The following is a 57,671-nucleotide window of genomic DNA, read 5'->3' as shown; positions in this document are numbered from 1 at the left end:
AGCGCGAGGCACTGATCGGTGCTATTCAGCAGGAATGCTGGGACAAACGTGATCATTTCTTCTATTCAGTTGATGTGGATATTAAGACAAGGAAATACGACTGGTTCCACCAGGGGCTTGGAGTTTTCTGGAAAACACTGCCCATCAAGATTCGTGTATGGTCCGGATTTATTCCCATGTATGCAGGAATTGTCACGAAGGAGCAGGCGGCAGACATGGTGAAACATATTTTTGATCCCGATACCTTTGGTTCTGACTTTGGTCTGACCACGCTTTCAAAGGATGAAAAAATGTTTGACCTGTCTGTTACCAATAACCCGTCCAACTGGCTTGGCCCGATCTGGCTGGTTGCAAACTATGTGGTATTCCGCGGACTTTTGAACTACGGATACCGCATGGAGGCGGAAATTATGTATAAGCGCACCATGCGCCTTCTGGGAGAGGACCTGGAGAAAACAGGATGTCTTCATGAGTATTACAATCCATTTAATGGAGAACCGGTTATGAATGGTGGCTTTATTAACTGGAATATACTGGCATTGAATATGGCAGATGAGCTGGAAGGAAAGAAACCAATGTGTCTGCCAGAATTGCTGGAAAAACAGGCAGAAAAGCAATCGTTATAATAAGATTTTTTCTGCTGTGAGGTAAGTAAATACAGGAAAAGGATTGCAGAATACGTGGAATTTTGCAGTCCTTTTTTGGTTTGACCGGTAAAAAACATCTTTCTGAAATAAAGTGTGTACAAAAAAATTCAGAAAGCTTATACTTAGAATGTGTTTTAAGTTTATTTTGTAAAATGAAACAGATAAAGGAGTAAAAACATGATTCAGAACCCGATTCTTCCGGGATTTTGCCCGGATCCAAGTATTATACGTGTTGGAGAAGATTATTATATTGCAAATTCAAGCTTTGAATGGTGGCCTGGTGTGAAAATCTATCATTCTAAAGATCTGAAGCATTATGAACAACTGCCATCGCCGCTGAACAGAATGAGCCAGCTTAATATGGTTGGTGAGGGTGATTCCTGTGGCGTATGGGCACCAGATATTTCCTGGGACGGGGAATACTTCTGGCTGATTTATACGGACGTGAAAACCCGTACCGGAGGACTTTTTAATACCCATAATTATCTTGTAAAATCAAAGGACATCCGTGGCGGCTGGTCTGAGCCGGTTTATCTGAATAGCTCAGGTTTTGACCCATCTGTATTTCATGATACAGATGGCAAAATGTATATTGTGAATATGATTAATAATTTCAAGGGAATTCTGGTGCAGCAGTATGACCCTGAGAAGGAATGTCTGGTGGGAGAGGCGAAAAATGTTTTTCCGGGAACCGGACGCGGCTATACAGAAGGTCCACATATTTACCATATTGGAGAATATTATTATCTGCTGATGGCAGAAGGCGGAACCGGATATGAGCATATGGTAACTATGGCGAGATCCCGTTCCATCTGGGGACCATACGAGGAAGATCCAGGCAATCCGGTACTTACCTCTGATATGGATAATCCAGAGAAACTGCAAAAATGCGGACATGCAGATCTTGTATGCACTCAAAATGGGGAGTGGTACATGGTGCATCTTTGTGCAAGACCGCCGAAAGGCAGCAGACAGTGCGTGCTTGGCCGTGAAACCGCAATTCAGAAGATGTTATGGAACGAAGAGGGCTGGTTAAGGCTGGCCTGCGGTGGACGATTTGGACAGTGGGAGACAGAGGAGCCAACTGGAATTCAGGAGTATCTTTTCCCAGAGGAAGAGGGGAAGGATTATGGAAAAGAAGACTTTGATTTAGAAATTGCAGACAGTGCTGGAAATAATGAAACTGCAAAGAATGCGGACATTGCTGAAATTCTTTCGAAAACAAAAGAGTATCTGAATGAGAAGAATGCTGTGGACGAAGAATGTGATAAAAAGTTAAGTATGCCAGTGAAGAAGACCTCTGCGCTTTTAGATGTGCGTTATACTTCCCTGCGCCAGCCCTATGACAGCTACACCAGCCTGACAGAACGTCCTGGCTATCTCCGCCTCTACGGTCAGGAATCCCTGAATTCCTGCTATAACGTAAGTCTGGTGGCGCGGCGGCAGCAGGACCGCCATGTTCAGGTGGAAACCTGTGTAGAGTTTGCCCCGACCTGCAGAGAGCAGATGGCAGGACTTGCCTATATGTATGATACTGGCAATTTCTACCTTTTGGTAAAGACCAGAGAGGAAGAGTTTGGCTCCCAGACACTTGATTTGAAAAAGCCTGCAAAGCTGCGCCTGATAAAGAGCGATCACTTTGATGTAGAAGATGTGATTCCGGCAATCTCCATCCCGGAAGAAGGCCCCGTATACCTGCGCGTGACCACCACCCAGGAAGGACTTTACGCAAAATTCTTCTACTCCCTGGATGGAAAAGACTATCAGGAACTGGCTGAAGTCCCCACCAACATTCTCACCGACGAGCAGAGCGATGGATTCACCGGAGCTCATTTCGGAATGTACTGTCACGATATGACAGGGGTGAGACGGTATGCGGATTTTGATTATTTTGAGATTGTCAAAACGCGTAAAGAACAATAGGAAAGGCATTTAGCCACTTTTTCAAATACGCTCTGGACAGATTAAAAATTCATACATTTTCTTAATAAAGTAACGTTGCAAACCCCATGTTTTCTGACGTATTATGATAGTAGAAAGCATGGGGGATTTTTATTTATACGGGCAGTAAATCAAAGTTCATATCCTCACAGGATGTCAGATTCGGCAGTGATATCGAGACAAATCCGCAGCGCGTATTTGGAATTTTGAAAGAGAGATATATAAAATATAAGAGATCTAAAATGGAGAAGGAGACAAGAAAAATGAAATTAAATTATGCAAAAACAATAGAAAAATGGGGCATTTTTGAAGTGACCATAAGCGGTCCAAAGGAGGGAAATCCATTTTGTGATCAGTGGATCAAAGGCACTTTTTGCTGTAAAAATGAGAAGAAAACGGTAGATGGTTTTTATGATGGAGATGGTGCTTATAAAGTAAGATTTATGCCGTCTTTTACAGACAAGTATACTTTTGAAATTGAGGCTTCCTTTGATATTAACGCGGGGGAAGAAGTGCCGGATGAAGAAGCGCCTGAACATAAGCTTGGAATTGCTTATGGTGGGAAGGAAGTAGAAAAATGTGCTGTCAGAAATATGATGACTGGTAGTTTTACTGTAACTTCTCCTTCAGCAGACAACCATGGTCCGGTTCGTGTTGCGGGTACCTATTATCTTTCCTATGAGGATGGAACACCCTATCACTGCATCGGAACTACCTGCTATGTATGGAATCTGCAGAACGAAGAATTGCAGAAACAGACACTGAAAACCCTGGAAGAAAATGCGTTTAATAAAATTCGTTTCTGTATTTTCCCCAAGCACTATGACTACAATCTTCATGAGCCGATTACCTATCCTTATGAGGGAACACCCTGCGACAGTTCTGTGTTAAATGAGAATAATTTCGCGGAATATAATGGCTGTGCTCCGGGCAATGACTGGGACTTTACCAGATTCAATCCAGCCCATTTTCAACATATTGAAAAGTGTATTCAGGCACTTATGAATCTGGGAATCGAGGCAGATCTGATTGTTATGCATCCGTATGACAGATGGGGATTCTCCATGATGAAAGCAGAGGATGATGACCGCTACTGGAAGTATGTGCTGGCACGTTTTTCCGCATATCGAAATGTATGGTGGTCCCTGGCTAATGAATATGATCTGATGCATGAGAAAACGCTTTCTGACTGGGAAAGATATGCTGGCATTATCTGTGAGAAGGATCCTTATCATCATCTCAGATCCATTCATAACTGCAAAGCGTATTATGATTACAACCTGCCCTGGATCACCCATTGCAGCGTCCAGAGAACTGAGACATACCGTTCCTCCGAGCTGGTAAATGAGTGGCGTGAGAAATATCATAAGCCTGTAATTCTGGACGAAATCTGCTATGAGGGTAACATTCAGTTTGGTTGGGGAAATATCAGCGGTGAGGAAATGACAAGAAGATTCTGGGAGGCATTCTGCCGCGGAGGATATCCGGGACACGGTGAAACATATCTCAGTCCGGATCGTATTCTCTGGTGGTCTCATGGCGGCGTTCTTCACGGAACCTCACCGGAGCGTATCAGATTTCTTGCAAAAATCATGGAAGAAACACCGGGACTTGGTGTGGAACCTATGCCCTGCAAATGGGATGAGGTTGCCTGCCGTGCTGCCGGTTTCCCGGCAAGGAAAGATTATTTTATTTACTATTATTCCTTTATGCGGCCGGGCTTCCGAGACTTCTACTTTGATGATACTACAGAGTATCAGGTGGAAATAATCGATACCTGGGAAATGACTATTACAGACGGAGGAATTTATAAAGGAATGTTTCGAGTGAAGCTGCCGGGAAAAGAGTATATGGCGGTGCGCCTGCAGATAGCGAAATAATAACCATATTCATACAAAAAGCCCAGTTGTGTATGCAGCTGGGCTTTTTGAACATAAAATTCTTGAATCGTTTTTCAGAATTTGTTATGATTCATATCAGAATTTATGAGAAATAAACAGAAATACTTTTAAACAGGGGAGGAGATTTTTTGGAAGAAACAAACATCAGTCAGGAGCAAAATCCATTGGGAACGGCTCCGGTAGGTGGTTTGATCGGGAAATTTGCAATTCCGGCTATTATCAGCATGCTGGTCAGTGCTTTGTACAATATAGTGGATCAGATTTTTATTGGCCAGGGCGTGGGGATGCTGGGAAATGCGGCTACAAATGTTGCATTTCCTGTAACAACTATTGCAACGGCGTTGGCACTGCTTCTGGGAATTGGAGGCGCCTCCAATTACAATCTGGAAATGGGTGCCGGAAGAGAGAAGAAGGCAAGCTCCATAGCCGGAACTGCACTTTCCACACTGGTGATTACCGGTGTGATTCTGGCAGTGGCAGTACTTCTGTTTTTGCGTCCGCTCCTAAGCTTATTTGGTGCAACGACAGATGTTATGCCTTATGCGGTGGATTATCTTGGCATCACAGCTGTGGGACTTCCTTTTTATGCATTATCCATTGGAGGAAATCATATTGTCCGTGCAGACAGAAGTCCCACATATTCTATGACCTGTGTTCTTACAGGTGCCATTATCAACACAATTTTGGATCCCCTTTTCATCTTTGGGTTTGGCTGGGGAATCAAGGGTGCTGCCTGGGCAACGGTGATCGGACAGGTTGTTTCCGGAATTTTAGTGGTTATATACTTTGGAAAATTTCGTAAAATGTATCTGGAGATGAGCATGTTAAAGCCTTCTTCAGAGTGCCTGAAAGCTATTATTTCTCTCGGAATGGCATCCTGTATTAATCAGATTGCTATGGCAATTGTTCAGATTGTGCTGAACAATATTTTACGTTATTACGGCGGTTTATCTGTCTATGGAAGTGATATTCCAATCGCCTGTGTAGGAGTTATTTCAAAAGTAAACCAGGTGTTTATGGCGATTTGTATTGGAATTTCACAGGGCTGTCAGCCAATCTGGGGCTTTAATTATGGAGCAAAAAAATACGACAGGGTAAGACTTGCATATCGTTATTCCATGATTGCATGTACCGCGATTGCAACTGTATTTTTCCTTTGTTTTCAGTTATTTCCCCACCAGATTGTAAGTATTTTCGGAACCGGAAGTGACCTTTATTTCCAGTTCGCAGAACGCTATCTGAAGATATTTATGTTTATGACTTTTGCAAATGGAATTCAGCCAATGTCCTCAGGATTTTTTACATCTATCGGAAAAGCAAAGCTTGGAATCGTCATGTCCCTGACCAGACAGGTGCTATTTCTTTTGCCATTGATCGTTGTTTTCTCATTAATAATGGGAATTGACGGGGTGATGTATGCTGGACCGATCGCAGATGCAGCGGCATTATCATTGGCGATATTGTTTGCACGAAGAGAGCTTGTGGCCATGAAGAAATAATAAAAAAGACTGATATAAATGATACTGTACTTCAGGAGGTTGTTGGAGTCCGGTATGTTATATCAGTCTTTTTTATAAATACAGCTGATTAACCGTTAGGTTAAATCTGTGTCAGATATTAATGGCAGGAATGACTTCCGCAGCCATGATCGCCACAGCTGTGACCTGCTTCATGATCATGGTGATCGCAATGTACATTGGGGTTATAGCCAAGATTTCCTGCGAGTAATGCGTTTACAGCTTCATCAGCGTTGCCGCTGACACCACCGAAAAGACGGATTCCAGCCTGGGCAAGTGCATTCTGGGCACCGCCGCCAATACCGCCGCAGATCAGGGTATCTACGCCATGTGCAACCAGGAATCCAGCCAGTGCGCCGTGACCGCTTCCATTGGTATCGACTACTTCGGCACTTACAACCTTGCCATCTGCAATGTCATAGATCTTGAATGTTTCTGTGTGTCCAAAGTGCTGAAAAATTTCTCCATTTTCATAAGTAACTGCAATCTTCATAATGATATCTCCTTCATTTTGTAAATTTGATTTAGAAAGTGAACTATTAGATCGGTCAGCGGCTGGCAGTTCCTGTGAAAGGTCCAGGCTGGTAAGCGGAGTCTGTTTAGATCCCTTTCGGCAGCAGCATTTCCCGCAGCGCGTATGCTCCCGACCTTCGCAGAGCCGGTAATTTCCCCCGGCTATGACAAGGCGCTGTCCAAGGACGATGCACCGGGCAATTTTTTCCCGGGCAGTTTCATAAATTTCTGTGACAGTTGTCCGGGAAATATCCATCTGGGCAGCACATTGCTCGTGAGTTTTCTTCTCCAGATCTACCAGACGGATGACTTCATATTCATCCAGAGTCAGAGTGACAGCTTCCGACTCTCTGGGACATTCTTCAGGAGAAAAAGTTTCATATTGGGGTGCCTGGCAGATTCTGCGGCATCTGGGCGGTCTGGGCATATATGTCACCTCCTTGTTTTCGACATATGTCGATTATAAACCCAAAGAAGAGAAAATTCAATACTATTATTTTCTGAGCGCTATTCAAAGTTGCTCCAATATGGTATAGTTTTGTTACTATTCATTTGCAACGCTCTGCGAGGTGTTTTTGGTGGATAAAGTTTACAGAAAACCAGAGAACTAAGTTTGCGTAGCAAACGCTATTTCTTGTGCCTGTCACAAAAAGGTTCGTGTTTCTGTGCGTCGCGAAGCGCGTTGCTGTGAAGGTCGTGGTTGACAATTTTTTTTATTTGGAGTACAGTCCAAGAAGAGATAAAATTGTTATTGCTCAAAAGCAATTTTTTTCTGGAATTTCGGGCACAATTGGAGCAGTAATGTAAAATTAACAGAAGAGGTACGAATATGCTGAAAGTAAAGAACCTGACTTTTGAAGTGAATGAAGAAGGGAAAAAGCGCTGTCTGGTAAATCACATCAGTTTTGATGTTCAGGATGGGGAAATGCTGGTAATCACCGGACCTAATGGAGGTGGAAAATCCACCCTGGCCAAGGTACTGGCTGGCATTGAGAAAGCAAACAGCGGAGAAATTTATCTAGATGATGAGAACATTACAGGATACGATATTGATCATCGTGCAAATGCGGGAATTGGCTATGCATTTCAGCAGCCACCCCGCTTTAAAGGTATGACCGTGGCAAGAATGTTATCTCTTGCAGCAGGAAAGAATTTAACGGAAAAAGAGAGCTGTGACCTTCTCTCCGCTGTAGGACTTTGTTCCGAAGATTACCTGAACCGTCAGCTGGATGGAACCCTTTCCGGCGGTGAGATGAAGCGAATTGAGATTGCCACAGTTTTGGCGAAATCTCATAAAGTAAGCATTTTCGATGAACCTGAAGCAGGAATCGACCTGTGGAGCTTTTCCATGCTGATCAAGCGCTTTGAGGAGATTCATCGTGAGAAAAAGGAGTGCCTGATCCTGATTTCCCATCAGGAAAAAATCATCAATATGGCAGATAAGATCATGGTAATTGAAGACGGTGAAGTAAAGAAATATGGTACCAAAGAAGACGTTTTCCCAACCTTATTTCAGCAGGAAAAATGTCAGAAATGTCTGAATGAAGGAGGAAAATGTTGATGGTTAAAGTAGAAGAAACAACCCAGGGTGTGCTTGATAAGATCAGCGAAGGCTTTGCACAGAAAGGTGCTTTTAATCTTCGTCAGAATGGTATTTCCATCTGTCACGGCGACAGCGAACATATCAAAATAAAGAAAAAAGAGGACAAGCCGGGAATCGATATTTTCATTGACGGGGAGACAAAGGGAGAGAAGGTTTTCATCCCGGTAGTGGTAAGTGTATCTGGAATGACCGATCTGGTTTACAATGATTTTTATGTGGCAGACGGCGCAGATGTTGACATTGTTGCAGGCTGCGGAATCCACAATAGTGGCTGTAATGACAGTCGTCACGATGGTATTCATACCTTCCATGTGGGTAAAAATGCTAATGTACATTACGAGGAAAAACACTATGGAGAGGGGAATGGAACCGGAAGCAGAGTGCTGAATCCGGTAACTAATATTGAGCTTGGAGAGAACTCCGTATTTACGCTGGATACCGTTCAGATCAAAGGTGTTGACTCCACAATCCGTACCACAAATGTTTCAATGGATGCAGATTCCAAGCTGTTTGTTCTGGAACGTCTGATGACAGATGGGGAGCAGAAAGCGGAGTCTGATATTGAAGTCTGTATGAACGGAGCGGGATCTTCTGCACAGATTATTTCCCGTTCTGTTGGAAAGGGAAACTCTTCCCAGGTTTTCCATCCGAAGGCTGTTGGAAAGAACAAATGTCACGCACATATCCAGTGTGATTCCATTATTATGGATCATGCAGAGGTGGGTTCTATCCCGGAAATCCAGGCGAAGCATGTGGATGCTGCAATTGTTCATGAGGCCGCTATTGGAAGAATTAACGATGAGCAGCTTCTGAAGCTAAGAACTCTTGGAATGACGGAAGCTGAGGCGGAAAATGTGATCATTGAGAATTTCCTGAGTTGAGAAAAACTTAAACAGAAAAATAACTATTCAGTAGGTATGTACTATTTTGCGGAGGTTGTAACTGTGAAGGTGCTGAATAGTTACACAGAGAATATAGAATCTTCAGGTAGGTTTGGAAGATTTATGAAAAAATGCCAGGCAGCGTCGTTCAAAGACGCTGCCTGGCATTTGACATTATCTAATTTTTACGGATTTTTTGGAACTCCATTTGGAATAATATTTTTTGCCGCTTACAACTTTGTAGGTGCGGATCCGTACATAATATTTTTTCTTTGAAACCAGTTTCTTTAAGGTTGCGCGTGTAGCAGAGCCTTTTACGGTAAGGGTTTTCGCCTTTTTCATGCTGCTGTTCTGGTTGCCTTTATCGGAATCATCTTTACCGGAGTTATCTTTACCGGAATCGTCTTTACCAGAGTTATCTTTACCAGAATCATCTTTACCGGAATCGTCTTTACCGGAGTCATCTTTACCAGAATCGTCTTTACCAGAGTCATCTTTACCGGAATCATCCTTACCAGAATCGTCTTTACCAGAATCATCTTTACCAGGATTATCTTTTCCTGCGTCCGAGTCATCCTTGCAAGGAGCAGCTGTGATCGTAAAGGTTGTGTTAATAATGCCGGTGTAATTTCCAGCTCCAGTAATAGTTACAGTAGCAGTACCTTCCTTCACATTATCTTTATAAGAAACTGTGAAATCAGTGCCTGCCGCAAGTGTCTTGTCTCCGTATGTAACGGTAACATCCGGGCATTTCTCTGTTCCGTCACTGGTGTAGGAATACTGGGAAAGGGAAGCGGAATAGCGGTTGATATCCAATGGTTTAATGGTAAAGTCTCTCGTAACAGAACCAGTGTAATTTCCAGTTCCAGTGAGGATTGCGGAAGCAGTACCTGCATCTCAGTTGTTTCTGTAGGAAACGTAATAATCCTGGTTCAGGGTTAATTCCTTGTCCCCGCTTTTTACTGTGGCGTTTGGGCGTAAAGAGGAGCCTGTGTAGGTAAGGCTTTCATTGGAAAGCGTAACCGTGCAGCTGCTGATGTCAGCTCTGTTTATAGTAAACGATTTGGTTACATACCCCTGGTAATTTCCAATTCCATCAATTCCAACCCACGGAGAATTGTAATAACTGCTTGGTTCAATGTTGTTGTGGTATGTTACAGTGAAATCCCTGTCTTTTACCAGGGTTTTACCACTGTGGGTAACTGTCACTTCAGGAGTTACCTCGGAACCAGTGTAATATGCCGGGGCAATGGAGAGTCTGGCATTTGCCATGATCTACAATGCAATCACTGGAAATACAGATGCAGTAGAGGAAAATGGAGAGGCAGTCCGTTTGTACCAGAATTTCTGGAGATTCACAAAGGAAAATGTGAAAAGGACACAAATTTAGTTTTTCATTTAAGATAAATGTGAAAAAAATGTGAAATTAGCACTCGCCTCTTGACAGTGCTAACAATACATGTTATATTACATACAGAACAAAGGAAGAGAGAAAAAGAAATCTTCCAGTTTGAACAAAGATGTTAATTAAACACGCAAGTGTTCACAATATAAGGAGGAATGGATTATGTTAATGCCTAGTATTTTTGGAGAAGATTTATTTGATGACTGGATGAGATTACCTGTAGAAAGAGAGAATCACAGAGGTTACAGAGCTGCTGAATTGATGAAGACAGATATTAAGGATGTGGATGGAAATTATGAGCTGAGCATTGATCTTCCAGGCTTCCATAAAGAGGATGTGAAGATTCAGCTGAAGGATGGCTATCTGAACATTCAGGCTTCCAGAACCGAGAATAAAGATGAGAAAGACAATAACGGTAAATACGTTCACAGAGAGCGTTACACCGGACAGTGCTCCAGAAGCTTTTATGTAGGTAAGGAACTGGAGCATGAGGACATCCATGCGAAATATGACAATGGTGTTCTGACTGTTACTTTCCCGAAGGAAGCGAAGAAGAAAGTGCCTGAAGAGAAAAAATTTATTTCTATTGAAGGCTGATTCCCGGGGAAAGAGTTGTTTTAATAGATAAGAATTTCCGTGGGAAATTGATAACAGATAATAATTGGCGCGGAGTAGTTCACCTGCTTCGTGCCGATGAAATAGATGATTGAAATAGATAATATATAGTGTGCATTAGCCGTAAATCAGAAGCGGCGGCTGATATTGCCGACTTACATAAGTAACGAGTGAAAGCGGCAGAGCATGTTTTATTTGATGTGCTTGCAGTGTATGGATTATTCAGCGATATTGAAATAATGGTAAACAGCTTCTTTTATATAGATTGTGTTTTAGATTGTGTTTCATTTTAAGACGATTTTCTAATTTACATAGATTTTGTTTCATACCCCCTCATTTCCTGCCGGCTACCCACCGGCAGGTTTTTTCTTATGTCTTTACATCATTTCACCTGTCTGCTATACTTGTCTGGAATTGTTGATGACTGCGAAAGACAGAACAAAAATCTCTCACAAATTGTGATGCATATCTTGCAGAAAGCCTTTTTCAAACAGGCTTCAGAGCGTGAAAACAAGATGCTGCTGCAGTAATCGTGGATGGCAAAAACATGTTACTGTTACTCCGTTCACAGTAACAAAAACATTTTCAGAGAAGGAATTTACTCATGAATTATATTGTATTTGACCTGGAATGGAATCAGAGTCCAGGGGGAAAAAGGTGGTCTAACAGCCGTCTGCCTTTTGAAATCATAGAAATCGGCGCCATAAAACTAAATGAAGAGAAAGAAATTGTGGATAGCTTTCAGCGTCTGATCAAGCCCCAGGTGTACAATTGGATTCATGACAGCATCCATGAAGTGATTCACATGAATTATAAGGATCTGCAGAAAGGAACTCTTTTCCCACAGGCCATCACGGAATTTCTGGAATGGTGTGGCGAAGAATATATATTCTTTACCTGGGGAAATCAGGATGTAATGGAACTGCAGCGGAACATGAAATATTATGGAAAACTTTCCCTGCTGAAAGGTCCTGTGACTTATTATGATGTGCAGAAATTATTTGCCATTCGTTATGAAGAAAATGACGAGCGCCGTGCCCTGGAATTTGCTGCTGATAAAATGGGCGTGGAGAAGAAAATGGATTTTCACCGTGCTCTGGGAGATGCTTATTATACTGCATGTATTCTCCAGAAAATAGAAGATAAATACATTTTTCCAAACTCATCCCTGGACGTGTATCAGAATCCCAAGAGTAAGCGTGAAGAGATTCACATATCCTATCCAACCTATGATAAATATGTATCCCGAGAGTTCTATTCCCGCGAAAAAGCCATGAAGGACCGAGAAGTAACCAGCACGAAATGTCCATTATGCCATAATCCGGCCAAGCGTAAGATACGTTGGTTTATGAATAATTCCAAGGTTTATTACAGTGTGTCCCTTTGTCAGGAGCACGGCTTTGTACTGGGAAAAATCAGGATTCGCCGAACGGAAGACAATAAGTATTATGTAATTAAGAAGCTCACCAATGTAACAGATGAAGAAGCCGATGAAATCCGCCAGAAACGTGATGCTCATCGTGCCAAACGGAGACTGAAGAAAGAAGAGCAGTAAATAACTACTGCTTGTAATGAATGAAAAACTAACATTTGGTTAATAGAAAAATCCTCTCCAATCACATATGCTGTTTATAAGTAATACAACAACAGCATATAAAAAGGAGGGGATTTTATGAGTTTAAGAAATTATTTTTACAGGTTTGGGAAATACATTCTGACATTTTTCTTTGTAACACTGCTGATGGTTCTCTTTGGTCCGCTGCGGGCGCAGGCTGCTATTACCAAGGAAGTTACCTCGGATGGTTTTAAACTCAGCGGAACGGGCTGCATGAATGTGTGGGATGGAGACGAATTCCGCTATTATATTGGTTATCAGATCCCTCATGAAGACTCCATGGATTACAAGGTAGATGTGACTATGACTTTTCAAAGCTCCAGTCTGACACCAGGCAGGGCAAGCGTGTATCTGGATGACGACAGCATACCCTTATATTCAAACGGAGGTACGGTGCTGCAGGGCTCAGCCACCTTCTCCAAATCTGATGAAATGGAATTGATGGAAATATTTGTAAATTACGATAGTTTTCCAAGTGAGCAGAACGTAGATTTTTCCATCTCGGTAAATGTACGGGAAAATCGCAAAAACGCAGATATTGCCATTTATCCTCCGGAAAACAATTACGACAAAACCACAGGAGTGTTTCTGGTAACGGTTGACGATCCTTATGTTTTTTATTCAAATAAGGATTCGTCCAAATATTCTGTAAGTATTTCGGACTCATCGGTGGCACAGGTTACAGGCATTACTCCAAAATCCAATGACAGCTTTGAGGTGAGCGTATATTTTGCAAAAGCAGGTTCGGCGGATTTCATTTTCAAATATGGAAATCAGACGAAAAAGGTAACCTTCACAGTAGCGAAAACAGTCATAACTGTTTCCAGCTCCATCTCCCTGAAGGTGGGGGATACCACCATGTTTTCCAATTATGTTTTCAAAACCGGCGGTGGAAGCATCACCATCAAGAAAGTGAAATCCAGCAATAAAAAGATCGTTGATGCAGCCGGAGGATTCCTGATCGCAAAGAAGCCTGGCACGGCCAAGGTAAGTGCCCTGGTAAATGGCAAGCGGAGAACCATAACCGTGATCGTCGGCAAAAAGCCTGCCCCCAAGCCAAAACTGAAACAGCTTCAGGTAAAAGTGAAAGGCTATAAATATTATCCGGATTCCGGCAAAACCATTTACACAACCCGTTTCACCAATAAATCCAAAAGTACCATCACCAAAGTGAAGCTGAAATTCACCATGACCATTAATGAAGAAATGACCCGAACCAAAACCTTCAAGGTCAATATAAAACCGGGAAAGACAAAAACCATGAAGCTGAATATAGGAAAATTAATAGCAAATCCTTCAAATATTAAGGTGAAATGCCTGAAATTCTGGTATAAGAGTTGAGGAAAGAAACTGTAGTAATAGGGGCATTTCGAATAAAGAGATAAAAGAATATTGTGTAAAGTAGAGGAGTTACAATAAAAATAATACAGGGCTAAGAACGAAAATGCGTAATGCAGTTTTCATTCTTAGCCCTTATTCTATAAAGTCGGTGTTGTCAGCAGACTGGTCATGATCGACCGTTCATACTGCATTCCCCATCCAACCATCTGACCATTGAAATAATACTTGCTCTTTAATCTCAATGGTCCCACAGCGTTGGAAAGAATGGCCTGTTTCTTGGTAAGAACACTGAGGTCTGTTCCTGTGGGGACGGTCACGTATACATTTTTTGTGTAGTAGAATGGATAAGTATTTCCGCAATTATTCAGCAGATACTGCTCACCTGGAAGATTTTTCTTCGGAACAGGATTCTTTCTGATTTTTACTTTTTTACATTCGAAATTGTCGAAACCGTAATCCAGAAGGCTCTTTGTGTCAGCCCAGGCGCCATTTACGGAATTCATCACAACTGCAACCAGGGTCATATTTCCACGCTTGGCATAGGTGATCAGAGTAGCACCGGCAACATCTGTGTAGCCTGTTTTTCCACCCAGAACACCATCATAGGCGTAATCCCGGCCAGCCATCATCTTGTGATGATTGAGCAGATAGCGGGTTTCTGTAAAAATATTGGTAGGCGGAATTTCATAAAGATCTGTGGTGAAAAATTTCCTGCAAAGTGGATTCTGCCATGCAGCCTTGGCTATTTTTGCCATATCGCCTGCGGTGGTTACATGAGTCTCATCAGGAAGTCCGTTAGGGTTATTAAAATGGGTGTTTTTGCATCCAAGTTGCTGGGCTCTGGTGTTCATCAGCTCTACAAACTTCTTCACAGAACCGGAAACCTCTTCCCCAATACCAAGTGCCATTTCATTGGCTGATTCCAGCATCAGTGCCATAAGACATTGTTCAACTGTAAAAACCTCTCCGGCATCACCATAAATGGTGGAACTTCCCGCTTCAATTCCGTAAGCCGCCTGCTGAGAAAGGGTAAGCTGTGCGTTCACGTCCAGGTTCTCACATCCAAGAAGACAGGTGAGAAGCTTGGTAATACTGGCCGGGTAAAGCTGAGTATTGGCATTCTTGGAATACAGGACCGCTTCTGTATTTAAGTCCATGAGAACTGCTGACTGCGCCTCAATCTTAGGACCCTCCGGCCAACCCTCAATGGAATCGGTATCAGCTGCCTGTGCATAATATTCGGTATGCGGATCCGGAGTAGGAGTGGGAGATTCGCTGGCAGTGTCTGTAGCTTCTGCCCAGACAGCGCCCGTCTGCCCAAGCAGCATTGCTGCTGTCAGGATTCCACAGAAAATCCGCTTTATTTTCATATGAAGATTTTTCCTAATCATATAAAATCCTTTCTTAAAATAGTACATAAAATTCCCAATACGTAATTGCATTATACCACTTTTCTTTATGTAAAACTATTAAAAGAGTGTGAATTGTTCACAGCACCCCGGAAAATCCACAAATTCAGCATTATTTTCCCCTATTCTCCCCATTTTTTCAGCGGAAAAACACTTGACATATAGAAATTCAGACCATTATAATAGACGGGAAACAGAATAGTTAAAGACTGTGATGGAGACAGTAAGCTGATTTTGAACGTTTAAGGTTGTGCAGACACAGACAGCAGCAATCTTTTCAGCGAGACGGGGATGGTGTAAGCCCGCCGCAAGTAGATTCAGCCGAAGATCACTCCGGAGTTTTATCTCTGAAGGAACAAGTAGGAGATAACGGAATTCCCCCGTTACAGGGAGCGTGTATCGGCTGCGTGTGCAAGCCCGTACAATGTAACAGGTGGTATAACGAGTGCTGACAGCTTTCGTCCTTTTGCAGGATGAGAGCTTTTTTTATGCTATAGGAAATTCCGTTGGAATTCCCTATAGCATAAAAAGCCCTGCCGGGCAGGATCGCACTGCGGCGGAAAGGTAGATGTCGCTTATAGCGACCCGCCGCAGGCGGAGAATCCTGCAAAGCAGGATTCTTTTTATGCAGGCGGAGAATCCTGCAGGCAGGATTCTTTATGTAACAGGAAATCCCAACAGCAATCGACTGATAATTTTAAAGGAGGAAAAAGCTTTGTACCAGAAAGTAGACACGAATCTGAATTTCGTAGATCGCGAGAAAAAAGTAGAAGAATTCTGGAAAGAAAACCATATTTTCGAAAAAAGTATGGAAAACCGTAAAGAAGGCCCGACTTACACATTCTATGACGGACCGCCAACAGCAAACGGCAAGCCGCATATCGGCCATGTGCTGACACGTGTTATCAAGGATATGATCCCAAGATACCGTGCAATGAAGGGTTACATGGTTCCGCGTAAGGCTGGATGGGATACCCATGGTCTTCCGGTAGAGCTTGAAGTAGAGAAGAAGCTTGGTCTGGATGGAAAAGAGCAGATCGAGGAATACGGTATGGAGCCGTTCATCCAGCAGTGTAAAGAGAGTGTCTGGAAATACAAAGGAATGTGGGAGGATTTCTCCTCAACAGTTGGTTTCTGGGCTGATATGGAGCATCCATATGTAACTTACGAGGACAATTATATTGAGTCCGAGTGGTGGGCACTGAAAGAAATCTGGAACAAAGGCCTCTTATACAAAGGCTTCAAGATCGTTCCTTACTGTCCACGCTGCGGAACCCCGCTTTCATCCCAGGAGGTTTCCCAGGGCTATAAATTAGTAAAAGAGCGTTCTGCAATCGCACGTTTCAAAGTGGTTGGAGAGGATGCATATTTCCTGGCATGGACCACAACACCGTGGACACTGCCTTCTAACGTTGCACTTTGCGTAAATCCGGATGAGACTTACTGTAAAGTAAAAGCAGCAGACGGATACACTTACTATATGGCAGAAGCACTTCTTGACAAAGTACTTGGCAAGCTTGCAAAGGAAGAAGAGCCTGCATATGAGGTTCTGGAAACCTATAAAGGAAAAGACCTGGAATACAAGGAATATGAGCCGCTGTTTAAATGCACAGGTGACTATGTAGCATCCAAGGGCAAGAAAGCGCATTATCTCGTATGTGATAACTACGTTACCATGAGTGATGGTACCGGTATTGTTCATATCGCTCCTGCATTTGGTGAAGACGACAGCCGTGTAGGACGTGAATATGACCTTCCGTTTGTACAGTTTGTAGATGGCAAGGGTGATCTTACTGCTGAGACACCATATGCCGGCGTGTTTGTTAAGAAAGCAGACCCAATGGTACTGGCTGATCTTGAAAAAGAAGGCAAGCTGTTTGATGCTCCGAAATTTGAGCATGATTACCCACACTGCTGGCGTTGTGATACACCACTAATCTACTACGCAAGAGAATCCTGGTTTATCAAAATGACAGCTGTTAAAGATGACCTGATCCGCAATAACAACACCATTAACTGGATCCCGGAGAGCATCGGTAAAGGACGTTTCGGCGACTGGCTTGAGAACGTTCAGGACTGGGGAATCAGCCGTAACCGTTACTGGGGAACTCCACTGAATATCTGGGAGTGCAGCTGCGGTCATATGGAATCTGTTGGAAGCCGTCAGGATCTCTATGAGAAAACTGGTGACGAGCGCGCCAAGACAGTAGAGCTTCACCGCCCATACATTGACGAGCTTACCATGAAGTGTCCGGAGTGCGGCGGCACTATGCACCGTGTACCGGAGGTTATTGACTGCTGGTTCGATTCAGGAGCAATGCCATTTGCACAGCATCATTATCCATTTGAGAATCAGGAATTGTTCAAACAGCAGTTCCCGGCAAACTTTATTTCTGAGGCTGTTGACCAGACAAGAGGATGGTTCTACTCCCTTCTTGCTGAGTCTACTCTTCTGTTTAATCAGGCTCCATATAAGAACGTTATCGTTCTTGGACATGTTCAGGATGAGAATGGCCAGAAGATGAGCAAGTCCAAGGGAAATGCAGTTGATCCGTTTGATGCACTTCAGACATACGGTGCAGATGCCATCCGCTGGTACTTCTACATCAACAGTGCACCATGGCTGCCGAACCGTTTCCATGGCAAGGCTGTTCAGGAAGGTCAGCGTAAATTCATGGGTACTCTGTGGAATACCTATGCATTCTTTGTACTTTATGCAAATATTGATAACTTCGATGCTACCAAATATACACTTGACTATGACAAGCTTCCGGTTATGGACAAATGGCTCCTCAGCAAGCTGAATACACTTGTAAAGACTGTTGACGAGGATCTGAACGACTATAAGATTCCGGAGACTGCAAGAGCACTTCAGGGCTTTGTAGACGAGATGAGTAACTGGTATGTAAGACGCTGCCGTGAGCGTTTCTGGGCAAAAGGCATGGAGCAGGATAAGATCAATGCGTACATGACTCTTTACACAGCACTGGTAACAGTTGCCAAGGCTGCAGCTCCGATGATCCCGTTCATGACAGAGGATATTTACCAGAATCTTGTAAGATCTCTGGACAAAACAGCTCCTGAGAGTATCCATCTCTGCGACTTCCCGGAAGTAAAGGAAGAGTGGATCAACAAAGATCTGGAAGAAAACATGGAAGAAGTTCTGGACGTTGTTGTTCTTGGCCGTGCATGCCGTAATACGGCAAATATCAAGAACCGTCAGCCAATCGGAACCATGTATGTAAAAGCTCCGAAGGTGATGGATAAATATTTCACAGACATTATTGCAGACGAGCTGAATGTAAAAGAAGTGAAATTTGCAGATGACGTGGAATCCTTCATTTCCTACAGCTTCAAGCCACAGCTTCGTACAGTGGGACCGAAATACGGCAAGCTTCTCGGCGGAATCCGTACTGCACTTGCCCAGATCAACGGAAGCAAGGCTATGAACGAGCTGAAAACAAACGGTGTACTTGTACTTGATATCGATGGAAACAAGGTTGAGCTTACAGAGGAAGACCTGCTCATCGAGACCGCACAGACAGAAGGTTATGTAACTGAGTCAGAAGGCGAGACTGCAGTTGTTCTGGATACCAACCTGACACCTGAGCTGATCGAAGAGGGATTTGTCCGCGAAATCATCAGCAAGGTACAGACCATGCGTAAAGAGGCTGGCTTTGAGGTTATGGATAAGATCCGTGTATCTGTAAAAGATAATGACAAGATTATCGAGACCATGAAGGCAAATGAGGCTGAGATCAAATCTGAAGTTCTGGCTGAGGAAGTCGTTTATGGCGAGACAAATGGTTATGTAAAAGAGTGGAATATTAATAAAGAGCATGTAACTCTTGGTGTTACAAAGCTTTGATTTAACATACAACAGGAGGATCAAAATGATTGACAAACAGTTTGACAAAGAAACCTTCAAGAAAAGTGTAAAAGACAACGTTAAGTTTCTTTACCGCAGAAAGCTTGAAGAGGCAACTCAGGAGCAGCTTTTCCAGGCAGTAAGCTACACAGTGAAGGATGTGATCATCGATAACTGGCTTGATACACAGAACGCTTATGAAAAGCAGGATCCGAAGATCGTATATTATATGTCCATGGAGTTTCTTATGGGACGTGCCCTTGGAAACAACCTTTTAAACCTTGGTGCATACGGTGAAGTGAAAGAAGCTCTTGAAGAGCTTGGAATCGACATCAATGCACTTGAGGATCAGGAGCCGGATCCGGCTCTTGGAAACGGTGGTCTGGGAAGACTTGCAGCATGCTTCCTTGATTCCCTTGCAACACTTGGATACAGTGCATATGGCTGCGGAATCCGTTACCGTTATGGTATGTTCAAACAGGAAATCAGAGACGGATACCAGGTTGAGGTTCCGGATGCATGGCTTGAAGAAGGCTATCCATTTGAGCTTCGTCGTCCGGAGTACGCAAAAGAGGTACATTTCGGGGGATATGTAAGAGTTGAATATGACCAGGCAACCGGCCAGAACAAAGTTGTCCATGAAGGATATCAGGCAGTAAAGGCAATCCCATACGATATGCCGATCGTTGGTTATGAGAACAATGTAGTAAATACACTTCGTATCTGGGATGCTGCTGCTATCGAAGAGTTTGGATTTGATTCCTTTGACAAAGGTGATTACAAGAAAGCCGTTGAGCAGGAGAACCTCGCAAAGGATATCGTAAACGTTCTTTATCCGAACGATAATAAAATGTCCGGTAAAGAGCTTCGTCTGAAACAGCAGTACTTCTTCGTATCTGCAAGTATTCAGGCTGCAATCGAGAAATATAAGAAAACACATAATGATATTAAGAAGCTCCACGAGAAAGTCGTATTCCAGATGAACGATACTCATCCGACTATGGCAGTTGCAGAGCTTATGCGTCTTCTTATGGATCAGGAAGGTCTTGGCTGGGATGATGCCTGGGCTGTAACTACCAAATGTGTTGCTTACACCAACCATACCATTATGGCTGAGGCTCTTGAGAAATGGCCGATCGAGCTGTTCTCCAGACTTCTTCCACGTGTATATCAGATCATCGAAGAGATCAACCGTCGTTTCATCATTGAAGTACAGAATAAATATCCTGGAAACTATGAGAAAATCAAAAAGATGGCAATCATCTATGACGGACAGGTTAAGATGGCTCACCTTGCAATCGTTGCAGGCTTCTCTGTAAATGGTGTTGCAAGACTTCATACTGAGATTCTGGAAAAGCAGGAGTTAAAAGATTTCTATGAGATGATGCCAGAGAAATTTAATAACAAAACCAACGGTATCACTCAGAGACGTTTCCTTCTTCACGGAAACCAGAATCTTGCTGCATGGATTACAGACCATATTGGACCAGACTGGATCACAGATCTTTCCCAGATCAGCAAGCTGAAGGTATATGCTGACGATGAGAAGGCTCTTCAGGAGTTTATGAACATTAAATTCCAGAACAAACAGCGTCTTGCAAAATATATCCTGGAGCACAATGGTGTTGAAGTTGATCCTCACTCCATTTTCGATGTACAGGTTAAGAGACTTCATGAGTATAAGAGACAGCTTCTCAATATCCTTCATGTAATCTATCTGTACAACCAGATTAAATTACATCCGGAGATGGAATTCTATCCAAGAACCTTCATCTTTGGTGCAAAAGCTTCTGCAGCATATGAGCGTGCGAAAAAGATCATCAAACTGATCAACTGCGTAGCAGATGTTGTAAACAATGATCCATCAATTGGCGGCAAGATCAAAGTTGTATTTATTGAGAATTACAGAGTATCTAATGCTGAGCTGATTTTTGCAGCAGCAGATGTTTCCGAGCAGATTTCTACTGCAAGTAAAGAGGCTTCCGGTACAGGTAACATGAAGTTCATGCTGAATGGTGCTCCTACACTTGGAACCATGGACGGTGCAAACGTAGAGATCGTTGAGGAAGTTGGTCAGGAGAACGCATTCATCTTCGGTATGAGCGCTGACCAGATCATTAACTATGAGAACCATGGCGGATACGATCCAGACTTTATCTACAATACAGATGCTGAGATCCGTCAGGTATTGATGCAGCTGATCAATGGAACCTTCTCCAGCGATACAGAGCTGTTCAGAGATATCTATGATTCTCTTCTGAATACTAAGAACTGCTCCAGAGCAGACCAGTATTTCATTCTCGGAGACTTCAGATCCTATGCTGAGGCTCAGAAGAGAGTGGAGGCAGCTTACAAAGATGAGAAGAAGTGGGCGAAGATGGCACTTCTGAACACTGCATGCAGTGGTAAATTCTCCTCTGACAGAACCATCCAGGAGTATGTAGATGATATCTGGCATCTGGATAAGGTTACTGTAACCAAGAGCGAGGCTGCTGAGAAATAAATAAGGGCAGATTCATTTTGCGAAAAAAATTATAAGAAATAATAAAGGCTGTGTTCATGCCAGGATAAATAAATTCTGGCATAGACACAGCTTTTTATATAAGATCAGAAATCTTCTTTCTGCCAGTACTCATAGGGCAGCATATGATACATTTTCCTTACGGTAGTCCGCTGACTGACATAGAGCTTTGCCAGCTTGCGCTTCTGTATATAAAGATCTTTAGGCATTTCTTCAAGGTCGTAGGGAACCTTGTCGTTTACATAATACGTTCCAAAAGAATAGAAATCAGCATTGCAGTCTGTCTCTTTATAGGCTTCTGCTACAAGCTGGTGAGTCATCTGGTGGTGGTGATGGCCGTACTCGCCGTCTGCGTTGTGAGTGGCAACCTGTTTCCAATCTTTATAGTTCAGAACGGTGGTAATATCTGCTTCCATATCTTTTTTCCAGTAGTTCCAGCTGCTGCGATCTTTTCCGATTTTGTCCGGGTAGGAAAGAATCAGATATTTGTCCCCGGTAGCTTCCATTACGGATTTAAATTCTGCGCTTCGAACCGGATCATTTCCACGGGTCATACACACTACCAGATAATCGTCTTCAATCAAGTGCCGTCCACCCCAGAGCAAATCATCATCTGGGTGCGCCACAAACATCACCTTGTCGTAACCATCCAGATCAAGGGCGTCCAGATCGGCAGCAGTTACATGGGGCAGATTCAGGTAAGGATAAAAAAGATAAAGCTTATGGCAGGCAAAGGCAATCGCGCTTAGTATTACAATTGCCGCCAGTAACTGTTTCCAGTGCCGCACAAACCAGGAAAAAAGGCTGGCAGTGTTGGAACTGGGAGAAAAATTATTTTTCATATCAGGTACTCCATTTCTGAGTTTATTTGTATAGACGAAATCGAAATTGATTATTTGTAATAATTATACTATATTTGAGATAAGTTACAAGCTAAGATATAATGCCATAAAAAATAATGGAGGATGAACATGAAAGAACTTCTTTATGGAGTAGCATATTATGATGAGTATATGCCGTATGACCGCCTGGATAAAGATGTGGAAATGATGAAAAAAGCGGGAATCAATACCGTTCGAATTGCCGAGTCTACCTGGAGCACTTGCGAGCCGCAGCCAGGAGTATTTGATTTTTCCCATGTGGAAAGAGTAATGGATGCCATGGAAGAGGCAGGAATCAATGTGATTATCGGTACGCCTACCTATGCTGTGCCTACATGGATGGTGAAGGCGCATCCGGATGTACTGGCTGAAACAGTAAGAGGAAGAGGTATTTACGGTGCCCGTCAGATCATGGACATTACCCATCCGGTGTACCTGTTCTATGCGGAGCGTGTAATCCGAGAACTGATGAAGCGCACAGCACATAGAAAGTGCGTCATCGGCTTCCAGCTGGATAATGAGACGAAATATTACGGAACTGCTGGAAAAAACGTGCAGGAGCAGTTTGTGAAATATATTCGTGAAAAATTCCATGATGATCTGGATGCCCTGAATTACGAATTCGGGCTGGATTATTGGAGCAATCGAATTAATGCATGGGAGGATTTTCCAGATGTGCGTGGTACGATCAATGGAAGCCTTGGCGCAGAATTTGAGAAATTCCAGAGAACTCTGGTGGACAAATTCCTCGGCTGGCAGGCTGATATTGTAAATGAATATAGAAGAGAAGACCAGTTTGTAACCCATAATCTGGATTTTGAGTGGCGTGGATATTCCTATGGCATTCAGCCTTATGTAAACCATTTTCATGCGTCCCAGTGCCTGACAATTGCAGGAACCGATATTTACCATCCTACACAGGATGACCTCACTGGCGCAGAAATTGCATTCGGCGGAGATCTGATCCGATCCCTGAAACAGGACAACTATCTGGTAATTGAAACCGAAGCACAGGGATTTCCTGGATGGACACCATATAAAGGACAGTTGAGACTACAGGCATACAGTCACCTGGCATCTGGCGCAAACAGCGTGATGTACTGGCACTGGCATTCCATCCATAATTCTTTTGAGACATACTGGAAAGGCCTGCTCAGCCATGATTTCCAGGAAAATGCCACTTACAGGGAAGCCTGCACAATTGGTAACGAGTTTGCCCGCCTTGGAAAACATCTGGTTAATCTGAAGAAGAAAAATGAAGTGGCAGTACTGGTCAGCAATGAAGCGCTTACTGCCCTGAACTGGTTCCGAATCCAGGAACAGGCACCCGGCGCGGATGCTAAGAGTATCTATTATAATGACGTTATGCGTTGGATGTACGATACTCTGTATCACATGAACGTAGAATGCGATTTCATCTGGCCAGAGTCCGAGAATCTGGAGCAATATAAAGCAATTGTAGTACCAGCCCTGTATGCGGCACCTGATGAGCTTCTCATACGGTTAAAACAGTATGTGGAAAATGGCGGAACCCTGATTGCATCCTTTAAAACTGCTTTTGCAAATGAAAATGTGAAGGTAAGTCATCAGGTGCAGCCACATATTCTGAGCAACTGCTTCGGAGTCCATTACGATCAGTTCACTTTCCCGAAAAATGTAGGCTTAACAGGGGAAGTCATTCCGGAAAAAACAGATCAGAAAGGCAATGCACACCCAGCTGCGAATGTATTTATGGAGCTTCTGGTTTCGGAAGGAGCAGAAGTGCTGGCATCTTACGAGCACTATAATTGGAAAGATTACGCCGCTATCACCCGAAACCACTACGGAAAAGGCCAGGCCGTATACATCGGCTGCATGACAGACGAGGAAACCCTGAAGTCCGTTTATAAAGCCGTGCTCCCGGAAGCAGGCGTAGAAATCCCAGAATACCACTACCCAATTATTGTGCGAAAAGGTTTGAATGATCTGGGAAAAACTGTTTGTTATTTCTTGAATTATTCTGGTATGGAACTGGAAATGCCTTATGATTATAAAAATGGCATAGAGCTGTTAGAAAACACCGCCGTAGAAAATGGCACCGCTCTCCAAATGCCTGCATGGGGTGTGAAAATCGTGGAAGAAGCTTAAAAAGAAACCATAAAAAGTCCCGGTAAACGGTGGAAAGACATCGGTTACCGGAACTTTTTGTGTTACCAGTATTTGTTTGGAACACCAGTAGCGTGATTTGTTTGGTCCGTGTGTTGGTTTATATGCTGGCGGCTTTCTGCCTGGTCTGATTGTGGTTGTAAGGAAAGCGGATATAGGTCTAAATAATTTAATGCACATAAAACGTGATTTTTGTGTTAAGATAGTAATGAAAAACGTGAGAAAATTGCGAATAAAAGCTTATAAAACGTGATGACTTTTCTTGAAGGGGTGAGACTATGTATTTTAGGATTATATTATTACAAAAAAGAAAATGCAACTTTGGAAGAAGATTTTTTTGTCAGGACAAAAGATGAACTGGTTCCGGTTGAAGTAAAGGCAAATAAAAATCGCTCAAAATCTTTAAGAAAACTGATTGATAATGAAAGTTACAGCGATATTAAGTGGGGAATAAAACTGGCTGACAGCAATGTGGGAATAGAAAATGGCATTTATACATTTCCATATTTCTGCTCCTTTTTGATTAAAAGGTATCTGGCAAAAAAAGGTTAAAGTTAAACGGCTGCCGCATTGTTCAAAGTGTTTTGATAATGTGGCAGCTGTTTATTAATTAAATTCTCTTCAGTTCATAGCTTCTTGTTCCAAGTCCAATCTTCTGTCCATGATCCAGAGTTGCTTCCCACTCTACATTCGGATTGGAATCCATAAAGTGGTTGTGGTGGCAATGCCATTCTGGTTTCGCAAGGTTGTCACCAAGCTGGCTGTTGCGGATTGGCTCCGCAGCAAGACATGCATCTACGCAGGCCTGATCAAGAGCAATGGGATCGAAGCTTGCGAACATTCCAATATCCGGAAGAATCGGAGCATCATTTTCGCCGTGGCAGTCACAGTTCGGGCTGATGTCCTGAACCAGAGCGATATGGAAGCATGGGCGTCCATGACAGACTGCCTGTGCATACTCTGTCATCTTACGGCAGAGAAGCTCATTGGAATTGCTGTGCGGGTTGTGAATTGCATCAAAGCTGCAGGCACCGATACAACGGCCGCAACCCTTACATTTCTCATAATCAATGACCGCTTTTTTCTCAGGATATGTAATAGCGTCACTTCCGCATTCCTTTGCACAGCGTTTGCAGCCGTGGCAAAGGTCTGTTTCGATAACTGGTTTACCACTATTGTGCTGAGCCATTTTTCCGGCACGGCTTCCGCAGCCCATACCAATATTCTTGATTGCGCCGCCGAAACCGGTGGCTTCATGTCCCTTGAAATGAGTAAGGCTGATGAATACGTCAGCGTCCATTACAGCACGGCCGATTCTGGCAGTTGGACAATACTCCGCATTCTCTACAGGAACTTCTACATCATCTGTACCGCGAAGTCCGTCACCGATAATGATCTGACAACCAGTGGTGATAGTATTAAAGCCATTCAGATTCGCACAATCCATGTGCTCCAGGGCATTCTTACGGCTTCCCGGATAAAGGGTGTTACAGTCAGTAAGAAACGGCATTCCTCCAAGCTCCTTACAAAGATCGGCTACTACTTTTGCATAATTGGGGCGCAGGAAAGCAAGATTTCCAAGTTCGCCGAAATGCATTTTGATGGCAACGAATTTACCCTCCATATCGATGTCTTTGATTCCTGCTGCGATGCAAAGCTTTTTCAGCTTGTCCAGCTGGCTTGTGCCGACTTTACAGCGGAAGTCAGTGAAATATACAGTTGATTTTTCCATAAAATTCCTCATTTCTGATTTTTATTTATCTTCATATTATTCTTGTGATTGCTTTAATGTCAAGTTATTTTTGTACTATAGCGTGTCCTCAAAATCGTTCCCACAAATTGTAACTCACATCTTGCAGAAAGCCTTTTCAAACACGTTTTAAAAGAACTTCAGAACATCCTCCAACTCTCTGCGTCTCGGACGGCTGGGCTCCTCATCGGCTTTTCCCACAGCAATAACGGAAACAATGGTTTCACTTTCCGGAATAGAAAGCATTTCACGAATTTTGTCCCCATCCCGAAGTCCCATAATCAGAGTGGAAAGACCAAGCTCTGTGGCTTTCAGAATCAGGTTTTCGTTCTGAAGACCAAGGTCGTAACAGCCCCATCCATTTCCAATCTCATTATCAGGAGTGCCGTCTGTCTGGAAACCGGCACGGTTATGTACGAAGGTGGTGACGATTAAAGCTGCATGCTCAGTTTTTACATCGTTATTAGCGTAACACAGGCATTCCTTACGAAGCTTCTGACTCATGTCCGCTGATAAAACACAGTAATAACGACCTGTTTCTGTATTCTTCCATGATGGCGCTTCCAAAGCGGCCTGTACAAGCTGCTGGATCTGCTCTTTAGTAACATTTGTATGGGAACTGTACTTACGCACAGATCTTCTGTTCTCAATAAGTGTCTGAAATTCCATGAAAAAGCCCCCTTAAAGTATGTTTTGGCTGTATTTTAGCATAATTCATTGGATGTGAAAAGTTAAAATTTTTTGTAACCTTTCTCCCTATTTATTTGTATAATTAGTGAAGGTACCCGACACAAGAAAATAACAGACCGCTGCTTTTCATACTGATCAGCAGCCAGAGGAGTTCTCATGAGACAACCAGTTCAACAGCTGATCCAGCTCTACCAGAACAATCTTTTTACCGCAGCGTTTAATATCTGTCAGAATCAGATGGATGCGGAGGATGCTGTTCAGGAGACGTTTGTTCAGTATTACACCAGCAGAAAAGAATTTGAAAATGAGCAGCACATCCGGGCATGGCTCCTTCGTGTGGTTATCAATAAGGCGAAAAATATAAACAGGACTTTCTGGAAGAAAAATAAATGCTCTCTGGAGGATTATATGGAAACTCTTTCTTTTCCAGATTCCCAGTCAAGAGATTTGTTTGAAGAGGTAATGAAGCTTCCGGACAAGTACCGCATTGTGATTCACTTGTTTTATTACGAAGATTATCTCGTCAGGGAAATAGCCGAAATCCTGAAGCTTTCAGAAAGCAATGTAAAGGTTCGGCTTTCCAGGGGAAGAGCCTTGCTTAAGGATTCTTTAAAGGAGGAATGGGAAAATGACGAATGGTGAAAAATATAAAAAAGCTTTTTCCGTATTGCAGACTTCAAAGGGCTCATTACAGGAGGTTGAAAATATGGCAAAATTACAGAAAAGAACAAAAATGAAAACTGCAGCTGCAGTGATTGCAGGCTGTATTATCCTTGGAGGAACCGGTACTGCATATGCAGCGAATGTTGGAGGTATCCAGCGCACGGTTCAGATCTGGCTTCATGGTGATCAGACACAGGCGACCTTAGATGTTTCCAATGACGGTACTTATACTATGGAATACTATAATGAGGATGGCACACTTCATCAAACCGGTGGCGGTGGAGTATCTATTGATGCTGACGGAACTCAGCGCGCCCTTACAGTGGAAGAACTTATGGAAGAAATTAATTCCCCGGATGTAGAATATAAAGAGGATGGAAGCGTATGGGTTTATTTTCGTAATCAGAGTATTGACATTACCGACAAATTTGATGATAATAATGTGTGTTTTGTAAAGGTTACAGATGGAAAAGAGACATTCTATTTAACGGTGAAATATAAGAATGGGTACACCTTTTCAAATGATAAATATATAGAACCGTAGAGCATTTTTCAAATACGTTCTAAAGCGTTTCGCAGGCGTGGAACAGCTGACTTTGACTTTCATATATGGTGCTGTCACCGACAAGTCTGTTTGGATAAATGAATTAAGCAAGGATGGCGAGGGGCAAAGGTCTCTCGCCTGATTTACGTAAGGGGGATGAATATGATTTATGAATTAAAAGAAACGGGCAGAGCCACTGCTCTTTTTGCAGGCTGGCAGGATAGTGTAGTCTGGTCCGCATTGCAGGGAGTGATGGGAAAAATCTATGTGGATTCTCTGGAAAAACTGGAGAGTGGTGTTGCTATGCTTGGGGATTTCTGCTTCCTGAGTGGAAAACCGGAATCAGAAGTTATTTCTGGAGCTTTGGCAAACAGTGCATCAGAGGAAGTGATTCTGGTTCCGCAAAATGATGACTGGGCACAGATGATTGTGGAATGTTACGGGGAGAAGGCAGAGAAAGCGATCCGTTATGCAATCAAAAAGGAACCTGGAATCTTTGATTTAAAGCAGCTTCAGAAGGTAGCACAGAGTTTGCCAGGAGAGTATGAGATGAGACTGATCGATCAGGAGCTTTTTGAAATTTGCAGAGATACACAGTGGAGTAAGGATTTGACAGCAAACTACGAAAGCTATAGTCAATACAAAGAGTATGGACTTGGTGTTTGCATTTTAACGGGCGGGGAAGTAGTCGCCGGAATTTCCTCTTATTCTGGTTATGGCAGAAGAAGTGACGAGAATCTTGGATGTCATGGTGGAATTGAAATTGAGGTAGTAACCCGTGAGGACTACCGGAGAAAAGGTCTTGCATATATCGGAGCGGCGCGGCTGTTTCTGGAGTGTGACAAACGCGGGCTTTATCCAAACTGGGATGCAGCCAACAAAATGTCAGTAGGACTGGCAGAGAAACTGGGGTATCATTTCAGTCATGAGTATGTGGTTTATAAAGTGAAAAAGTAAGTTGCGGCGAACCTGGAAGTATGGTAGAATATGAAAGACTGAAACGAAACATTATATAATTGTGATTTTTGTTATAAAAAAGCAAAGAAAACACTCATAATAGAAGAAAATTGTCAATTGATTGAAAAAGCAGCGGAAGCATTCAGCTGAAAGAATGGGATGTAAGGCCGCTTTTTAGTGGAAGTAGGAGAACTTATGACTGGATTTAAGAAGCTGGAAAATAGTTTAATAGATGTAATAAAGGAAGAACAGGCTAAGCTTGGCTTTAAGGAAGAGAAGATTCACTTATATTATCCGCTATCTTCCCTAAATCATTTTTTTTCTGTGCAGGACAGTGCAGAAGAAATGTTGGCTCGTCTGCAGAATCTGCCGGAAGAGCTGACTTCCAAGCTGGGAAATGTGGCGGTGTCTCATAAAGGGGACAGATTCTGTTTTTATATTCCGGAGCCTGGAAGCGTTTATGTGCATGAGAATATGAAAGAGAATGAATTTATCAAAGTGCTCATCGAACTGGTTCAGAAGCATGACTGCACAAAGGTGAAATTACTTGACCTGTTTACTTCTTACTGGGAAAAAACAGAAAGTCAGGAAATGGACAATGGAGAATTTGATTTCTATATCCGTTTCCTGGATAAGGCAGATGATACCTATTATTACTGCTTTAAGGATGAGGGATTCCATTTCATTTATCACAGATTTCTGCCAGAGGATTATGAGGATTTTGGATTTTGAACAAGCGTAAATCTTGACAAACAAGAAAACTTGTGCGTATATTGTTAAAAAGCTATTGGACAAAACATATTTTTTAACAGAGTTTAAGGGGGAAACGAAAATGGATTTGAAAAACTATTCAACAGGTGTCCAGCATATTGGAATTCCAACAAATGATATTGATAAAACTGTAGATTTTTACCATAAACTGGGTTTTGAAACAGCTTTTGAAACAGTTAATGAAGAGGCGGACGAGAAGGTTGTATTTCTGAAGCTTGGAACTCTGGTTGTAGAAACATATGAGAATCATGCAGCAGTCCTTCGGGTTGGTGCAATTGATCATGTTGCACTCGATGTTAAGGATATAGAAGAAATTTATCAGTACATTAACCAGGCTGGTTTGAATACCACACAGGACAGTATTCATTTTTTACCATTCTGGGAAAATGGAGTAAAGTTTTTCACTATTGAAGGACCGAACAAAGAGAAGGTTGAATTCAGTCAGTACTTATAAAGGATATTTATAACAGGAAGCCGGTACATTGCCTGAAACAATGTACCGGCTTTTATAAGGTGGATGGAAAAATGAAAAAGTTAAAAAAATGGTTTCTGAATCTTTCAATTCAGAGAAAATATCTGTATTGTACACTAGGCATTACGTTGGTTGTGCTTTTGGCAACCAGCTTTTTCCAGTTTATGTCTGCATCTGAAATTGTAACAGAGCAGACTGTGAAACAATCGGCAGGAGTGATTAATGAGCTGTCTGTTAATCTGGATCATTATTTCGATATGGTGGAAAATTCATTTGAGTATATCGCGAATAATAGTATTGTACAGGCAGAACTGGAATCAGATGAACCATATAAATCTGACGGTTCCGAGCTTTATTCTTATTATTCAAGGGCAGGTCAGATCAGACGTCTGCTGCTGCAGGGATATACGAGCATATATATGAATGATATTCAGCTGTACGGATATAATGGTGCAAACCATCTTCTTTCCAATGACAGAGGAATCAATGAAGAAAGCTCCGAAATTTCCTGCACAATGGCAGAAAATGCAAATGGACGTTGTGTTTACTATAATGCAGCGGACGAAAATCTGATTTATATGGCTAAACAGATAAAAGATGTATTGACTATGGAACCTCTTGGAGTTTTGCGGGCTTCTATAAAAATCAGCTATCTGAAGAAAATGACGCTTACAGCACAGGAGTCCCTGTTTGCTCATATATTTTTACTGGATCAGGATAACAACATTCTGCTGGAAAGTGCCGGTGAAAATAAAGATTTGAAGGATCAGAAATGGGTGGATCAGATTAATGGAAATTCCGGAAACCTTCGGCTTAATCTGGACGGGAAAGCTTACAATCTCGTTTACCAGACAAGCTCAGATACAGGACTTACGGTTGTGGGAATGATTCCTACCAGCTTTTTGCAGAAAACGGCTCGGGAACTGGAAAAAACCACTGTGTTGTTAATCGGAATCAGCATTCTGCTATGTGTATTTCTTGCAAATATTATGGCGCGTGGAATTACAAGCCCTATTGAACGAACCAGTAATGCCATGAAAAAATTTGCCAAAGGAGATTTCTCAGTGCGCCTCCCGGAAGAACGAACAGATGAAATCGGAGCGATGAATTCTGTTTTCAATCAGACGATTGAGAAGATTGAAAAGCTGCTGAAGCAGATCGTCGAGATGGAAATGGTAAATAAAGATATAGAATTTCAAGCATTGCAGGCACAGATCAATCCGCATTTTCTTTACAATGTACTGGATACCATTAACTGGATGGCCAGAAAAAAAGGGGAAGAAAATATCTGCCGGATGGTAACTGCAATCAGCAATCTTATGCGGGCAAGTATTAGTAATAAACGAAGCATGGTACGTGTGAAAGAAGAATTGAAATACATTGAAGACTATCTTTTTATTCAGGAAACAAGATATGGAGATAAATTTACTTCGTATATTGAGGTAGACGAGGAACTGAACGAACTGGAAATTCCTAAGATGGTAATACAGACGCTGGTTGAAAATGCGGTCGTTCATGGAGTTGAAAATGCCACCTGGGACTGCTTCCTCTATATTTCAGGAGAAGTTCAGGATGGTATAGCAGTATTCAAAGTAAAGGATGACGGTGTGGGAATATCTGCAGAAAAGCTGAAAACCCTTATGAACATGGAGGAAGAGCCGGAACATAAGGCAGAAAGAACACATACGAATCTGGGCATTTATGCAGTGCAGAAACGTCTGGAATATGTATATCACGGAAAAGCAAAAATGACGATCACATCGGAACAGGAGAAGGGAACTCTGGTAGTGCTGGAAATTCCTTTGAAAAAAGCGAAGGAGATTATGGAAAATGGAACTTCAGGTAATGATATTGGATGATGAGTATATTATTCTGGATGGCTTGTGTTCTTTTCCCTGGTCTGATTATGGATATCAGGTAGCAGCTACTGCGAAAAATGGTCTGGAGGGACTGGAAAAGCTGGAGCATATAAAGCCGGATCTGATTCTTACAGATGTTCGGATGCCCGGAATGGATGGTCTGGATTTTGCGGAGCGGGCTCACGAGATGTATCCGGATACGGTTATTGTAATCCTGACAGGTTACGACAGCTTTGCCTATGCTCAAAAAGCAATCACTATTGGCGTGAAGGAATATCTGCTGAAGCCAATTGACTATGAGGAATTAAAAAATATGGCAGCCCGGCTTGCAGAAGAGATACATGCAAAAAAAGATGAACAGCAGGAGGTTCGGGATTTACAGAAATATTTTAATCAGTCTGTACCGGAACTGCGATCTAAATTTGCAGGGAATCTTCTCTATGGGAGAATCCAGGGAAAAGGTGTGGTGCAGGAGCAGGCGAAATCCCTCAAACTGACCATCGAAAAATACATTGTATGTGTTGGAAGAAAGGTAGTTGGGGAAAAACAACTTCACGAAGGCGACAAATGGATTGAAGAATTTGCCTGTATTAATATTTTTGAGGAAATTTTCAACAATTACAACATACAGGTGTTGAGTGATTATAATACGGCTACAGCTGAGTATAACTTCATACTTTTGTTTGCGAAAGAGGAAGAAAATCAGAAATGTATGGATCTTGCACTTCAGGCCTGTGGGAAAATCCAGGAAGAAGTGGAACGGTATTTGAATGCACGCATGAATTTTGGAATCAGTGATATTTCGGAAGACGAATATCAGGCAAATGCCCAGTACCGCAAAGCTCAGAAGGCTTGCAGACAGTGCATTTATCTTGGAATGAACATCATCCTGAAATATGAAGACCTGCAATACGAGGAACAGAAGGAGTTTGTGATCACACAAGGCGAGAGAATGCATTTCATGATGACACTGTTTCAGGAAAGCTTCGAAAAGGCGGAGGAGGAATTGCGCCAGCTTTTTGCCCAGGCACCGGAGAATGGGGCAGCTGTTAAATTTGCAGCGATGGATCTGCTGTTTGGGTGCATGAAGTTTCCATACACCTGTGCGGTGGACAGTGAAATACATAATAAAAACTGGAATTTTTCTGTACTTCAGGATGGAGTGAAACGAATTTCCCAATGTGAAACTACAGAAGAAGTCCTGAATTGTATGTTTAATCTGTTTGGAACATTGATCAAGCAGAATACAGAAGGATCAGATGAGCGGAACCGGAAGCTGGTTCAGAGTATATTATCGTATATTGAGAAAAATTATGCCACGGATATTTCAATGGATGATCTTACAGAAAAATTTCATGTGAGCCGAACCTATATCAGTCGGCTTCTAAAGAAATATGCAGGAAAAAGCTTTCTGGAATATCTGACAGATGTGCGTTTTAAGCATGTGGAGAAGCTGATAGCAGATGATCGCTATAAGCAATATGAAATAGCAGAAATGGTAGGATATAAGGATTTCGGATATTACATTAAGGTGTTTAAAAAGCGATACGGCATTACCCCTAATGAGTTCCGTAAACATATCTAAAAGCAATGGGAGATTTGTGCACAAAAGGAAACTGTGTACAAATCTCCCATTTTTACGTTTATTTCCAATTGTTTATAGAAGCACCAGAAGGTAAAATAAAATCATCAAAAGCGAGGAAACCTAAAATAAAAGGAGGAAAAGGAAAATGAAAAAAATGAGAAAAATGGTATCTCTTGCATTGACAGCAGCTATGACAGCTGGTCTTATGACAGGAATGGGGGCGTTAACAGCTTCAGCAGACAGCGAGAGAACCAAGATTACTGCACTGTTAAAAGGAACGGAATCAACAGAGCAGTTTCAGACCTTTGACTATCTTCTAAAAAACTTCTGTGACGAGAAAGGCCTGGATTATGAAATTGAACTTGTAAACGATATGCAGGACTATTTCACAAAGCTGCAGATGTACATCAACAGTGATACACTTCCAGACATCTTTGGGTGCCCGAATGGAACACTTTCCGCAGCCTGCAAGGATATTGATGCACTGGTTGATGTAGGTGCAGAGCTGGAAAGAAACGGATATGCAGATAAACTGAATGGAGCAATCCGCGATTTCCTTACTGATGCAGATGACGGAAATCTGTACCTGTTTCCACAGGGTCTGTACTGTGAATACTTTATGTACAGAAAAGACATTTTTGAAGATGCAGGAATTACAGATGCACCAACAACCTGGGAAGAGTTTGAAGAGGATTGCCAGAAAATTGCAGATTTAGGTGAGATTCCGGTAATTGTAGGTGGTTCCGATGCATGGCAGCTTATGAGATACCTTTCCTTCTCTCCATGGAGAGTAACAGGTTCTGAATTTATTCAGGGATATCAGGCAGGAACAGATTCCTTTAGTGAAAATGAGCCTGCAAAATATGCAGTAAATCTTCTTTCTGATCTTGGAACAAAAGGATATTTTGAGCCTGGATTTGCAAGTGTAGACTTCACATCCGCATGCAACCTGTTCTTCGGTGGTACAGGAGCAATCTTCTATACTGGTTCCGGACAGATCAGCCTGGCAGAAGAAATGTATGATAATGGAGAACTTGGATTCTTCCCGGTACCGGATACAGAAGGAATGGACAATATGTCTACAAATGTACCGATTCATGCTGGATTTGCAGAAGGATTCAATAAGGCTACATATGATGATACAATGCAGGAATTCTTTGACTACATGTGCGAGAACTTCTCAGACGCTTGCTACACTCAGGCACATGTATTCTCTCCATTTAAAGAAGATTCTCTTCCAGAAGGACTTCCGCAGCTGTACTATGACACTCAGCCAATGTTCGAGAACGCAGAAACAGCATGGACTTCCTGGGATGATAAACTTGATTCTGATGTGCTGACTAAAATCGTTGATGAACAGCAGAAACTGGCACAGGGAATTACCACACCAGATGAATTTATTGAAACCTGTGATTCTTTTGTTAAATAAAGAATTTTAAGCATGCAGGAATGAGACTGGCGGATTAATCGTCAGTCTCTTTTAAAGAAAGAAGAGGAGGGAATCTTATGCAGAAAGCATTTGGAAAAAAATCAGTAATTTTCATGTTCCTTTTTCCTGCATTCCTTATCTATACTGCATTTGTTATTGTGTCCATTGTATGGGCAGGCTATTACAGCTTTTTTGACTGGAGTGGTGTAGGCGAGAAAGTATTTGTAGGATTTAAGAATTATGCGGAGCTTTTAACCCAGGATACGGTGTTCCGCTCTACAGTATGGCATACGATTATTTATACCATTATCAATGTGGCAATTCAGGTATTTGGAGGTTTGTTGTTTGCAATCCTTCTTTCCAGAATCAAAAAAGGAAGAGTTGCTTTACAGACCTTGTACTACATTCCGGTAGTAATTTCATCTGTTGCAATCTGTCAGATTTTTACAAAGCTGTTTTCTGTAACACCGATTGGAATCATAAATCAGATTTTATCATTTGTGAATCCTTCATTTAAGTTCATGGAGTGGATATCAAATCCTCAGATTTCTTTGTATGTAACAGCATTTGTAGAGGCTTATAAATATCTCGGTCTGTATATGGTTATTTTCTATGCAGCACTGATCGGAGTACCGGATGAACTGGGTGAGGCAGCATTGATTGACGGAGCAGCAGTATGGCAGGAATATCTGTATGTAAAAATCCCATACATCAAACCGGTTATCATTGCAAACTGTCTTCTGGTATTAAATGGATCCTTAAGATCCTTTGAATTCTCATATCTGCTGACACATGGCGGACCTGGAAATGCTTCTGAGCTTATGACAACTTACATGTATAAACAGGCATTCAGCAGTATGAAGTATGGATACGGAAGTTCTGTAGCCATTATGATCGTAATCATTTGTATGGTAGTTGGTTTATTATTCCGTAAATTTTCAGGAGAGGGGGAAGATGAATGAAAAAGAAAAAAGTTTCCATTTCAGGTATTATTAAATGGGTCATTGCGTTACTCCTGGTTATTATGCAGGTGTACCCCTTCTTCTATGTATTTACCTCCAGCTTTAAATCCCTGGATGATTTCAGAAAGCTTCCGGCATATGCACTTCCATCTAAGTGGGTATTAACAAACTTTATTAATGTTTTTACAAAGAGCCATATGCTGACTTATTTTAAAAACAGTATTATCGTTTTGATCGGTGTATTAGTTCCATTACTTTTATTTGCGCTGATGGCTGGATTTGCACTTAGTAAAATTAAATTCAAAGGAAGAAAAGTAATCCTGAACTATTTCCTGCTTGGATTAATGCTTCCTATGCAGGTTGCCTTGATTCCCTTGTTCAGTATCTTTAATAAAATGGGACTGATCAATACATATCCGGCAATTATTTTACCGCAGATTGCATTTTCATTGTCCTATTCCATCCAGCTGTTTTATTCCTTTAACAAATTCTTCCCGGAGGAAATGCTGGAAGCAGCTATTATTGACGGATGTTCTCCAATGGGCTGCTTTTTCAAAATGGTAGTTCCAATGTCCTTGAACTCTATCATTACCGTAGCTACCATGCAGGCTGTTTTCTGCTGGAATGAATATATCAATGCTTATACATTTACAAGATCAACAGATATGAAAACAATTACACTGGGTCTGAATGACTTCGTGGGAAGTATGGGACTGACTGACTGGGGCGCAACCTTTGCGGCAATAACAGTTACAGTACTTCCAGTATTTATTTTCTATTTCTTCAGCAGCAAGAAGATGCTTGCAGGTATGACAGCCGGTGCTGTGAAGGGATGAGTATTTAAATAAAATTTACAGATTAAGGGCAGATATATGCCTGTAAAGAAAAGGAGAATATATTATTATGCAGAAATTATACTATCAGTTTCCGGAAACCTGGTTCGGCGATTGTATGCCATTCGGACATGGGGATAAATTCTATTTATATCATCAGAGAGATACCAGAAAACCGGGACCATTTGGAGAGCCATTTGGCTGGGATTTAGCAACAACCTCGGATTTTGTTCACTACGAAGACTGTGGTGTGGCAATTCCAAGAGGAACTGACGAAGAGCAGGATCAGTTTATTTTCGCAGGAAGCGTTTTTGAAGCAGAAGGACAGTATCATATTTTCTACACTGGTTACAACCGTGATTATCCAGCTCTTGGAAAACCGTCTCAGGTACTGATGCATGCATATAGTGATGATCTGGTTACCTGGCACAAAACTCAGGATGCTCTTACCTTTACCCCACAGGAAGGCTATGATCCAGATGACTGGAGAGATCCATGGGTGATCCGTGATGAAGAAAATGATCAGTACTTACTGATTCTTGGAGCAAGACTGCAGGGACCGAAAACAAGACAGACAGGAAGAACTGTTAAGTTTACATCCAAGGATCTGAAAAACTGGAAGTTTGAAGGCGATTTCTGGGCACCGGATCTTTATACCATGCATGAAATGCCAGACCTGTTTAAAATCGGTGACTGGTGGTATCACATTGTGACTGAATACAGTGACAGAAGCAAAATGGTTTACCGTATGAGCAAGAGCCTGAATGGTCCATGGATCGCACCGAAGGATGATGCATTTGATGGCAGAGCTTATTATGCAGGACGTACTTTTGAGCTGAATGGACAGAGAATTCTGTTTGGATGGGTTGCAACGAAAGACAAAGATGATGATGACGAAAACTTCATCTGGGCAGGAACCTTTATGGCGCATGAGGTATACCAGAAAGAGGATGGTACTCTTGGTGTAAGAATTCCGGAAACAGTATGGAATGCTTTTGACAAAGAGGAAAAGAAGGATGATTTCGTTATCGATACACCAACTAAGAGTTCAGAAGTAGTTGTTGGAAGAAATACCGGTGACATTTTCAAATTCGAAGCAGATGTGGAATTTTCTGAAGGCACAAGAACATTTGGCGTGAGATTTTATGAGGACGAGGACAAAGCAGAATCTTACCAGTTTGTATTTAATACTACAGAGAACCGTTATGTATTCGAGAAGAAACCGAACTGGCCATGGCCAGCAAATCAGAACATCGGACTGGAAAGACCGCTTGATCTGATTCCTGGAAAGAAATACAATATCCGTATGATCGTGGACGATACAATTGCGACAATTTATGTTGATGGTGTGGCTTTGAATGCACGAGCATACAAGAGACCAGGAGAAAGCTTATCTTTATTTGCGTCAGAAGGAAGTCTGAAGGTTACAAATTGTAAGGTGACTACCGGGCTGAAGAAATAAGTCGCAAAAAGGAAATTTTTAAGGCTTCATTAAACAGATACATAATTTTATAAAAAAGTCATAGGGTATCATAAGAGATATTGTATAAGTTCCAAATCTTATGATACCCTTTTTATGGATTCCACGTAATATAAAAATATCAATATTGTTATAAAAACAATAAAAATATAGCATTTATTCAGAGTCTTTTTTTATCATCTGAATCCGCTTACGGTTATAAACCAGATGCAGATACATAGCATCCTGTGCGCGGAGCGGGTCATGTGCGGCAATGGCATCCGCAATCTCACGGTGGGTCTCGATGGTTTCTTCCAGCAGTGTACCTCTGGTGGTCTCTACAAACAGAGGGATTGAGCTGTTAATCACAGGAACCAGTCTTGGAACCACAACGTTTTTGCTGCTCAAAGCAATGGCTGCATGAAAATCTATATCCTTTTGTGTATGGTCTTCATGTTTTTTTAATAAGTCTTCTACTTCATCGCAAAGCGCGGTGATTTTTTTTATGTCTTTTTTATCGGCGCGTGTGGCTGCCATTGCAGCAATAGGGGGTTCAAGGAGAAAGCGCACTTCCAGAAGGTCATTGATCAGCTTTTGCTTATTGCCGATAAAGGTAAAGCCCAGTGGGTCATCCACCATTCCGGGGGAAGAGGCAATATAGGTACCAGAGCCCTGGCGGATCGTAACAATATTTCGGGATGCGAGAAGCTTCATGGCTTCCCGGACAGAACTTCTTCCTGCATTCAGACGCTCGGAAAGAATGGTTTCATTCGGTAATTTATCTCCTGGCTGTAAATTTTCTTCTAAAATAAGTGCAATAATATCCTCTGATATTTTTTGGGGAAGGCTTTTTTCTTCTGATAACAAATTCATCATATGACTTACTCCGCTTCTAATGTAATAATTCTTATTTTCTATGATAATGTTTTTTAAATCCAATGTCAAAACGCTAAATTGCACAAAAAAAGATACACAATTTTAGATAAAATTCCGTATTGCGTTTTTGACGAATAGATTATATTATAAATACATCAGATGAATTCAAAGAAAAAAACAGCAACTAAAGGAAAAATGACATAAAAACCACCAAAAAGGTCAGATGAATTCACGAGAAGATTGTAAAACATCAGATGAATCAAGGAGGTAAAAAGAAAAATGGAAGAAACAACTTTTGCGGCGGATCCAATGAGACTGATGATCGCGGCGGCGGTGGGAATTGTGGTTCTGCTGGTACTGATCATCAAATTTAAGCTTCATCCGGTTCTGTCAATGATGATTTCCGCAATCATCATTGGAGCGGGAGCAGGAATGCCGCTTACGATGATCTCGGACACAGTAGAAAAAGGTGTTGGAAAGACATTGCAGGGAATTGCGCTTCTGGTAGGACTTGGTTCCATGTTTGGCGGAATTCTGGAGGTAAGCGGAGGAGCCCAGAGAATCGCAGAGACATTGATCAGTAAATTTGGCCAGAAAAAAGCTGGCTGGGCACTTGGACTTACAGGACTTGTAATTGGTACCACCGTATTTTTTGAAGCTGGTGTTGTGGTATTGATCCCATTGGTGTTCAGCGTTGCGAAACAGACGAAAAAATCCACTCTGTATTATGCGATTCCCCTTCTTTCCGGTCTGGCAAGTGGCTACGCTTTTGTTCCACCTTCTGCTGGCTCGGTACTTGTGGCAAATGCACTTGGCGTGAATCTTGGAACCATGATCATGGTAGGAGTTCCGACAGCACTGATCTGCATGATGGTTTCCGGAATTTTCTGGGGAAGCTTTGTTGGCAATAAGATTTACACAGAGCTTCCGGCAAATGTGGAAGAGATTAAAAACGATGGAAAAGACCTTCCGCCTTTTGGACTGGTCTTAGGGGTAATCCTGATTCCACTGGTTCTCATCCTTCTCAGTACTTTATCTAAGTATATGCCGCTTCCGGAGGGAGTAAAGGATGTTCTTGGATTCATAGGAAAACCATTCCTTGCATTAACCATTGCGACACTGGCATCTATGTATTTCCTGGGAATCAAACGGGGATTTACCGGTGCGCAGTTGAAGAAAATCCTGGATCATTCACTCAGACCTGTAGGTATGATTCTTCTGGTTATTGCCAGCGGTGGAGTGATCCGATGGATGCTTCAGGATTCCGGCCTTGGAAATATTATCGGACCGGTTCTGGAGAAGAGTGGGCTTCCATTGATCCTGATCGCATTTCTCATTGCGCTTCTGGTCAGAGCTTCTGTTGGAAGTTCGATTGTAGCGATGACAATGGCATCCGGAATCATGGCGACTATGCCAGCAGTAATGGATACCAGTATGATTTACAGAGCTGCCATGTGCTGTGCAATCTGTGGTGGCGCAACTGCACTGAGCCATGTGAATGATGCAGGCTTCTGGCTGGTAACCTCATTCCTTGAGATTGACGAAAAGACAACCCTGAAATCCTGGACGATCATGGAAACACTGATCGGTATTACGGCACTTATTGTAAGCTTTATTGTTTCAATCTTTGCATAGGAGGCAGGACGCAATGATAAAGATACCGGTTTATTTAAGAGATATGTGTGATGCCAAGCATCTGGTGCAGGCAGCATCAGGATGTGAGAAAAATGTAGATCTGATCTGTGGAAGATATATTGTAGATGCGAAATCAATGCTGGGGGTGTTCAGTCTGCCAACATTTGATAATGTAGAACTTGGAGTAGAAGAAGAGGACGAAGAGAAACTCAGGAAAACACTGGAAAGTTTAAAGCTTATCAGAGAATAAAAAATGGAGGAAAAAATCATGCAGTTAAAAAGTCAGGAAATGAGAAAGCTTGCACCGGAGCTTGATCCGCTGCGTATTGGAACAGGATGGACAAAAGAAGATCTGGGAAAGGTTCAGGTTATGGTTGAAAGCACCTATGGTGACAGTCATCCGGGAAGCGGACATCTGAATATCCTTGTAGAAGAAGTCCGCAAAGGAATTGCAGAAGAAGGCGGTTTCGGAGCACGTTATAACTGTACCGATATCTGCGACGGTGAAAGCCAGGGAACAGATGGAATCAACTACAGTCTGGCCAGCCGTGAGATGATTGCCAATATGATCGAGATCCATGCAAATGCTACTCCTTTTGACGCAGGTGTATACCTTTCAAGCTGTGACAAAGGTGTTCCAGGGAATCTGATGGGACTTGCCAGAGTAAACATTCCTTCCGTATTTGTTCCAGGTGGAACCATGAATGCCGGACCGGAAATGCTGACCCTGGAGCAGCTTGGAATGTACAGCGCAAAATTTGAGCGTGGCGAAATTGATGAAGAGAAGCTTGACTGGGCAAAATGCAATGCGTGCCCAAGCTGTGGCGCATGTTCCTTTATCGGAACTGCATCTACCATGCAGATTATGGCAGAGGCACTAGGACTTGCACTTCCAGGCACAGCCCTGATGCCTGCAACCAGCCCTGACCTTCTTGATTTTGCAAGAGAAGCTGGAAGACAGGCAGTGAGAATTGCCCAGATGGAAAATATGCGCCCTTCCGACATTGTGACTATGGACAGCTTTGAGAATGCGATTCTTGTCCATGCTGCAATTTCAGGAAGCACCAACTGTCTCCTTCATCTTCCGGCAATTGCCCATGAGTTTGGCATTGAAATCACAGGTGATACATTTGATAAGCTGCACAGAAATGCAAGATATCTTTTGGATGTACGTCCTGCAGGACGCTGGCCGGCAGAGTGCTTCTACTATGCAGGTGGTGTACCGGCAATCATGGAGGAGATCAAAGAGCATCTCCACCTGGATGTCATGACAGTTACCGGAAAGACATTGGGAGAAAACCTGGAAGAACTGAAGAATAACGGATTCTATGAAAAATGTGATAAATGGCTTCAGGAATTTAACAAACGTTACAATATAAATGTTACAAAGGAAGACATTATCCGTCCATATGACAAAGCAATCGGAACAGATGGAAGTATCGCAGTTCTCCGTGGAAACCTTGCTCCGGAAGGTGCTGTGATCAAACACACTGCATGCCCGAAGGAAATGTTTAAATCCGTTCTCCGCGCAAGACCATTTGACAGCGAGGAAGAATGTCTGGATGCAGTTCTGAAGCATAAGGTTCAGAAGGGTGATGCAGTTTTCATCCGTTACGAGGGACCAAAGGGAAGCGGAATGCCGGAAATGTTCTATACCTCTGAGGCAATCAGCAGTGATAAGGAACTTGGAAAGAGCATTGCCCTGATCACAGACGGACGTTTCTCAGGAGCATCTACCGGCCCGGTTATCGGACACTGCAGTCCGGAGGCTGTTGATGGAGGACCGATCGCTCTTGTGGAAGAAGGAGACCTTATCGAAATCGATGTTATGGAAAGAAAACTGAACATCATCGGAATCGCAGGAGAACGCAAGTCTATGGAAGAAATCGATCAGATTCTTGCCCAAAGACGTAAAAACTGGAAACCACGTGAAATGAAATACAAAAAAGGTGTCCTGAGACTTTTCAGCCAGCATGCTGCAAGTCCAATGAAGGGAGCTTATCTGGAGTATTGATTATGAAGCATAAATTTATTACCATCGGCGAGATCATGCTTCGGCTGACTCCGCCAGATTATGAAAAAATCAGAACCGCAACATCTTTTGAGGCAAGATATGGGGGAAGTGAGGCCAATGTGGCCCTCTCCCTTGCAAATCTTGGAGTAGATGCCTCATTCTTTACAGTAGTTCCGGGAAATAGTCTTGGAAAAAGTGCTGTACGTATGCTGCGAAGCAATGATGTAAATTGCGACAGCGTAGTTTATTCAACAGAAGAAGAGACACCGACACATCGGCTTGGAACCTATTATCTTGAGACTGGTTACGGAATCCGTCCAAGTAAAGTGGTGTATGACAGAAAGCACAGTGCCTTTTCCGAATATGATTTCAGCAAAACAGATGTGAAAAAACTTCTGGAAGGTTACACCTGGCTTCATCTGAGCGGCATTACACCTGCACTTGGAAAAAGCTGCGGTGAACTGATCCTGACCTGCCTGAAAACAGCAAAGGAAAACGGCATGACCGTCAGCTTTGACGGAAATTTCAGAAGTACATTGTGGAGCTGGGAGGAAGCAAGAGATTTCTGTACCCTCTGCCTTCCATATGTAGATGTTCTTTTTGGAATCGAGCCTTACCACATCTGGAAAAATGAAGAAGATCATACCGCAGGTGATGTGAAGGATGGTGTTCCATTCCAGCCGGACCGTGAACAGCAGGAAAAAGTATTCAAGGCTTTTGTAGAGAGATATCCGAATATCAAATGCGTTGCAAGACATGTGCGTTTTGCACACAGCTGCAGTGAGAACAGCCTTATGGCCTATCTCTGGATAAACGGAAAGATTTATGAAAGCAAACGGCTTACCTTCCATATTCTTGACCGTGTTGGGGGTGGAGATGCATTTGTAAGTGGTATTATTTATGCTCTGATGAATGAATATACACCGGAAGATATTGTGAACTTTGGTGTTGCAGCCAGTGCAGTGAAGCATACCATTCATGGTGACGGAAATATTACAGATGATGTTTCCCTGATCAGACATGTGATGGAAATGAATTTTGATATAAAAAGATAACATGTTTTTGAGTGAAAGGAAATTCAAATGATGGATATAGCAGAGAAGTTTCAGAAGCTTGGTGTTGTTCCGGTAGTTGTGCTGGAAGATACAAAAGATGCAGTACCCCTTGCAAAGGCACTTGTTGAAGGTGGACTTCCATGTGCAGAAGTTACATTTCGTACAGAAGTAGCAGAAGAATCAATCCGTCTGATGACAGAACAGTTTCCGGAGATGCTTGTAGGAGCAGGAACTGTTCTTACCAGAGAGCAGGTGGATGCAGCTGTTGCAGCTGGTGCGAAGTTCATTGTAAGCCCTGGATTTGATCCGGAGATCGTAGATTACTGTCTGGAAAAAGAAATTCCTGTTTTCCCAGGCTGCGTCACACCGTCTGAGGTTGCGCAGGCAGTAAAAAGAGGCCTTAAGGTGGTAAAATTCTTTCCGGCAGAACCGGCAGGCGGAGTTGCCATGATCAAGGCTATGGCTGCACCTTATGTGGGAATTAAGTTTATGCCCACTGGCGGTATCAATGCAAAAAATCTGGAAGATTATCTTTCTTTCGACAAAATTATATGCTGCGGCGGAAGCTGGATGGTAAAAGGAGAGCTTGTAAAAAACGGAGAATTTGACAAGATCAGAGACCTGACAGCAGAAGCACGAAAACTGGTTGCTTCCATCCGAAAATAATCGGAGGTATTACACATATTCATATTCACAAAAAACAGGATCCTGCATGAAAACAGGGTCCTGTTTTTTACACACATACCCTTCATACAATAAAAAAACCCCTATAAACCCAAACTCTCCCCCTCTATCCCAACCCCATCGTATGAGTTAAGATAATATCAACAAAGGAAAACAAAAACAAATAAATAAGGAGGGAATGGAATGAATGAGGTCATTGTCTCCATGAACAATATCAGCAAAAGTTTCCCGGGTGTTAAGGCTCTGGATCATGTAAAATTTGAGCTGCGTTCTGGAGAAGTCATGGCGCTGCTGGGAGAAAATGGAGCCGGAAAATCGACCCTGATGAAAATCCTCAGCGGTGTATATACCAGAGACGAAGGAACGATGGAAATCTTCGGAAAATCCTATGACGACCTAACACCAAAGCAGGCCCAGGAAGCAGGAGTAGCCATTATCCATCAGGAATTGAACATGTGCAGGCACTTAACAGTAACGGAGAACATGTTCCTTGGAAGAGAAGTAAAAGGTGGTTTATCCTTAAATAATGCGAAGATGCGGAAAGAAGCCAAGAGGGTTCTGGACGATCTTCGAATCGACATCAGTCCGGATCAGATCGTAGGAGATCTGCCAGTATCCAAACAGCAGATGGTTGAAATTGCAAAAGCACTTTCCATCGATGCAAGGATCCTGATCATGGACGAGCCTACATCCTCTCTGACAGCAAAAGAAATTGATGATCTTTTCCGTATCATCCGAAAGCTGAGGGACGAAGGAAGAGGAATCGTATACATTTCACACAGACTGGAAGAACTGTCCCATATCGTGGACAGAGTTACCATCATGCGAGATGGACAATACATAACAGACGGTAATTTCAAAGACATGGACATGGACTACATTATCAAAAATATGGTAGGCCGTGAAATCAAAGAAAAATTCCCGAGAGTGGAATGCAGGAAAGGCAAGAAGATTTTTGAAGTGAAAAATCTCAATGCCGGAAAAATGGTCCGAGATATCAACTTCTCTTTATATGAAGGCGAGATCGTAGGATTTGCGGGACTGATGGGAGCCGGAAGAACGGAGACTACAAGAGCCATCTTCGGTGTTGATCCGAAAGACAGCGGAGAGTTTTATGTGGATGGTAAAAAAATCGAAGTCAACTGTCCAATGGATGCCATTCGAAACGGTGTTGTGCTTGCTCCTGAGGATCGTAAAAAAGACGGTCTCTGTACGAAACTGAGCATCCGTCAGAACCTGGCACTGCCAAATCTTGACCTTGTATGCAATAAGATGGGTGTGATAAACTCAGGAAAAGAAGATGCTCTTTGCGAAAAAGCAGTGAAGGATCTCCAGATTAAAACACCGAATGTGGAAATTGATTCCGGCAATCTTTCTGGTGGAAACCAGCAGAAAGTAGTTGTTGGAAAATGGCTCGCAAGAGATTCAAGGGTTGTTATCTTTGATGAGCCCACAAGAGGAATTGATGTTGGCGCAAAGGTAGAAATTTACAATCTGATGAATGAGCTGAAAAAACAGGGAATTGCAGTTATGTTTGTATCCTCTGAAATGCCGGAGGTCATGGGAATTGCAGACCGTATCATCGTAATGTGTGACGGACGTATCACCGGTGAGGTTTCAGCAAGGGAAGCCACCCAGGACGAGATCCTTACAATGGCAACATCCTTTGAAAACAAGAGTATTAAGGAAACTGAGGGAGGAAGTAAAAATGAATAGTAAACAGCAACGCCCTTTAAAGAAATTATTGGGAATCAGGGGAATGGGGGCAGCACTTACCGCATTCGTGGGGCTGATCATTATTTATATCGCATTTGGTATCATTAACCCGGCGGTTTTTTCAGGACAGAATATGTTGAACCTGCTGCGTTCCATGTCCAAGTACCTGTTGATCGGTATTGCACAAAGTTACGTACTGATCACTGGAAACATTGACCTGTCAATCGGATCCATGGTCGGAATGAGCGCCATGATCGCAGCTACCTTAATGACAACAGGAATGGTACCATTCCTTGCAATTGTGATCGCACTTATTGCCTGTCTGGTAGTTGGTGTGGTAAATGGATATCTGGTTGGAAAATTTAAACTCCCTCCATTTATTGCAACTCTGGGAACCATGTTCGTAGCACGAGGAATTGCCTACATGGTAAACGGAAACAGAAATACAGATGCCATTGCAACAGGTGTTGGAAAAGAAACGGCTGATGCATTCCAAAATTGTTTTTATTACGGTAAAACGCTTGGCATTTATAACACATTCTGGATCGCACTTGTTATTTTTGTTATATTTTTCTTTATCTTATCCAAGACACGTACAGGCCGTCATATTTACGCAATCGGTTCTAACGTGGACGCGGCAAAGCTTTCTGGTGTAAACGTAGTTTCCACCACAGTAAAGACTTATCTGGTAAGCTCCGTATGCTCCTGTGTAGTTGGTCTTATCCTTTGCGCACAGGCTGGTATGGGAAATATGGAAGCTGGAAACATGTACGAGATGTATGGCGTAGCAGCCGGCGTAATCGGTGGCGTTTCCCCACTTGGAGGAACTGGAATCCTTCTTGGAACCTTCGCAGGTGCAGCTGTCTGGCAGACTCTGGAAAATGGTCTGAACATGATCGGTGCACAAGTTGGTATCCAGCGAGTTGTAATCGGCGTGATCGTAGTTGCAGCCGTATTGCTGGATGTAGTTGTAAGAAACGGACAGTTTGGCAAACACAGAAAAAAATAACCGCAAGAAAACAGTATTTTTCACAGGAAAATGAAATCGACAACTGAATATGGGAGATGTAAAATAATTTCATGAAACTAAACCGCAAATGGAGAAGGCGGGTAGTTATAAAAAATAATTTTTAGGAGGATTTTTACAATGAAAAGAAAACTTTTAGCTATGGTATGTGCAGTATCTATGATCGCTTCCCTTGGAGCAGCTACTGTTTATGCATCAGATGATGTTAAGGCTACAGGCGATGAGAAAATTGCGCTGATCACAATGGACTCTATCGACCAGCACTGGATCACCCTGAACGAAGGCGCTCAGGAAGAAGCAAAAGAGCTTGGTGTAACAGTTGACTTCATGTCCCCGAATACAAAAGATGACGCTCAGCAGATCGAGTGTGTAAACAATGCAGTAGCAGGCGGTTATGATGCAATCATGGTTGCTGCAAACGGACCAGACGCTATTTCTTCCGCACTTCAGGAAGCAAAAGATCAGGGAATTAAGATCGTATATGTTGATTCCCCTGCAAATGTAGAGGCAGAAGCTACTTTCTCCACAGACAATGAGGCAGCTGGAACAACAGCAGGAGAAGAGATGAAGAAGGCGCTTGAGGATGCTGGTATTACATCTGGTAAAATCGGTATCATTAATGTAAACGCAGCTACTGATTCCTGCGTAAACCGTGAGGAAGGCTTCCGCGCAGCATTTGACGGCACAGACTTCGAGATCATGGAAACCCAGTACGGCGAAGGTGATGCTGCAAAATCCCAGAGTATCGCAGAGAACTACATTACACAGGGTGTTGTTGGTATCTTCGGATGTAATGAAGGCTCCACAACTGGTGCCGGAAATGCCATCAAAGCAGCTGGAAACGCTGACATCATCGGTGTTGGTTTTGATAAATCTGACGCGATTCTGAACCTGATCGACGACGGATATCTTCTTTGCACAATGGCTCAGAACCCAGATGTTATGGGATCTGAAGGCGTAAAAGCAGCTGTAAAAGCAATCAACGGCGAGGAACTCGGCGGAGAAGTTACAGATACAGGTGTATCTGTGATCACAAAGGATTCTGATAAATAATCTGAAATAAAAGGAATATTGTTCATGGAACGTCATGGATATGATGACGGCTGGGGCAGTAATTATAAGGAGCAAGAAACCGTCGGTTTTTCCGGCGGTTTTCTTGCTTAAAATGCTGAAATGGATTATTATTAGAAGTAAGAAAAAGTGGAGAGAGTTTCTAAAAAAATGGGGAAATTTCTTCACAGTAATCATGTAATGGGGACGGAGAACATGGAGATTTTAAAGGTAGTAATTGCAGATGATGAGGTGCGGATCTGCCAGCTGATCCAGGCACTGATCGACTGGGATTCTATGGGAATGAAGGTGGTGGGAATCGCCCACAACGGAGAGGAAGCCTGCGAAATGGTACGGCAGACACAGCCGGATATTCTGATCACAGATATCCGCATGCCAGGCTGCAGTGGCCTGGAGCTGGTAAAAAGGGTGAAGGAGCTGGATTCCGCTCTGGAAGTAATCATAATCAGCGGTTACGCCCATTTCGAGTATGCACAGCAGGCTATCAGTTACGGTGTGGGACATTATCTTCTGAAGCCGGTAAACAAGGGGGAACTGACTGCTACCCTGCAGAAATTGCAGAAAAAGATCGGGGAGCGCAAGGAGTCGGAACTGAATCATCAGGAGCTTGTAAATAAGGCGAAAAGGGATGATGACCATTTACGGGCAAATCTGATCGACCGGCTGCTGGATCAGCCGGATATGCCGGTTTCACAGGACACATTGACGAGCATTTATCATCTGAAAGCAAGACAGGGAGTGTACCAGGCGTTTTGTGTAAAAGTGGATTATGGAAGAAAGATCATTTCTGGCGGCAGAATGGATGGAACAACAGGTCTGGCTGGCGCACGAGAGATCAGCTCCACTTCCAGTGAAATCCTTATGGAAAAAGTACGTGAGGTCCTGGAACGAAATCTGAAAAAAGACAGCCGCGAATTAGTTCTTCTGATTCGTGATGACTATTGCTACGGTATTCTTAACTATCCGGAAAGTGAGAAGGAATCCATCCGCCGGAGCATGAAGAGCAGCCTTACCCAGATGGAAATCCAGAAAAATATGTTTCAGCATGTAAGCTTTTCCATGGCAGTTGGAGCTGCATACAAAGAGGCAGAGCATTTGGCTGACTCTATGCAGGAAGCCCGAAAACTGATCCAGGAAAGGCTGGTAAAAGGGGACGGACGGGTTCTTGACTGTCTGGGAAAAGCTTCAGAAATCCAGGAGAGCGAGTTGCTGAAAAAGTATCTTCGTGAGATTACTCATGCCGTAGAAATTTCCAGCATTCAGAATGCAGCAGAAGCAGTAGAGGATTTGCAGGATACGGTAAATAAGGCGAAAGAAATTCGTGGCAGCGAGATTTTTGAACTGGTGTATGCAGCAGCTGATATTTTTGCGGCAAGTATTCGGATTCCAGAGCGTACTGCTACTGTGGAGGAATTCCGTAAACAGTGTGATAAATGTGGAAAAATAGAGGAAATTTTTTCCTGTCTTGGGGATTTCCAGAAAAAATATATCCAGGAGCAGGCTGAACGCTATGAAACTGATACTATCCGCCCGGTTCGCAAGGCAAAGGAATATATCCAGAACCATTTCAGTGATCCGCTGACTTTAGAGGAAGTCAGCGAGATAGTGGGACTTAGCACTGCTTATTTCAGTGCCTTATTCAAGAAGACAGAAGGAGAAGGTTTTGCAAAATATCTGATCAACGTGAGAATGGAACAGGCCAAGCTACTCCTTCGGGAATCCAATCTTCCAGTAACAGAAATCTGCAGGAGGGTAGGATATAACGATCCGAAACATTTCACACATACCTTTGAGAAAGCGGCAGGGGTGAAACCCTCTACATATAGAAAATTGTATGGATAAATCAAAAATGAAATTTAAAGAAAAACTGAAATACATATCCAACCGGGCTCTTGTCCTGGGAACGGTAGTCTTCGGGAGTTTTATTATTCTGGCGGTAATTCAGCTGTTATTGGCATATAAAGGCGAAACACCCTGGTGGATGGCCATAATTATAACAATATTTGCAATTTTGTTTCCGATTGTATTCTGGCTGTGGATTCACCGCCCTTACATGCGCTGTGAAAAAATGACGGATCGTTTTCTGGATGGTTATATTTTTTCCGAAAAAGAAGATATGGAACTCTTGAACCTGACTCCAAGCATCCAGAAGCAGATGAAAATGGTAGACCGCATTGTGCGTTCTCCCCAGTATATGGATCTGAACAAAAGACAGGCTCAGTACCTGGCTTTGCAGAATCAGATCAATCCCCACTTTCTTTACAATACACTGGAAAGCATCCGTGGAGAAGCTATTATTGCAGGTCTGGACAGCGTTGCAGATATGACAGAAGCCCTGGCAAGATTTTTCCGTTACACCATTACCAAGGTGGAGAATCTGGTTTCTGTGGAGGAAGAACTGGATAACTGTGAGACTTATTTTGGAATTCAGAAATATCGTTTCGGGGACCGGCTGCAGCTTCATATTGATTATGATATTGCAGAGTATGAAAAGATCATGAACTGCAGAATCCCCAAACTGACGTTGCAGCCGATTCTGGAAAACAGCATTATCCATGGCGTGGAGCTGAAGGTTGGCGGTGGAAATCTTTATATCCGTTTTCAGTGTACAAAGGATCGCCTGCTCATCCGTATTTCAGACGATGGGGTGGGAATGGACGAGATGACTTTAGCAAAGCTGAACCAGAAGCTGGGCAAGTCAACCAAGGCCATTCACGACAATGAAGAAAAACAGGGCGGAATTGCTCTGGTGAATGTGAATAACAGAATCCATTTGATCTTTGGGGATGAATATGGCATGCATGTTTATTCTGTACCAGGAGAAGGAACAGATGTGGAGATCACCATCCCTATACTTACTGACGACAGACAGGTGAAAAACAGGAGCGTGTTGGTATGAGAAACGAAGTTCTCAGAATGGAGCGTGTGACGTATAAAGAGGATGAGGTTGTGAAGCTGGAGGACTTCAATCTTCAGATTTTTCAGGGAGAGATTATGGGATTTATGCCTGTTAACAGTCATGGAAAAACAGCTCTTCTGAAGCTTCTGGAACGGAATCTTCCCCTCTATGACGGTTATATTTATTATGGAGGGGAAAAGGTAAACACCTGGAAAGAGAATTACAAGGCAGCAAACAGGATCAGCATTATCCAGGAGAAAAGTTCTCTGGCAGGAAATCTGAACATTGCAGATAATATTTTTGTCCTGCGTCCGGGCTTTCGCCAGTGGGTGATCCGCACAAAGATCCTGAACCGGCAGATGGAACCTTTTTTAGAAGATATCGGAATGGACATTCCCCTTAATAAAGATGTGGAGAAGCTTTCTACTTTTGAACGGATCATTGTAGAATTGCTCCGGGCTGTGATTATGGGATATCATCTGATCGTGCTGGACGAAGTTGGAGCCCTTGTCAGTGATGATGAGTTGAAAAAGCTCCATGGAATTATCCGTCGTTATGTGAAAAAAGGGTTTTCTTTTCTTTATATCTGTTCTCATCTGGAAGAGATTTCCAGTATCTGTGACAGATGTGCGCTGTTTACCAATGGAAGAATCCAGAAGATTCTGGAAAGAGAGGAGCTGTTCAATGATCCGCCCGTAACTTACATGACGGAATATAACGACATGGTCCGTTATCATACGGAAAAAAGGGAAGGGCAGCAGGCTGCACCGGTTGTTTTTCAATGGAAGGGCTACGGAGAGGATGCAGCCTGCAATTTTTCCTTTGATGTGCATAAAGGAGAATGCCTGGCCGTACAGATTATGGATGCCAGGGGAATGGAGGAGCTACGGAAGATTCTGACCGGAGATATTTTACCGGAAAGTGGAGAAATCCTGTTGAATGGGAAGCAGACAGAGATTCCGGGAAATGGCAGGATTGCAGTAATCCAGGAACGTACTACAAAAACCATGATTTTTCCGAAACTGGATTATATGAATAATCTCTGTATTTGTCTGGCAGAAAAAGTTACTTCAATCTGGCACAACAAACGTCTTCAGAAAAGTATTCGGAATGAATACAGTCCCATATTAGGGACAGATGTTTTTGAAATGCCGGTGGAGGAACTGAGTGAAAAGCAGAAGTATCAGCTGGTGTATACAAGAGTATTTTTGCAGAAACCGGAGATTCTGTTTTGTATTCAGCCTTTCTGCGGCGCTGATCTTGCTCACAGGATGTTTATCTGGAGTATGTTGGAAAAGTTCCTGGATAAGGGGATTTCGGTGGTGATCTTATCTTTGAATTTATCGGATTCCCTGGCTATGGCAGATCGCCTGTTGATTCTTGGGGAAAATGGGAAAAAGAAGGAAATTGTAAGAGAAAATTTCCATAAGATTACCTCGTCGGTGCCCTGGCTGCATAGGTATCCGTCAGAGAGAAAATAAAATGTATAAAACATAATACTAATAATTCGGATTGTATTTTCAAACACGCTCCAGAGCCTAAATAAGAAGCCCATGGCAACAGAAATAAAATTGCCATGGGTTTCTTTATAACTAAAATTCAATTTCAGTCAATCTTCAGAATCAGTTCCAGCACCCGTCTTGCACAGTGCTCTAATTCCGGGCGGCCAAGCTGTCCCATTTCCATGGCCTTTTTCACACGTTCTGGGAAACCAGTTCCCATTTTTACGTCATTTCCGGCCTTGATTTCTTTGTAATGCTCTGCTCTTGTCCACCAGTCAGTGGTGACCATTCCCTTGAAGCCCCACTCGCCGCGGAGAACATCTTCCAGAAGCTCACGGTTCTCAGAAGCGCGGTGACCATTGATTGCATTGTAGGAGGACATGATCGTCCATGGCTGTGCTTCTTTTACAATGATCTCGAAACCTTTCAGATAGATCTCGCGAAGTGCACGCTCGGAAACACGGGAATCGCTGTGCTTTCTGTTGGTCTCTTTGTTATTTGCTGCGAAATGCTTTACAGAAGCTGCAATGTGCTGGGACTGGATACCTTTTACCATAGCTGCGCCCATTTTTCCGGCAATCAGCGGATCCTCGGAATAGTACTCGAAGTTTCTTCCACAAAGCGGATTTCTGTGGATATTTACTGCAGGGGTAAGCCATACAGCAAGATTGTTCTCCTTCACTTCTTCGGCGCCAGCCTGTCCAACCTGCTGAACAAGAGCCGGATTCCAGGTGCAGGCAAGAAGGGTTGCACAAGGCCATGCTGTTGTGTTCATGCTGCATTCCCCGCTGATACGAAGACCGGCAGGACCGTCTGCTGTCATAATGGATGGAACACCATAATCCGGAAGATTTCCAAAGCCGAAGGTATTGGAAACACCTACGTTTGGCTGTCCTCCAAGAAGATGAATCAGATCGTCATCGCTTAACTGTTCCATAAAATCATCCAGGGAAAGCCTGCCTTCTGCTACATCAATAAACTGTTTTCTGCCAAAGTTGTCGAAAAGTGTGCCACGTGTACAGCAGCGGACTGCAGGGGTAATACCTTCCTCAGTGCCCGGCTCCATTTTCTCAAATACGCATTCGTTCATGTCATTGCATGCAGACTGTGGAAGCTCCTCAAAACTGCCGTCAGAGAGCATACGCTCTTTCAGGCTGGTTGGAACAAGATGAGCTGTCAGCTGCTTTGTGATCATATTTTCATACAGTTCCATTGTCAGGAGGCTCTCCTTAGTGTCGCGCACAGAAGTTCCAATATAGAACTTATAAGTACCTTTTTCCAGAATATATGCGGATTTCTTGATTTTTCCAAGGTCATCGTAGGAAGCCATGTCAGCCTTTGCAAAGGAAAGGCGGATCTGCTGTGTCTCACCTGGCTGAAGAAGACGGGTTTTTGCAAAAGCAGCAAGCTGGCGGGCTGGTTTCTTCAGAAGTCCCTGTGGAGCTTCGAAATAAATCTGGACAACTTCTTTTCCAGCCAGGTTACCGGTGTTGGTCACCTGAACTTCAGCGAAAATCTGATCCTCTGTTTCCCACATAGCGGTGGTGTTCAGGCAAAAGGTGGTGTAGGAAAGTCCGTATCCAAATGGATAGATTACTTTTTCCTGTGCTCCTGGAAGGGTTTCAAAATAACGGTAGCCTACATAAATATCTTCTGTATAGTTTACATAATCAAAAGACTCATGGAAGTTAGCAGTGGATGGATAATCATTTACGTCTGCAGCAAAAGTGTCAGCCAGCTTACCGGATGGATTCCCTTTGCCGGTGAGAAGCTCCGCCATGGCAAGCCCGCCTTCCATGCCACCCTGCCATCCAAGAAGAGCGGAGGAAATCCGGTCATCATTTTTTACCCAGGAAAGGTCCATGATTCCGCCGATATTGAGAACGACTACGATATCATCAAAGCGCTCTTTTACCATGGAAAGCATTGCTTTCTCCCTGGTAGTGAGATAGAAGTCGCCATCTGGGAAAACTTCGCCGGAAATTTTCGGCATGGTGGTTTCTGTATCCCATGGATTAAATTCGTTGTTGCATTCAATGCTGGAACGGTCCCAGCCCTCGCCGGAGAAACGGCTGATCACAACAACTGCAACGTCAGCAAATGCTTTTGCGCCGTCAGCAAGCTCCTGGGAAAGCTCTGGCTCTACCGTCATTCCTGGTGCGGCACCTTTTTCATACTGATGTCGGATATCGGTGCGGTAAAAATCGGATAACGGTTCGTAGATCTGAACGGCGTTTTCCTGCATTTTCAGCCCATCGTAAAGGTTGTGTACATAAGAAACCATAACATCACCGCTTCCGCCGCCGCCTTTTACATAGTCGAAGCTGCCCTTGCCAAAAAGGGCGATGCGTGTGCCCTCAGTAAGAGGAAGCAGGTTTTTCTCATTTTTTAGAAGAACCATACCTTCTTTGGCGGCTTCTTTGGAAAGAAGGATATGTTCTTTGCTTGCGGTAACACGGCCGCTTTCCCTAAGGGGAAGGTTTGGCTGGAATTTAACTCTGGTCCATTTGTTCATTGTGGGATGTCCTCCTGTAGATAAATTTATAATTAGAAATTTTTTTTCGTGTAGTTGTCTTGATGTTGCTATTGTACTGGAAAAAGCGGTGGTGTACTAGATGGTTTATTGCTTCTTTTATAGGTCTTTCTTGATATTACAGATGAAATATTATATATTATCATAAAGAATAGATGGTGTATTTTGATTTTAAACCTGTGATATAAGTGTTGTGTATTTTGGATGAGGATGGAAGTCGGGAAATTTGAGTGAAAAAAGAAGGTGAGGCATACTATGAGAGCGGAATATGAAAACGTGCTGGATGATCATTTGGGACAAATTCATTTTACATATGTAAATACCTGGGATGAACTGTTACCAGCACACTGGCATGAGCATTTGGAAATTATTTATGTGCTTGGCGGCGAGATTACAGCATCTATTAATGATGTGAGTTATGAGTTGAAAAAAGGGGATATTTTTCTGGTAAATTCCAATGATATCCATTATACCCATACGCATGAGGATGCCAGGTATTATCTTTTACAGATCCCGCCGGTTCATCTGGAAAGAATTTCTGCAAAGTGGGAGGGACTGAAATTTCAGGAGTTTATAAGGTCGAAATCAGCTGACGCATGTGTTCAGGGAGAACAACTGGAGAATGTGCAGGGAAAGGGACTTGTTGAGATGAGGGAGAATCGAAAGTCTACAAATCGGGCTGATGATCTGTATGATCAGTTGAGAGACGTATTTCGGAAAATTGCAGGCTTTTATGAAGAAAAAAAAGAAGGCTATCATCTTCTGGTGCTTTCTGCTGTTTACCGTTTACTTTATTTTCTTTATACAGAAGGAATCAGGAGTGAGGAAGATACAGAAACAGCTCACGGCACTCTGCGAGACTTGGAACGGATGAAGCTGTGCATGGAATTTGTCCGGGAACATTATGGGGAAAGAATTTCCCTTGCCGATGCTGCTGGGCTTTTGTCCATTACACCAGAGCATTTCTGTCGTCTTTTTCGCAAATATACAGGACAGACCTTCCTGGCTTATGTAAATCAGATCCGCATGGAGCATTTCCACACAGATCTTCTGGAGACAGATAAAAATATAACATTTCTTCTGGATAAAAACGGGATTACCAATTACAAAGGTTTTTTGCGAAAATTTGAGGAAGCTTATGGGGAATCGCCGAAGGAAGTAAGGAGAAAACAGCTGGGAAAAAAGCAAGAATGATTTTTTAGGAAGGCGCTGAAAATAATAAGCAGGACAGATTAAATGTCTGTCCTGCATTGGTTTATAACTGCGCTTTATTTTTTACCAGCATTTCATGAATGATATTCTGTGTATAAGCACCCAGGTGTTTTTTGTCTTCTTTTTCCAGCTGGTCTATGTAGATGGGGGTGCCATACTCCAGGATAACGTGGGTTTTCTTAACTCTTGGAAAATGGTTTTCCCAGATATCAGCGGAGCCGCTGATCGCCATCGGGATGATCGGACAGTTTGCCTTTGCGGCAATTTTGAAGCTTCCCTCATGGAATGGAAGCATGTCCAGTTCATCTTCATTTTTGTTTCGTGTACCCTCTGGAAAAATGCAGATGGAAATGCCAGATTTCACTTTCTCAATAGCAGTGAGAATGGTTTTCAGTCCCTGCTTCAGGTCATTACGGTCAAGAAACAGGCAGTGAAGACGTTTCATCCAGGTAGAAAGAAGAGGAACCTTTTCCATTTCTTTCTTGGCTATGTAGCCGGTACGGATTGGACATCGGGGATAAGTAAGCGGCACATCGAAGAAGCTTCGATGATTTCCGATGTAGAGAACCGGCACATCAGTTGGCACATTTTCTTCTCCGATAACCGTCAGCTTCACACCTGCCACCCACAGGATGAACCGAAAAACAGCCTGGACAATCCGAAGAGAACT

At 42.8% G+C, this 57,671-nt stretch carries 47 protein-coding genes (2 of these 47 running past the window's edge); 37 read left to right on the top strand and 10 right to left on the bottom strand.

The features are described 5' to 3' along the window. The 4 genes from AB5618_RS05025 to AB5618_RS05010 form a co-directional block, all read left to right on the top strand. A protein-coding gene (locus AB5618_RS05025; RefSeq protein WP_368366553.1) for a trehalase family glycosidase crosses the window boundary here: on the top strand, positions 1 to 626 show its 3' end. It extends 685 nt beyond the left edge of the window; the window shows 626 of its 1,311 coding nt (coding positions 686-1,311); the start codon falls outside the window, past its left edge; its stop codon occupies positions 624 to 626. Between the two features lie 198 nt (positions 627 to 824). Beyond that, positions 825 to 2,570, top strand: coding sequence for a glycoside hydrolase family 43 protein (locus AB5618_RS05020; protein WP_368366552.1), 1,746 nt, complete (start codon positions 825 to 827; stop codon positions 2,568 to 2,570). A gap of 281 nt (positions 2,571 to 2,851) precedes the next feature. Next, positions 2,852 to 4,468 carry a DUF5605 domain-containing protein gene (locus tag AB5618_RS05015; protein ID WP_368366551.1) on the top strand — a complete coding sequence of 539 codons (1,617 nt, stop codon included), beginning with the start codon at positions 2,852 to 2,854 and terminating at the stop codon, positions 4,466 to 4,468. Positions 4,469 to 4,617: 149 nt separating this feature from the next. Next, entirely contained in the window at positions 4,618 to 5,988 is a 1,371-nt protein-coding gene (locus AB5618_RS05010; RefSeq protein ID WP_368366550.1) for an MATE family efflux transporter, read from the top strand. Between the two features lie 118 nt (positions 5,989 to 6,106). On the opposite strand, the gene AB5618_RS05005 is transcribed toward AB5618_RS05010, so the two are convergent. Further along, positions 6,107 to 6,946: a NifB/NifX family molybdenum-iron cluster-binding protein gene (locus tag AB5618_RS05005; RefSeq protein ID WP_368366549.1), complete on the bottom strand. Its 840-nt coding sequence runs from the start codon at positions 6,944 to 6,946 to the stop codon at positions 6,107 to 6,109. 402 nt (positions 6,947 to 7,348) lie between these two features. Between AB5618_RS05005 and AB5618_RS05000 the strand changes: the two genes are divergently transcribed. Next, the gene (locus tag AB5618_RS05000) at positions 7,349 to 8,080 is read left to right on the top strand and encodes an ABC transporter ATP-binding protein (RefSeq protein ID WP_173718622.1); all 732 of its coding nucleotides are present in this window, start codon (positions 7,349 to 7,351) and stop codon (positions 8,078 to 8,080) included. Beyond that, positions 8,080 to 9,003: a SufD family Fe-S cluster assembly protein gene (locus AB5618_RS04995; protein WP_118577643.1), complete on the top strand. Its 924-nt coding sequence runs from the start codon at positions 8,080 to 8,082 to the stop codon at positions 9,001 to 9,003. The genes AB5618_RS05000 and AB5618_RS04995 overlap by 1 nt, the downstream gene beginning before the upstream one ends. A 174-nt stretch (positions 9,004 to 9,177) precedes the next feature. Here the strand turns inward: AB5618_RS04995 and AB5618_RS04990 are convergent, their stop codons facing one another. Beyond that, complete coding sequence (locus AB5618_RS04990) at positions 9,178 to 9,819, bottom strand: hypothetical protein (RefSeq protein WP_368366548.1); 642 nt, start codon at positions 9,817 to 9,819, stop codon at positions 9,178 to 9,180. 81 nt (positions 9,820 to 9,900) lie between these two features. Beyond that, complete coding sequence (locus AB5618_RS04985) at positions 9,901 to 10,275, bottom strand: hypothetical protein (RefSeq protein ID WP_368366547.1); 375 nt, start codon at positions 10,273 to 10,275, stop codon at positions 9,901 to 9,903. Positions 10,276 to 10,570: 295 nt separating this feature from the next. Between AB5618_RS04985 and AB5618_RS04980 the strand changes: the two genes are divergently transcribed. The 4 genes from AB5618_RS04980 to AB5618_RS04965 all read left to right on the top strand — a co-directional run bounded on the left by AB5618_RS04980 (position 10,571) and on the right by AB5618_RS04965 (position 13,979). After that, complete coding sequence (locus AB5618_RS04980) at positions 10,571 to 11,005, top strand: Hsp20/alpha crystallin family protein (RefSeq protein ID WP_173734793.1); 435 nt, start codon at positions 10,571 to 10,573, stop codon at positions 11,003 to 11,005. 442 nt (positions 11,006 to 11,447) lie between these two features. Beyond that, the gene (locus AB5618_RS04975; RefSeq protein WP_368356867.1) at positions 11,448 to 11,531 is read left to right on the top strand and encodes a DUF6783 domain-containing protein; all 84 of its coding nucleotides are present in this window, start codon (positions 11,448 to 11,450) and stop codon (positions 11,529 to 11,531) included. Positions 11,532 to 11,627: 96 nt separating this feature from the next. Further along, a complete protein-coding gene (locus AB5618_RS04970; RefSeq protein ID WP_173715733.1) occupies positions 11,628 to 12,578 on the top strand; it encodes a 3'-5' exonuclease in 951 nt (316 codons plus the stop codon). A 117-nt stretch (positions 12,579 to 12,695) separates the two neighbouring features. Next, positions 12,696 to 13,979: a hypothetical protein gene (locus AB5618_RS04965; protein ID WP_368366546.1), complete on the top strand. Its 1,284-nt coding sequence runs from the start codon at positions 12,696 to 12,698 to the stop codon at positions 13,977 to 13,979. 137 nt (positions 13,980 to 14,116) lie between these two features. On the opposite strand, the gene AB5618_RS04960 is transcribed toward AB5618_RS04965, so the two are convergent. Continuing rightward, positions 14,117 to 15,349: a D-alanyl-D-alanine carboxypeptidase family protein gene (locus AB5618_RS04960; protein ID WP_368366545.1), complete on the bottom strand. Its 1,233-nt coding sequence runs from the start codon at positions 15,347 to 15,349 to the stop codon at positions 14,117 to 14,119. Between the two features lie 754 nt (positions 15,350 to 16,103). On the opposite strand from AB5618_RS04960, the gene ileS reads away from it, so the two are divergent. Together ileS and AB5618_RS04950 are read left to right on the top strand one after the other, a co-directional pair. Further along, positions 16,104 to 19,256: an isoleucine--tRNA ligase gene (ileS, locus tag AB5618_RS04955; RefSeq protein WP_173715782.1), complete on the top strand. Its 3,153-nt coding sequence runs from the start codon at positions 16,104 to 16,106 to the stop codon at positions 19,254 to 19,256. Positions 19,257 to 19,284: 28 nt separating this feature from the next. Further along, positions 19,285 to 21,759 carry a glycogen/starch/alpha-glucan phosphorylase gene (locus AB5618_RS04950; RefSeq protein ID WP_368366559.1) on the top strand — a complete coding sequence of 825 codons (2,475 nt, stop codon included), beginning with the start codon at positions 19,285 to 19,287 and terminating at the stop codon, positions 21,757 to 21,759. A 104-nt stretch (positions 21,760 to 21,863) separates the two neighbouring features. Here the strand turns inward: AB5618_RS04950 and AB5618_RS04945 are convergent, their stop codons facing one another. Continuing rightward, a complete protein-coding gene (locus AB5618_RS04945) occupies positions 21,864 to 22,619 on the bottom strand; it encodes a PIG-L family deacetylase (RefSeq protein WP_173715737.1) in 756 nt (251 codons plus the stop codon). 129 nt (positions 22,620 to 22,748) lie between these two features. On the opposite strand from AB5618_RS04945, the gene AB5618_RS04940 reads away from it, so the two are divergent. Both AB5618_RS04940 and AB5618_RS04935 read left to right on the top strand, forming a co-directional pair. After that, positions 22,749 to 24,785, top strand: coding sequence for a beta-galactosidase (locus tag AB5618_RS04940; RefSeq protein WP_173718049.1), 2,037 nt, complete (start codon positions 22,749 to 22,751; stop codon positions 24,783 to 24,785). A gap of 339 nt (positions 24,786 to 25,124) precedes the next feature. Continuing rightward, positions 25,125 to 25,355, top strand: a complete 231-nt coding sequence (locus AB5618_RS04935) for a hypothetical protein (RefSeq protein ID WP_226840928.1) — start codon at positions 25,125 to 25,127, stop codon at positions 25,353 to 25,355. A 58-nt stretch (positions 25,356 to 25,413) separates the two neighbouring features. Here the strand turns inward: AB5618_RS04935 and AB5618_RS04930 are convergent, their stop codons facing one another. Then, positions 25,414 to 26,535, bottom strand: a complete 1,122-nt coding sequence (locus tag AB5618_RS04930; protein ID WP_368366544.1) for a DUF362 domain-containing protein — start codon at positions 26,533 to 26,535, stop codon at positions 25,414 to 25,416. Between the two features lie 147 nt (positions 26,536 to 26,682). Further along, on the bottom strand, positions 26,683 to 27,222 hold the full coding sequence (locus AB5618_RS04925) for a nitroreductase family protein (protein ID WP_118577635.1): 540 nt from the start codon (positions 27,220 to 27,222) through the stop codon (positions 26,683 to 26,685). A gap of 177 nt (positions 27,223 to 27,399) precedes the next feature. On the opposite strand from AB5618_RS04925, the gene AB5618_RS04920 reads away from it, so the two are divergent. The 11 genes from AB5618_RS04920 (at position 27,400) to AB5618_RS04870 (ending at position 38,780) form a co-directional block, all read left to right on the top strand. Continuing rightward, entirely contained in the window at positions 27,400 to 27,885 is a 486-nt protein-coding gene (locus AB5618_RS04920; protein ID WP_118577634.1) for an RNA polymerase sigma factor, read from the top strand. Positions 27,886 to 27,949: 64 nt separating this feature from the next. After that, complete coding sequence (locus AB5618_RS04915) at positions 27,950 to 28,450, top strand: hypothetical protein (protein WP_368366543.1); 501 nt, start codon at positions 27,950 to 27,952, stop codon at positions 28,448 to 28,450. A gap of 162 nt (positions 28,451 to 28,612) precedes the next feature. Then, entirely contained in the window at positions 28,613 to 29,407 is a 795-nt protein-coding gene (locus AB5618_RS04910; protein ID WP_313718884.1) for a GNAT family N-acetyltransferase, read from the top strand. A 195-nt stretch (positions 29,408 to 29,602) separates the two neighbouring features. Then, complete coding sequence (locus AB5618_RS04905) at positions 29,603 to 30,139, top strand: DUF3877 family protein (protein ID WP_118577631.1); 537 nt, start codon at positions 29,603 to 29,605, stop codon at positions 30,137 to 30,139. 100 nt (positions 30,140 to 30,239) lie between these two features. Then, positions 30,240 to 30,632 carry a VOC family protein gene (locus AB5618_RS04900; RefSeq protein ID WP_118577630.1) on the top strand — a complete coding sequence of 131 codons (393 nt, stop codon included), beginning with the start codon at positions 30,240 to 30,242 and terminating at the stop codon, positions 30,630 to 30,632. A 71-nt stretch (positions 30,633 to 30,703) separates the two neighbouring features. Further along, positions 30,704 to 32,509: a sensor histidine kinase gene (locus tag AB5618_RS04895; protein WP_368366542.1), complete on the top strand. Its 1,806-nt coding sequence runs from the start codon at positions 30,704 to 30,706 to the stop codon at positions 32,507 to 32,509. After that, a complete protein-coding gene (locus AB5618_RS04890) occupies positions 32,481 to 34,094 on the top strand; it encodes a response regulator (RefSeq protein ID WP_347087548.1) in 1,614 nt (537 codons plus the stop codon). Before AB5618_RS04895 ends, AB5618_RS04890 begins: the two co-directional genes overlap by 29 nt. Positions 34,095 to 34,239: 145 nt before the next feature. Continuing rightward, a complete protein-coding gene (locus tag AB5618_RS04885; protein ID WP_368366541.1) occupies positions 34,240 to 35,523 on the top strand; it encodes an ABC transporter substrate-binding protein in 1,284 nt (427 codons plus the stop codon). A gap of 77 nt (positions 35,524 to 35,600) precedes the next feature. Beyond that, the gene (locus tag AB5618_RS04880) at positions 35,601 to 36,485 is read left to right on the top strand and encodes a carbohydrate ABC transporter permease (RefSeq protein ID WP_118577626.1); all 885 of its coding nucleotides are present in this window, start codon (positions 35,601 to 35,603) and stop codon (positions 36,483 to 36,485) included. Further along, positions 36,482 to 37,321: a carbohydrate ABC transporter permease gene (locus AB5618_RS04875; protein WP_118577625.1), complete on the top strand. Its 840-nt coding sequence runs from the start codon at positions 36,482 to 36,484 to the stop codon at positions 37,319 to 37,321. The genes AB5618_RS04880 and AB5618_RS04875 overlap by 4 nt, the downstream gene beginning before the upstream one ends. Before the next feature lie 67 nt (positions 37,322 to 37,388). Continuing rightward, the gene (locus AB5618_RS04870; RefSeq protein ID WP_173715739.1) at positions 37,389 to 38,780 is read left to right on the top strand and encodes a glycoside hydrolase family 32 protein; all 1,392 of its coding nucleotides are present in this window, start codon (positions 37,389 to 37,391) and stop codon (positions 38,778 to 38,780) included. 174 nt (positions 38,781 to 38,954) lie between these two features. On the opposite strand, the gene AB5618_RS04865 is transcribed toward AB5618_RS04870, so the two are convergent. Next, positions 38,955 to 39,653, bottom strand: coding sequence for a FadR/GntR family transcriptional regulator (locus AB5618_RS04865; RefSeq protein WP_173715740.1), 699 nt, complete (start codon positions 39,651 to 39,653; stop codon positions 38,955 to 38,957). A 279-nt stretch (positions 39,654 to 39,932) separates the two neighbouring features. On the opposite strand from AB5618_RS04865, the gene AB5618_RS04860 reads away from it, so the two are divergent. The 11 genes from AB5618_RS04860 to AB5618_RS04810 all read left to right on the top strand — a co-directional run bounded on the left by AB5618_RS04860 (position 39,933) and on the right by AB5618_RS04810 (position 53,235). After that, positions 39,933 to 41,288 (top strand): GntP family permease, encoded by a 1,356-nt coding sequence (locus AB5618_RS04860; RefSeq protein WP_368366540.1) that lies wholly within the window; start codon positions 39,933 to 39,935, stop codon positions 41,286 to 41,288. 13 nt (positions 41,289 to 41,301) lie between these two features. After that, positions 41,302 to 41,538, top strand: coding sequence for an HPr family phosphocarrier protein (locus AB5618_RS04855; RefSeq protein WP_368366539.1), 237 nt, complete (start codon positions 41,302 to 41,304; stop codon positions 41,536 to 41,538). Between the two features lie 18 nt (positions 41,539 to 41,556). Further along, complete coding sequence (gene ilvD, locus AB5618_RS04850; RefSeq protein ID WP_368366538.1) at positions 41,557 to 43,302, top strand: dihydroxy-acid dehydratase; 1,746 nt, start codon at positions 41,557 to 41,559, stop codon at positions 43,300 to 43,302. A gap of 2 nt (positions 43,303 to 43,304) precedes the next feature. Further along, positions 43,305 to 44,357, top strand: coding sequence for a sugar kinase (locus AB5618_RS04845; protein WP_187565238.1), 1,053 nt, complete (start codon positions 43,305 to 43,307; stop codon positions 44,355 to 44,357). Between the two features lie 27 nt (positions 44,358 to 44,384). Further along, positions 44,385 to 45,023 carry a bifunctional 4-hydroxy-2-oxoglutarate aldolase/2-dehydro-3-deoxy-phosphogluconate aldolase gene (locus tag AB5618_RS04840; protein ID WP_195380073.1) on the top strand — a complete coding sequence of 213 codons (639 nt, stop codon included), beginning with the start codon at positions 44,385 to 44,387 and terminating at the stop codon, positions 45,021 to 45,023. 201 nt (positions 45,024 to 45,224) lie between these two features. Beyond that, positions 45,225 to 46,757, top strand: coding sequence for a sugar ABC transporter ATP-binding protein (locus AB5618_RS04835; protein WP_148461522.1), 1,533 nt, complete (start codon positions 45,225 to 45,227; stop codon positions 46,755 to 46,757). Continuing rightward, positions 46,750 to 47,766 (top strand): ABC transporter permease, encoded by a 1,017-nt coding sequence (locus AB5618_RS04830; RefSeq protein ID WP_148461523.1) that lies wholly within the window; start codon positions 46,750 to 46,752, stop codon positions 47,764 to 47,766. Before AB5618_RS04835 ends, AB5618_RS04830 begins: the two co-directional genes overlap by 8 nt. A gap of 138 nt (positions 47,767 to 47,904) precedes the next feature. Then, a complete protein-coding gene (locus tag AB5618_RS04825) occupies positions 47,905 to 48,837 on the top strand; it encodes an ABC transporter substrate-binding protein (RefSeq protein WP_148461524.1) in 933 nt (310 codons plus the stop codon). A gap of 213 nt (positions 48,838 to 49,050) precedes the next feature. Then, positions 49,051 to 50,697 carry a response regulator gene (locus AB5618_RS04820; protein ID WP_173715745.1) on the top strand — a complete coding sequence of 549 codons (1,647 nt, stop codon included), beginning with the start codon at positions 49,051 to 49,053 and terminating at the stop codon, positions 50,695 to 50,697. 7 nt (positions 50,698 to 50,704) lie between these two features. Continuing rightward, complete coding sequence (locus AB5618_RS04815; protein ID WP_148461526.1) at positions 50,705 to 51,754, top strand: sensor histidine kinase; 1,050 nt, start codon at positions 50,705 to 50,707, stop codon at positions 51,752 to 51,754. Next, positions 51,751 to 53,235: a sugar ABC transporter ATP-binding protein gene (locus AB5618_RS04810; RefSeq protein ID WP_148461527.1), complete on the top strand. Its 1,485-nt coding sequence runs from the start codon at positions 51,751 to 51,753 to the stop codon at positions 53,233 to 53,235. Before AB5618_RS04815 ends, AB5618_RS04810 begins: the two co-directional genes overlap by 4 nt. Positions 53,236 to 53,359: 124 nt before the next feature. Here the strand turns inward: AB5618_RS04810 and AB5618_RS04805 are convergent, their stop codons facing one another. Beyond that, complete coding sequence (locus tag AB5618_RS04805) at positions 53,360 to 55,771, bottom strand: glycoside hydrolase family 3 C-terminal domain-containing protein (protein ID WP_148461528.1); 2,412 nt, start codon at positions 55,769 to 55,771, stop codon at positions 53,360 to 53,362. 273 nt (positions 55,772 to 56,044) lie between these two features. Between AB5618_RS04805 and AB5618_RS04800 the strand changes: the two genes are divergently transcribed. Beyond that, entirely contained in the window at positions 56,045 to 56,983 is a 939-nt protein-coding gene (locus tag AB5618_RS04800) for an AraC family transcriptional regulator (protein WP_148461529.1), read from the top strand. A gap of 61 nt (positions 56,984 to 57,044) precedes the next feature. On the opposite strand, the gene AB5618_RS04795 is transcribed toward AB5618_RS04800, so the two are convergent. Further along, positions 57,045 to 57,671 carry the 3' portion of a 1-acyl-sn-glycerol-3-phosphate acyltransferase gene (locus AB5618_RS04795; protein ID WP_148461530.1) on the bottom strand. 114 nt of this gene lie beyond the right edge of the window, so 627 of the gene's 741 nt are visible here — the last part of the coding sequence; its start codon lies beyond the right edge, outside the window — the gene reads right to left on this strand; the stop codon is at positions 57,045 to 57,047.

This window comes from Ruminococcus sp. J1101004sp1_RTP21198st1_B9_RTP21198_201120, from assembly GCF_040924245.1.
Classification (GTDB): Bacteria; Bacillota; Clostridia; order Lachnospirales; family Lachnospiraceae; genus Blautia_A; species Blautia_A faecis.
Note: the sequence above shows the minus strand (reverse complement) of the source record. Positions and strands in the feature narration are given on the sequence as shown.

Coding starts and splice junctions, on each gene's coding strand:
- AB5618_RS04960 (WP_368366545.1), bottom strand. CDS start 15,349: ATGAAAATAAAGCGGATTTTCTGTGGAATCCTGACAGCAGCAATGCTG.
- AB5618_RS04880 (WP_118577626.1), top strand. CDS start 35,601: ATGCAGAAAGCATTTGGAAAAAAATCAGTAATTTTCATGTTCCTTTTT.
- AB5618_RS04830 (WP_148461523.1), top strand. CDS start 46,750: ATGAATAGTAAACAGCAACGCCCTTTAAAGAAATTATTGGGAATCAGG.
- AB5618_RS04910 (WP_313718884.1), top strand. CDS start 28,613: ATGATTTATGAATTAAAAGAAACGGGCAGAGCCACTGCTCTTTTTGCA.
- AB5618_RS04995 (WP_118577643.1), top strand. CDS start 8,080: ATGGTTAAAGTAGAAGAAACAACCCAGGGTGTGCTTGATAAGATCAGC.
- AB5618_RS04905 (WP_118577631.1), top strand. CDS start 29,603: ATGACTGGATTTAAGAAGCTGGAAAATAGTTTAATAGATGTAATAAAG.
- AB5618_RS04840 (WP_195380073.1), top strand. CDS start 44,385: ATGATGGATATAGCAGAGAAGTTTCAGAAGCTTGGTGTTGTTCCGGTA.
- AB5618_RS05020 (WP_368366552.1), top strand. CDS start 825: ATGATTCAGAACCCGATTCTTCCGGGATTTTGCCCGGATCCAAGTATT.
- AB5618_RS04945 (WP_173715737.1), bottom strand. CDS start 22,619: ATGAAAAATAATTTTTCTCCCAGTTCCAACACTGCCAGCCTTTTTTCC.
- AB5618_RS04800 (WP_148461529.1), top strand. CDS start 56,045: ATGAGAGCGGAATATGAAAACGTGCTGGATGATCATTTGGGACAAATT.
- AB5618_RS05015 (WP_368366551.1), top strand. CDS start 2,852: ATGAAATTAAATTATGCAAAAACAATAGAAAAATGGGGCATTTTTGAA.
- AB5618_RS04925 (WP_118577635.1), bottom strand. CDS start 27,222: ATGGAATTTCAGACACTTATTGAGAACAGAAGATCTGTGCGTAAGTAC.
- ilvD (WP_368366538.1), top strand. CDS start 41,557: ATGCAGTTAAAAAGTCAGGAAATGAGAAAGCTTGCACCGGAGCTTGAT.
- AB5618_RS04805 (WP_148461528.1), bottom strand. CDS start 55,771: ATGAACAAATGGACCAGAGTTAAATTCCAGCCAAACCTTCCCCTTAGG.
- AB5618_RS04860 (WP_368366540.1), top strand. CDS start 39,933: ATGGAAGAAACAACTTTTGCGGCGGATCCAATGAGACTGATGATCGCG.
- AB5618_RS04895 (WP_368366542.1), top strand. CDS start 30,704: ATGAAAAAGTTAAAAAAATGGTTTCTGAATCTTTCAATTCAGAGAAAA.
- AB5618_RS04815 (WP_148461526.1), top strand. CDS start 50,705: ATGAAATTTAAAGAAAAACTGAAATACATATCCAACCGGGCTCTTGTC.
- AB5618_RS04900 (WP_118577630.1), top strand. CDS start 30,240: ATGGATTTGAAAAACTATTCAACAGGTGTCCAGCATATTGGAATTCCA.
- AB5618_RS04930 (WP_368366544.1), bottom strand. CDS start 26,535: ATGGAAAAATCAACTGTATATTTCACTGACTTCCGCTGTAAAGTCGGC.
- AB5618_RS05000 (WP_173718622.1), top strand. CDS start 7,349: ATGCTGAAAGTAAAGAACCTGACTTTTGAAGTGAATGAAGAAGGGAAA.
- AB5618_RS04920 (WP_118577634.1), top strand. CDS start 27,400: ATGAGACAACCAGTTCAACAGCTGATCCAGCTCTACCAGAACAATCTT.
- AB5618_RS04875 (WP_118577625.1), top strand. CDS start 36,482: ATGAAAAAGAAAAAAGTTTCCATTTCAGGTATTATTAAATGGGTCATT.
- AB5618_RS04980 (WP_173734793.1), top strand. CDS start 10,571: ATGTTAATGCCTAGTATTTTTGGAGAAGATTTATTTGATGACTGGATG.
- AB5618_RS04825 (WP_148461524.1), top strand. CDS start 47,905: ATGAAAAGAAAACTTTTAGCTATGGTATGTGCAGTATCTATGATCGCT.
- AB5618_RS04970 (WP_173715733.1), top strand. CDS start 11,628: ATGAATTATATTGTATTTGACCTGGAATGGAATCAGAGTCCAGGGGGA.
- AB5618_RS04845 (WP_187565238.1), top strand. CDS start 43,305: ATGAAGCATAAATTTATTACCATCGGCGAGATCATGCTTCGGCTGACT.
- AB5618_RS04965 (WP_368366546.1), top strand. CDS start 12,696: ATGAGTTTAAGAAATTATTTTTACAGGTTTGGGAAATACATTCTGACA.
- AB5618_RS04915 (WP_368366543.1), top strand. CDS start 27,950: ATGGCAAAATTACAGAAAAGAACAAAAATGAAAACTGCAGCTGCAGTG.
- AB5618_RS04985 (WP_368366547.1), bottom strand. CDS start 10,275: ATGGCAAATGCCAGACTCTCCATTGCCCCGGCATATTACACTGGTTCC.
- AB5618_RS04890 (WP_347087548.1), top strand. CDS start 32,481: ATGGAACTTCAGGTAATGATATTGGATGATGAGTATATTATTCTGGAT.
- AB5618_RS04810 (WP_148461527.1), top strand. CDS start 51,751: ATGAGAAACGAAGTTCTCAGAATGGAGCGTGTGACGTATAAAGAGGAT.
- AB5618_RS04940 (WP_173718049.1), top strand. CDS start 22,749: ATGAAAGAACTTCTTTATGGAGTAGCATATTATGATGAGTATATGCCG.
- AB5618_RS05005 (WP_368366549.1), bottom strand. CDS start 6,946: ATGCCCAGACCGCCCAGATGCCGCAGAATCTGCCAGGCACCCCAATAT.
- AB5618_RS04865 (WP_173715740.1), bottom strand. CDS start 39,653: ATGATGAATTTGTTATCAGAAGAAAAAAGCCTTCCCCAAAAAATATCA.
- AB5618_RS04835 (WP_148461522.1), top strand. CDS start 45,225: ATGAATGAGGTCATTGTCTCCATGAACAATATCAGCAAAAGTTTCCCG.
- AB5618_RS04855 (WP_368366539.1), top strand. CDS start 41,302: ATGATAAAGATACCGGTTTATTTAAGAGATATGTGTGATGCCAAGCAT.
- AB5618_RS04870 (WP_173715739.1), top strand. CDS start 37,389: ATGCAGAAATTATACTATCAGTTTCCGGAAACCTGGTTCGGCGATTGT.
- AB5618_RS04820 (WP_173715745.1), top strand. CDS start 49,051: ATGGAGATTTTAAAGGTAGTAATTGCAGATGATGAGGTGCGGATCTGC.
- AB5618_RS04885 (WP_368366541.1), top strand. CDS start 34,240: ATGAAAAAAATGAGAAAAATGGTATCTCTTGCATTGACAGCAGCTATG.